The 57,671-nt window shown below is 68.3% G+C and carries 48 protein-coding genes and 1 riboswitch (1 of these 49 only partly in view); of the genes, 38 read left to right on the plus strand and 10 right to left on the minus strand.

Going from position 1 to position 57,671, the window contains the following annotated elements; all coding sequences use genetic code 11:
• Positions 1-131 carry the 5' end (the start) of a glycoside hydrolase family 15 protein gene (locus tag D9R12_RS06255; RefSeq protein ID WP_122229107.1) on the minus strand. Its footprint begins 1,672 nt before the window's first position, so the window shows 131 of its 1,803 coding nt (coding positions 1-131); it begins with the start codon at positions 129-131; the stop codon falls past the left edge of the window.
• 250 nt (positions 132-381) lie between these two features.
• On the opposite strand from D9R12_RS06255, the gene hflK reads away from it, so the two are divergent.
• The 20 genes from hflK to D9R12_RS06355 all read left to right on the plus strand — a co-directional run bounded on the left by hflK (position 382) and on the right by D9R12_RS06355 (position 24,685).
• The gene (hflK, locus tag D9R12_RS06260) at positions 382-1,527 is read left to right on the plus strand and encodes an FtsH protease activity modulator HflK (RefSeq protein ID WP_122229109.1); all 1,146 of its coding nucleotides are present in this window, start codon (positions 382-384) and stop codon (positions 1,525-1,527) included.
• Positions 1,524-2,387, plus strand: coding sequence for a protease modulator HflC (gene hflC, locus D9R12_RS06265; protein ID WP_014160258.1), 864 nt, complete (start codon positions 1,524-1,526; stop codon positions 2,385-2,387). Before hflK ends, hflC begins: the two co-directional genes overlap by 4 nt.
• Positions 2,388-2,668: 281 nt before the next feature.
• Positions 2,669-3,961, plus strand: coding sequence for an adenylosuccinate synthase (locus D9R12_RS06270; RefSeq protein ID WP_014160259.1), 1,293 nt, complete (start codon positions 2,669-2,671; stop codon positions 3,959-3,961).
• Between the two features lie 154 nt (positions 3,962-4,115).
• Complete coding sequence (locus D9R12_RS06275; RefSeq protein ID WP_210538797.1) at positions 4,116-5,282, plus strand: pyridoxal phosphate-dependent aminotransferase; 1,167 nt, start codon at positions 4,116-4,118, stop codon at positions 5,280-5,282.
• 7 nt (positions 5,283-5,289) lie between these two features.
• Positions 5,290-5,979, plus strand: a complete 690-nt coding sequence (locus D9R12_RS06280) for a response regulator transcription factor (protein WP_122229110.1) — start codon at positions 5,290-5,292, stop codon at positions 5,977-5,979.
• Complete coding sequence (locus tag D9R12_RS06285) at positions 5,976-7,379, plus strand: sensor histidine kinase (RefSeq protein WP_122229112.1); 1,404 nt, start codon at positions 5,976-5,978, stop codon at positions 7,377-7,379. The genes D9R12_RS06280 and D9R12_RS06285 overlap by 4 nt, the downstream gene beginning before the upstream one ends.
• A 177-nt stretch (positions 7,380-7,556) precedes the next feature.
• Complete coding sequence (locus D9R12_RS06290; protein WP_122229114.1) at positions 7,557-8,711, plus strand: efflux RND transporter periplasmic adaptor subunit; 1,155 nt, start codon at positions 7,557-7,559, stop codon at positions 8,709-8,711.
• Between the two features lie 8 nt (positions 8,712-8,719).
• Positions 8,720-11,839: an efflux RND transporter permease subunit gene (locus D9R12_RS06295; RefSeq protein ID WP_122229116.1), complete on the plus strand. Its 3,120-nt coding sequence runs from the start codon at positions 8,720-8,722 to the stop codon at positions 11,837-11,839.
• Positions 11,836-12,189 (plus strand): DUF3240 family protein, encoded by a 354-nt coding sequence (locus D9R12_RS06300; protein ID WP_014160267.1) that lies wholly within the window; start codon positions 11,836-11,838, stop codon positions 12,187-12,189. The genes D9R12_RS06295 and D9R12_RS06300 overlap by 4 nt, the downstream gene beginning before the upstream one ends.
• Positions 12,186-13,457 carry a TolC family protein gene (locus tag D9R12_RS06305; RefSeq protein WP_122229118.1) on the plus strand — a complete coding sequence of 424 codons (1,272 nt, stop codon included), beginning with the start codon at positions 12,186-12,188 and terminating at the stop codon, positions 13,455-13,457. Before D9R12_RS06300 ends, D9R12_RS06305 begins: the two co-directional genes overlap by 4 nt.
• A gap of 256 nt (positions 13,458-13,713) precedes the next feature.
• Complete coding sequence (locus D9R12_RS06310) at positions 13,714-16,749, plus strand: type I restriction endonuclease subunit R (protein WP_122229120.1); 3,036 nt, start codon at positions 13,714-13,716, stop codon at positions 16,747-16,749.
• A gap of 2 nt (positions 16,750-16,751) precedes the next feature.
• Complete coding sequence (locus D9R12_RS06315; RefSeq protein ID WP_211327653.1) at positions 16,752-18,065, plus strand: restriction endonuclease subunit S; 1,314 nt, start codon at positions 16,752-16,754, stop codon at positions 18,063-18,065.
• Positions 17,951-18,322, plus strand: a complete 372-nt coding sequence (locus D9R12_RS06320; protein WP_244671785.1) for an ATPase — start codon at positions 17,951-17,953, stop codon at positions 18,320-18,322. The genes D9R12_RS06315 and D9R12_RS06320 overlap by 115 nt, the downstream gene beginning before the upstream one ends.
• 142 nt (positions 18,323-18,464) lie before the next feature.
• Positions 18,465-18,668 (plus strand): hypothetical protein, encoded by a 204-nt coding sequence (locus tag D9R12_RS06325; RefSeq protein WP_122229124.1) that lies wholly within the window; start codon positions 18,465-18,467, stop codon positions 18,666-18,668.
• Positions 18,665-20,290, plus strand: coding sequence for a type I restriction-modification system subunit M (locus tag D9R12_RS06330; RefSeq protein WP_122229126.1), 1,626 nt, complete (start codon positions 18,665-18,667; stop codon positions 20,288-20,290). Before D9R12_RS06325 ends, D9R12_RS06330 begins: the two co-directional genes overlap by 4 nt.
• Positions 20,287-20,709, plus strand: a complete 423-nt coding sequence (locus tag D9R12_RS15895) for an AbrB/MazE/SpoVT family DNA-binding domain-containing protein (protein WP_210538799.1) — start codon at positions 20,287-20,289, stop codon at positions 20,707-20,709. The genes D9R12_RS06330 and D9R12_RS15895 overlap by 4 nt, the downstream gene beginning before the upstream one ends.
• Positions 20,706-21,086, plus strand: a complete 381-nt coding sequence (locus D9R12_RS06340; protein ID WP_122229128.1) for a type II toxin-antitoxin system VapC family toxin — start codon at positions 20,706-20,708, stop codon at positions 21,084-21,086. Before D9R12_RS15895 ends, D9R12_RS06340 begins: the two co-directional genes overlap by 4 nt.
• 177 nt (positions 21,087-21,263) lie before the next feature.
• The gene (gene ftsH / locus D9R12_RS06345; protein WP_122229130.1) at positions 21,264-23,111 is read left to right on the plus strand and encodes an ATP-dependent zinc metalloprotease FtsH; all 1,848 of its coding nucleotides are present in this window, start codon (positions 21,264-21,266) and stop codon (positions 23,109-23,111) included.
• A 287-nt stretch (positions 23,112-23,398) separates the two neighbouring features.
• Positions 23,399-23,596, plus strand: a complete 198-nt coding sequence (locus D9R12_RS06350) for a type II toxin-antitoxin system RelE/ParE family toxin (protein ID WP_244671808.1) — start codon at positions 23,399-23,401, stop codon at positions 23,594-23,596.
• A 111-nt stretch (positions 23,597-23,707) separates the two neighbouring features.
• On the plus strand, positions 23,708-24,685 hold the full coding sequence (locus tag D9R12_RS06355; RefSeq protein WP_147475054.1) for a restriction endonuclease: 978 nt from the start codon (positions 23,708-23,710) through the stop codon (positions 24,683-24,685).
• A 194-nt stretch (positions 24,686-24,879) separates the two neighbouring features.
• Here D9R12_RS06355 and D9R12_RS06360 read toward each other — a convergent pair whose 3' ends face one another.
• Complete coding sequence (locus tag D9R12_RS06360; protein ID WP_014160277.1) at positions 24,880-25,626, minus strand: EAL domain-containing protein; 747 nt, start codon at positions 25,624-25,626, stop codon at positions 24,880-24,882.
• A gap of 231 nt (positions 25,627-25,857) precedes the next feature.
• On the opposite strand from D9R12_RS06360, the gene D9R12_RS06365 reads away from it, so the two are divergent.
• Both D9R12_RS06365 and D9R12_RS06370 read left to right on the plus strand, forming a co-directional pair.
• Positions 25,858-27,234: a DUF763 domain-containing protein gene (locus tag D9R12_RS06365; protein WP_122229134.1), complete on the plus strand. Its 1,377-nt coding sequence runs from the start codon at positions 25,858-25,860 to the stop codon at positions 27,232-27,234.
• 183 nt (positions 27,235-27,417) lie between these two features.
• Positions 27,418-28,848, plus strand: a complete 1,431-nt coding sequence (locus D9R12_RS06370) for an MFS transporter (RefSeq protein WP_122229136.1) — start codon at positions 27,418-27,420, stop codon at positions 28,846-28,848.
• Between the two features lie 63 nt (positions 28,849-28,911).
• Here D9R12_RS06370 and D9R12_RS06375 read toward each other — a convergent pair whose 3' ends face one another.
• On the minus strand, positions 28,912-29,340 hold the full coding sequence (locus D9R12_RS06375) for a type II toxin-antitoxin system death-on-curing family toxin (RefSeq protein ID WP_122229138.1): 429 nt from the start codon (positions 29,338-29,340) through the stop codon (positions 28,912-28,914).
• A gap of 9 nt (positions 29,341-29,349) precedes the next feature.
• Entirely contained in the window at positions 29,350-29,571 is a 222-nt protein-coding gene (locus D9R12_RS06380) for an AbrB/MazE/SpoVT family DNA-binding domain-containing protein (protein WP_122229140.1), read from the minus strand.
• 130 nt (positions 29,572-29,701) lie between these two features.
• Here D9R12_RS06380 and lexA point away from each other — a divergent pair, with 130 nt between their 5' ends.
• The 10 genes from lexA (at position 29,702) to D9R12_RS06435 (ending at position 41,043) form a co-directional block, all read left to right on the plus strand.
• The gene (lexA, locus tag D9R12_RS06385; RefSeq protein WP_122229142.1) at positions 29,702-30,307 is read left to right on the plus strand and encodes a transcriptional repressor LexA; all 606 of its coding nucleotides are present in this window, start codon (positions 29,702-29,704) and stop codon (positions 30,305-30,307) included.
• A 51-nt stretch (positions 30,308-30,358) separates the two neighbouring features.
• Positions 30,359-30,961: a translesion DNA synthesis-associated protein ImuA gene (gene imuA / locus D9R12_RS06390; protein ID WP_122229430.1), complete on the plus strand. Its 603-nt coding sequence runs from the start codon at positions 30,359-30,361 to the stop codon at positions 30,959-30,961.
• 92 nt (positions 30,962-31,053) lie between these two features.
• Entirely contained in the window at positions 31,054-32,484 is a 1,431-nt protein-coding gene (locus D9R12_RS06395) for a Y-family DNA polymerase (protein ID WP_122229144.1), read from the plus strand.
• Entirely contained in the window at positions 32,481-35,747 is a 3,267-nt protein-coding gene (locus D9R12_RS06400; protein WP_170159170.1) for an error-prone DNA polymerase, read from the plus strand. The genes D9R12_RS06395 and D9R12_RS06400 overlap by 4 nt, the downstream gene beginning before the upstream one ends.
• On the plus strand, positions 35,744-36,325 hold the full coding sequence (locus D9R12_RS06405; RefSeq protein ID WP_122229146.1) for an alpha-ketoglutarate-dependent dioxygenase AlkB: 582 nt from the start codon (positions 35,744-35,746) through the stop codon (positions 36,323-36,325). Before D9R12_RS06400 ends, D9R12_RS06405 begins: the two co-directional genes overlap by 4 nt.
• Positions 36,326-36,442: 117 nt before the next feature.
• Entirely contained in the window at positions 36,443-37,231 is a 789-nt protein-coding gene (locus tag D9R12_RS06410; protein WP_122229148.1) for a restriction endonuclease, read from the plus strand.
• Between the two features lie 443 nt (positions 37,232-37,674).
• Positions 37,675-38,181, plus strand: a complete 507-nt coding sequence (locus D9R12_RS06420; RefSeq protein ID WP_122229151.1) for a DUF6496 domain-containing protein — start codon at positions 37,675-37,677, stop codon at positions 38,179-38,181.
• 23 nt (positions 38,182-38,204) lie between these two features.
• Positions 38,205-38,396, plus strand: coding sequence for a hypothetical protein (locus tag D9R12_RS06425; protein WP_122229153.1), 192 nt, complete (start codon positions 38,205-38,207; stop codon positions 38,394-38,396).
• 90 nt (positions 38,397-38,486) lie between these two features.
• Complete coding sequence (locus tag D9R12_RS06430) at positions 38,487-39,041, plus strand: DUF4142 domain-containing protein (RefSeq protein ID WP_014160295.1); 555 nt, start codon at positions 38,487-38,489, stop codon at positions 39,039-39,041.
• Positions 39,042-39,129: 88 nt separating this feature from the next.
• Entirely contained in the window at positions 39,130-41,043 is a 1,914-nt protein-coding gene (locus D9R12_RS06435) for a hybrid sensor histidine kinase/response regulator (protein ID WP_170159171.1), read from the plus strand.
• Between the two features lie 75 nt (positions 41,044-41,118).
• Here D9R12_RS06435 and D9R12_RS06440 read toward each other — a convergent pair whose 3' ends face one another.
• Complete coding sequence (locus D9R12_RS06440) at positions 41,119-43,200, minus strand: catalase (RefSeq protein ID WP_122229157.1); 2,082 nt, start codon at positions 43,198-43,200, stop codon at positions 41,119-41,121.
• Positions 43,201-43,545: 345 nt separating this feature from the next.
• Here D9R12_RS06440 and D9R12_RS06445 point away from each other — a divergent pair, with 345 nt between their 5' ends.
• Positions 43,546-45,036 (plus strand): GGDEF domain-containing protein, encoded by a 1,491-nt coding sequence (locus D9R12_RS06445; protein ID WP_122229159.1) that lies wholly within the window; start codon positions 43,546-43,548, stop codon positions 45,034-45,036.
• Positions 45,037-45,046: 10 nt separating this feature from the next.
• Here D9R12_RS06445 and gcvP read toward each other — a convergent pair whose 3' ends face one another.
• Positions 45,047-47,971 (minus strand): aminomethyl-transferring glycine dehydrogenase, encoded by a 2,925-nt coding sequence (gcvP, locus tag D9R12_RS06450; protein WP_210538801.1) that lies wholly within the window; start codon positions 47,969-47,971, stop codon positions 45,047-45,049.
• Positions 47,972-48,122: 151 nt separating this feature from the next.
• Positions 48,123-48,238, minus strand: a riboswitch (glycine riboswitch).
• Between the two features lie 320 nt (positions 48,239-48,558).
• Between gcvP and D9R12_RS06455 the strand changes: the two genes are divergently transcribed.
• Complete coding sequence (locus D9R12_RS06455) at positions 48,559-49,809, plus strand: multidrug effflux MFS transporter (protein WP_122229163.1); 1,251 nt, start codon at positions 48,559-48,561, stop codon at positions 49,807-49,809.
• A 71-nt stretch (positions 49,810-49,880) separates the two neighbouring features.
• Here D9R12_RS06455 and D9R12_RS06460 read toward each other — a convergent pair whose 3' ends face one another.
• Together D9R12_RS06460 and D9R12_RS06465 are read right to left on the minus strand one after the other, a co-directional pair.
• A complete protein-coding gene (locus tag D9R12_RS06460; protein WP_122229165.1) occupies positions 49,881-51,071 on the minus strand; it encodes a BaiN/RdsA family NAD(P)/FAD-dependent oxidoreductase in 1,191 nt (396 codons plus the stop codon).
• A 2-nt stretch (positions 51,072-51,073) separates the two neighbouring features.
• Positions 51,074-51,622: a YaeQ family protein gene (locus D9R12_RS06465; protein ID WP_014160302.1), complete on the minus strand. Its 549-nt coding sequence runs from the start codon at positions 51,620-51,622 to the stop codon at positions 51,074-51,076.
• Positions 51,623-51,693: 71 nt separating this feature from the next.
• On the opposite strand from D9R12_RS06465, the gene D9R12_RS06470 reads away from it, so the two are divergent.
• From D9R12_RS06470 to D9R12_RS06485, 4 genes are all read left to right on the plus strand, one after another.
• Positions 51,694-52,575, plus strand: a complete 882-nt coding sequence (locus tag D9R12_RS06470) for a pseudouridine synthase (RefSeq protein WP_122229167.1) — start codon at positions 51,694-51,696, stop codon at positions 52,573-52,575.
• A 325-nt stretch (positions 52,576-52,900) separates the two neighbouring features.
• Positions 52,901-53,116: a cold-shock protein gene (locus D9R12_RS06475; protein WP_014160304.1), complete on the plus strand. Its 216-nt coding sequence runs from the start codon at positions 52,901-52,903 to the stop codon at positions 53,114-53,116.
• 150 nt (positions 53,117-53,266) lie between these two features.
• Positions 53,267-54,823, plus strand: coding sequence for a protein adenylyltransferase SelO (locus D9R12_RS06480; protein ID WP_122229169.1), 1,557 nt, complete (start codon positions 53,267-53,269; stop codon positions 54,821-54,823).
• A gap of 78 nt (positions 54,824-54,901) precedes the next feature.
• Positions 54,902-55,432, plus strand: coding sequence for an adenine phosphoribosyltransferase (locus tag D9R12_RS06485; RefSeq protein ID WP_014160306.1), 531 nt, complete (start codon positions 54,902-54,904; stop codon positions 55,430-55,432).
• Positions 55,433-55,592: 160 nt separating this feature from the next.
• Here D9R12_RS06485 and dbpA read toward each other — a convergent pair whose 3' ends face one another.
• Positions 55,593-56,969 (minus strand): ATP-dependent RNA helicase DbpA, encoded by a 1,377-nt coding sequence (gene dbpA / locus D9R12_RS06490; protein WP_122229171.1) that lies wholly within the window; start codon positions 56,967-56,969, stop codon positions 55,593-55,595.
• 53 nt (positions 56,970-57,022) lie between these two features.
• Positions 57,023-57,454, minus strand: coding sequence for a barstar family protein (locus D9R12_RS06495; RefSeq protein WP_014160308.1), 432 nt, complete (start codon positions 57,452-57,454; stop codon positions 57,023-57,025).
• Between the last annotated feature and the right edge of the window lie 217 nt (positions 57,455-57,671).

The following is a 57,671-nucleotide window of genomic DNA, read 5'->3' on the forward strand; positions in this document are numbered from 1 at the left end:
AGCAAGGCGGCGAAGACCGCATCGGAATCGAACCGGGGCAGGCACAGCCAGTCGATGGAGCCGTTACGGGAGACCAGGGCGGCGCTGCGGCAGTCGCCAAGCATTGCGTAGTCTTCGATCGGGGTCGACATGGGTCCTGTTCCGGTAAAAACGTGGCAGTTCTACCAGCGCCCATGTCGTCCCGGCGTGCGGGTTCGGTGCCATCGGCAGGACACACGGTGTCGGCGCGGCCCGGCGCGCGGGCCGATGTGCTTGCAATATCGGCCCTGCAGCGCCATGACAGGCCTGTCAGCGGGTATGCCGGTGGCGACCTAGTAGAATCGGGCGGCGCTGCGTTCCGGGGAACCGGAGCGCGTGCACCTCATCAATTTTGGAGTGGGCATGGCCTGGAACACCCCTGGTAGCGGTTCGGGAGACAACGGTGGCGGCAGCGGATCGGGCGGGGGACGCAATTCCTGGAAGCCAGGCCGCGGCGCCGCGGACAACCTGCTGGAGCGGCTACGCACCCTGCTGGCCGGTGGCGGTGGCAGCAATCCGCTGCGCTGGATCGGGCTGATCGTCGTCCTGGTCCTGGCCTTCAGCAGCTTCCAGCTGGTGGGCGAGCAGCAGCGCGGGGTGGTCCTGCGCTTTGGCCAGTTCGCCCGCATCATGCAGCCCGGCCCCAACTTCAAGTGGCCCTGGCCCATCGAGACCGTGCGCACAGTGGAAGTCACCACCATCCAGACCTTCAGCAATACCCTGCCGGTGCTGACCAGCGATGAGAACATCGTCAATGTCACGGTCAACGTGCAGTACCGCATCGACGATCCGCGCCAGTACCTGTATGGCACCGCCGCGGCCGACCAGGTACTGACCCAGGCCGCGCAGAGCGCGGTGCGCGAGCAGGTCGGCCGGGCCACGCTGGAGGATGTGCTGAACAAGCGCGGGCCGCTGGCCATCGCCGCCAAGGATCGCCTGCAGGCCGCGCTCAACGCCTATCGCAGCGGCATGGCCGTGACCGACCTGACCCTGCCCAACGCCCGCCCGCCCGATGAGGTCAAGCCGGCCTTCGACGACGTCAACAGTGCCCAGCAGAGCCGCGAGCGTCTGGTCAACGAGGCCCAGGCCTATGCCGCCCGCGTGGTGCCCGAGGCCCGTGGCGAAGCCGCGCGCACCCGCACCGCCGCCCAGGGCTACAAGGAGGCCGCCATCGCCAACGCGCAGGGCGATGGCGATCGCTTCACCCTGCTGCAGCAGCAGTACGCCGCCGCCCCGGAGACCACCCGCAAGCGCCTGTGGCTGGAGACGTTGGAACAGGTGCTGGCGCACAACCGCAAGGTCGTGGGCGGCGACGCTCGCCAGCTGATCTACGTGCCGATGGACGGCAACGCCCAGGCCCAGCTGCCACCGGCCACCAGCCTGCCGCGCCTGCCGGCCGAGACCTATCTGCCGCCGCTGGAGGGCACCGGCAGCAACGCCGCCGGCAGTTCGGGCAGCGACATCGTGCGTCCGGCCCGACCCAGCGGCCGCGAGGAGGCCCGCCCATGAAGACTTCCGCGACCGTGGCCCTGATCGTGGCCGTCCTGCTGGCGCTGATGGGCTCGGTGTTCGTGGTGCGCGAAGACCAGACCGCGATGGTGCTCAACCTGGGCCGCGTGGTCCGCGCCGACCTCAAGCCGGGCCTGCACTTCAAGCTGCCGGTCGTGGAAACCGCGCGGGTGTTCGACCGCCGTTTCCGGATCATGGACACCACCCCCGAGCGTTACTTCACCAGCGAGCAGAAGGACGTGTCGGTGGACTTCTTCGCGATCGGCTACATCTCCGATGTGCGTGCCTACTACCGCGCCACCGGCGGGCTCGAGGACGTGGCCGACAAGCGCCTGGCGCCGATCATCACCAACTCGCTGCGCAACGAGATCAACTCGCGCACGCTGACCCAGCTGGTCTCCGGTGACCGCAGCGAGATCATCGCCGGCCAGCTCAAGGGGATCAACGCGGCGATCAAGAACCTCGGCATGCAGCTGGTGGACATCCGCCTCAAGCAGATCGACCTGCCGCAGGACAGCAAGGTGCTCAGCGAGGTCTACGACCGCATGCGTGCCCAGCGCCAGCAGGTGGCCAGCGCCCTGCGCGCCGAAGGCGAGGAACAGGCCCGCACGATCAAGGCCGAGGCCGACCGCCAGCAGGTGGTGATCGCCGCCGAGGCCGAGCGCGATGCGCAGCGCCTGCGCGGTGAAGGCGACGCCCAGGCCGCCCAGCTCTATGCCAGGGCCAGCGCCACCGATCCTGGCTTCTACGCCTTCTATCGCAGCCTGGAGGCGTATCGCAATTCCTTCTCCGACGGCAATGCGGTGATCGTGCTGGACAAGAACGATCCGTTCCTGCAGTACATGAAGAGTGATCGTTGATCATCTGATCGGCTGATCCAGTGGCGCGGGCGCCTTGGGCGCGCCGCGTTGCGTCACCAGGTTCCGCGGTGGTCCGCGCCGCCGAAAACCCGGATAATGCACAAAAGCCGGCCGGGCGCTTCCCACCAGAAGCACCCCCCGGCTTTTTCCGTGTCCCGGGGCACGGCGCCGCACGCGGCATGCCCCGACGGCGTGCCGGCCCACGTGCGCAACGCCGGTCCCGGGCAGCGCGGTCCAGGTCCGCGGCCCCGATGGCCGCAACAAGAACAGGAGTACCGGTCATGGGTCAGTCAGTGGTGGTGTTGGGCGCCCAGTGGGGCGATGAAGGCAAGGGCAAGATCGTCGATCTGCTCACCGAGGAGATCGGCGCGGTGGTGCGCTTCCAGGGCGGCCACAATGCCGGCCATACCCTGGTCATCAATGGCAAGAAGACCGTGCTGCACCTGATCCCGTCCGGGATCCTGCGCGATGACGCGCTGTGCCTGATCGGCAATGGCGTGGTGATCAGCCCGGCGGCGCTGAAGAAGGAAATCGACGAGCTGGAAACCTCGGGCGTCGAAGTGCGTTCGCGCCTGAAGATCTCCCCGGCCGCGCCGCTGATCATGCCCTACCACATCGCCCTGGATCAGGCCCGCGAGAAGGCCGCCGGCGGCAAGGCCATCGGCACCACCGGCCGCGGCATCGGCCCGGCGTACGAGGACAAGGTCGCCCGCCGCGGCATCCGCGTGGCCGACCTGCGCTATCCCAGGCAGCTGGAAGAACTGCTGCGCACCGCGCTGGACTACCACAACTTCGTGCTGACCCATTACCTGAAGACCGACGCGGTCGACTTCCAGAAGACCTACGACGAAGCCCTGGCCTTCGGCGAATACGTCGAGCCGATGAAATCCGACGTGGCCGGCATCCTCCACGACCTGCGCAAGCAGGGCAAGCGGGTGTTGTTCGAAGGTGCCCAGGGCGCGCTGCTGGACATCGACCACGGCACCTATCCGTACGTCACCAGCTCCAACACCACCATTGGCGGCGCACTGGCCGGCACCGGGGTGGGCGCGCAGTCGATCGACTACGTGCTGGGCATCGCCAAGGCCTACGCCACGCGCGTGGGCGGTGGCCCGTTCCCGACCGAGCTGGACGACGAGATCGGCCAGGGCATCCGCGACCGCGGCGCCGAGTACGGTGCCTCGACCGGACGCCCGCGTCGCTGCGGCTGGATGGACATCGTCGCGCTCAAGCGCGCGGTGGCCATCAACGGCATCTCCGGCCTGTGCATCACCAAGCTGGACGTGCTGGACGGCATGGACAAGCTGAAGATCGCCATCGCCTACCAGTACCGTGGCAAGCGCACCGAGTACGCGCCGCTGGACGCGCAGGGCTGGGACCAGATCACCCCGGTGTACCTGGAGTTCCCCGGCTGGAGCGAGAACACCCACGGCATCACCGAGTGGGACAAGCTGCCGGCCGCCGCCCGCGCCTACCTGCGCGCGCTGGAAGAACTGGCCGGCTGCCCGATCAGCATCGTCTCCACCGGCCCGGACCGCGACCACACGATGGTGCTGCAGGATCCGTTTGCCTGACGTTTGACGCTGGACCGACGCCGCAGAGGTCCCGGCGGGAGCCGGGGCTTCTTCCTGGCCAGTTCCGGCTTGCGTTTGACTTGGCGCCTGGCCTTCGTCTGAATCGTGCCTTGGCCCGGCGAGCGTTCAACTTGCCCACTACAGCAGGCCCCACATGAGCAATCCCCTGGGCATCCGCCCGCTCGTTGCACACATGCCCGAATCGCAGATCCGCGAAGTGGCCAATGCCGGTCTCGGCGTGGCCGGCGTGTTGCCGTTCTGGTTCGGCGAATCGGACATGCCCACCACGCCGGAGGTCACCGCTGCGGCGACCGCGGCGCTGGCGCGCGGCGAGACGTTCTATTCGCACAACCTCGGCCTGCCCGAGCTGCGCCAGGCCATCGCCGGCTACGCCTCGGCGCTGCACGGGCCGATCGGCGCCGACCGCATCGCGGTGACCTCCTCGGGCGTCAATGCGCTGATGATCGCCAACCAGCTGCTGCTGGAGGCCGGCGACGAAGTGGTGGTGATCACCCCGGTATGGCCCAACCTGGTCTGGCAGCCACGCCTGCTCGGCGCGCAGGTGCGCGAGGTGAGCCTGGCCCCGACCGCCGATGGCTGGCAGCTGGAGATCGAGCAACTGCTGGCCGCGATCACCCCCGCCACGCGCCTGCTGATCCTGAGTTCGCCCAACAACCCGACCGGCTGGACGCTGACCGGCGCCGAGCAGCAGCGCATCCTCGACCATTGCCGCCACACCGGCACCTGGATCCTGGCCGACGAGGTCTATGAGCGCCTGTACTACGTGCCCGGTGCCACGGCCGCGCCGAGTTTCCTGGACATCGCGCAGGCCGCCGATCGCCTGATCGTGGTGCAGAGCTTTTCCAAATCCTTCCTGATGACCGGCTGGCGGCTGGGCTGGCTGGTCGTGCCGGCGTCGCTGGTGCGCCAGGTCGGGGTGCTGATCGAATACAACACTTCGTGCGCGCCGGTATTCGTGCAGCGCGCCGGCCTGGCCGCCATCGACAACGCGGCCACCGTGGCACCGCTGGTGGCGCATCTGCGGCAGTGCCGCGACACCCTGGTCAAGGCGCTGGCGCCGCTGCCCGGGGTGCAGGTCATCCCCGCCGATGGCGGCATGTACGTGCTGCTACGCGTGCAGGGCCACGACGACTCGCTGGCCCTGGCCAAGCGGCTGGTGGTCGAAGCCAGGCTGGGCCTGGCCCCGGGCAGCGCCTTCGGCAGCGCCGGCGAAGGCTGGCTGCGCTGGTGCTTCGCCTCGCGCGAGCTGGGACGGCTGGAAGAAGGCGCGGCGCGGCTGCAGAAGTTCCTGGTGGGGTGAGCGCGACATGCGCATCCTGATCGTCGAAGACTCCCAGACCCTGTCCGAGGCACTGGATCGACGCCTGCGCCAGGAGGGCTATGCCTGCGACATCGCGGCCGACGGCGTGGCGGCGCTGGAATTCCTGCACCGCTATCGCTACGACGCGATCGTCCTGGATCTGATGCTGCCGCGACTGGACGGCTTCGGCGTGCTGCGCCAGATGGGGCGCGAGAGCGGGGCCGCGCCGGTGCTGGTGCTGTCGGCGCGCGAGCTGGTCGATGACCGGGTCAATGCGCTGGACGCCGGTGCCGACGATTACCTGGTCAAGCCCTTCGCGCTGGACGAGTTGCTGGCGCGGCTGCGCGCGCTGGTGCGTCGCCCCGCGCAACGCGACGCGCCGGTGCTGCGCCATTGCGAACTGGAAGTGGACCCGCGCGCGCGCGCCGCCCGCTGGCGTGGGCAGGACCTGCGCCTGACCCCCAAGGAATACGGATTGCTGGAACTGCTGTTGCGTCGGCAGGGTGCCACGCTGTCCCGTACCCAGATCTTCGAGCATCTCTACGACAGCCGCAGTGATGCCTCGGACAAGGTCGTGGAGGTCATCGTCAGCACCCTGCGCACCAAGCTGGCACGCCATGGCATCGGCGATCTGATCCAGACCCGGCGCGGCTTCGGCTATGTTTTCGATGAGCCGTTGAAGACGCACCTGCCTTGAACGCGCCATCGACGCCGGGCGCAGGCTCGCCGCCCTCCTGGTCATTGCATCGCCAGCTGGCGGTGGGCCTGGCGCTGAGCATCGGCTGCGTGTTCGGCGTGCTGTTCCTGGCGCTGGATTACTGGATCGACCGGGAGATCTACCAGCGCATGGACCTGGCGCTGCTGGAGCGCGCCGGGGCGGTGGGCCGGGTGCTGCAGGAGCAGGACCTGCGCGAGCTGGAACGGCTCATGCCCGAGTACGAGTCCGAGCGGCACACCGAATTCTTCACCGTGTTCGATGCCCATGGCCGCAGCCTGCTGCTGTCACCCAACAGCGCCGGCAGCGCGCTGTCGATGGGCCCCGAAGGCAGCGGCACGCCGCGCTATTTCGACCTGGTGCTGCCCGATGGCCATGCCGGCCGGGCGCTGGCCACGCGCCTGCCGTCGCGCTCGTCCGATGCCGCGCCGCGGGTGCTGGTGGTGGCCACCGAGCGCGAGAACTGGGACCGCACCGAGGGGCGCATTCATTTCGCCCTGCTGGGCGGGATCGTGCTGGCCCTGGTACTGGCCGTCGGCCTGGGCCTGCTGGTGGTCCGGCATGTGATTACCCTGTTGTACCGGGCCGGCGCCAGGGTCGCGGCGCTGGACGCCGAAGCCCCCATGCAGCCCATCGGCGACGACTTTCCCAGCGAGCTCAAACCTTTCGCCGAGGCCTTCAACACCGGCCTGCAGCGCCTGTATGCGGCGATCGCACGCGAACGCCGCTTTGCCCGGGACGTGGCCCATGAGCTGCGCACCCCGCTGGCCGAGATCCGCGTCAGCGCCGAAGCCGCACTGGCCGATGCCGATCCGGCCCAGGCCCGGCGCAGCCTGCGCGCGGCCGTCCAGGCCAGCACGCGCATGCAGCGCAGCGTCGATGCGCTGCTGCTGCTGGCCCGGCTCGAATCCGGCCAGGCTGCGATCGCACCCGATCCGCTGGACCTGGCCGACCTGGTCGCTGGGCTGGTCGCGGCCCTGCACGAGCTGGCGCTGGCGCGCGCGATCACGGTCCACACCGAGCTGCCACCGTCGGCCTGGGTACAGAGCGATCTGGGCATCGTCGAGCGGATCGTGTCCAACCTGTTGCGCAACGCGCTGGAGTATTCGCCCGAAGGCGGGCAGGTGGTGTGCCGCGTGCGCCGCGAAAGCGCGGGCTGGTTGCTGATCATCGACAACCCCGCGCCGGACCTGGAGGCGGCCGACCTGGAGCACTTCGGTCATCGGTTCTGGCGCAAGCATCCCGAAGGCGGCACCGCGCACCATGCCGGCCTGGGCCTGGCCTTGACCCATGGCCTGGCCCAGGCGCTGGCGCTGCCGCTGCGCTTCGATCTGGACGGCGGCCGGTTGTCGGTGCGGCTGGGGCCGTGGCCGGCGCTGTAGCGCTGTAGACCGCGCCGGGCAGGGCCGGCCGCAGCGGCGGATCGCGCCGCACCAAAGCTTGGCCAAAGCTTGGCTCGGCAGGATGTCGGTCCCCGTCCATGTCCGATCGACCTCGATGCGCCACTTGTCCATTGGTTTTCCGGTGCAGGCCCGCAGCCCCCATGCGGCGGTCCGGCCATGAGCCCGGCTCCCCCAGGTCGGGCGCGCCGGCGCCGGCCGCTGATCTGGCTGGCCGCTGCGGTGGTGCTGGCCGCGGTGCTCGCGGTGTGGCTGTGGCCTTCGCGTGCGCCGGACAGCGTTGCGCCGGCGCCGCCGGCCGCCAGTGCCGAGGGCGGCGTGGATCTGACCGACGCCCAGATCCGCAACCTGGGCATCGAAAGCGCCGCGGTCGCGGCCGCCACCGAGCTGCCGTTGCCCGGCTTGCCGGCCCAGGCCGCCGCGCCGCTGGAGGCCAGCGCGCAGGTGGCGGTGCCGTATGCCGGGGTGGTCACCCGCATCCTGGTCGACGAAGGCGGCTCGGTGCGCAAGGGCCAGCCGCTGGCACGGCTGCAGAGCATTGACCTGCTGACCGCGCAGGCCGACCTGGCCCGGGCACGCAGCGAGGCGGCGGCGGCTTCGCAGCAGGCGCGCCGGGACGCGGCGCTGCTGGCCGAGGGCATCATCGCCGCTTCGCGCAACGAGCAGAGCCAGGCCCGCGCCAGCGCCGCCGAAGGTGCGCGCCGCCAGGCCGAGGGCGCGTTGTCGCACGTGGGCACCGCGACCGGCGGCCAGCCCGGCGAATACGCCTTGCTGGCGCCGATCTCCGGCACGGTGCTGCGCCGGATGGTCGCCCCCGGGCAGGCGCTGGCGGCGCTGGAGCAAGCCTTCGTCATCGCCGAGCCCGGCCCGCTGGACGTGACCTTCACCGCACCGGTGCGGGTCCGCAATGCGCTGGCGCCAGGCCTGGAAGTGCGCCTGCCCGATGGTGGCAGCGCGCGCGTGGTCGCGGTCGGCGCCGACACCGATCCGGCCAGCCAGAGCCTGCGCGTGCGTGCCCGGGTGGACGATGCGACGCCCGCGGCCGGCTACGCGGCGGGCCAGCAGTTCAGCGTGACCTTGCTGTTGCCGGCCCCGGCCGGCACCTGGGCCGTGCCCACTGCCGGGTTGCTGCCTTCCGGACAGGGCCAGGTGCTGTACCGGCGCGATGGCCGTCACTTCCGCGCGGTGCCGGTGCAGGAACTGCTCGGCGGCGATGAAGCCATCAGCATCGTCCGCGCCGATGGGCTCGGTCCCGGCGCGCAGGTGGTGACCCGCGGCACGGCGCTGCTCAAGTCGCTGATCCCGGCGGAGTGACGCCAGCCATGCTTTCCCGGCTCATTGAATTCTCGCTGCGCCAGCGCGTGCTGGTGCTGCTGGCTGCCGTCGCGCTGGCCGGCGCCGGCGTCGCCGCGTTCCTCAGTCTGCCGATCGATGCCTATCCGGACATCTCGCCGACCCAGGTCAAGTTGATCCTCAAGGCGCCGGGGATGACCCCGGAAGAGGTCGAGTCGCGGGTCATCTCGCCGCTGGAGATGGAGCTGCTGGGCGTGCCGCAGGGCGTGATGCTGCGCTCCACCGCCAAGTACGCCATCGCCGACATCACCCTGGACTTCGCCGAGGGCAGCGACATCTACTGGGCCCGCCAGCAGGTCGCCGAGCGCTATGGCAACGTCGCGCCGAACCTGCCCGCCGACGTCAGCGGCGGCCTGGCGCCGATCTCCACGCCGCTCTCGGACGTGTTCATGTTCACCATCGAGGGCGGCGGGCTGTCCCTGGCCGAACGCCGCAGCCTGCTCGACTGGACCCTGCGCCCGGCGCTGCGCACGCTGCCCGGCGTGGCCGACGTCAACGTGCTCGGCGGCCAGGCGCGCAGCTTCACCGTGATCCCCGATCGCGCGCGGCTGTCGGCGGCCGGGCTGCACTTTCGCGACGTGATCGACGCGATCGGGCGCAACAACCGCAATGATGGCGCCGGCCGCGTCGATGCCGGCGAGGACACCCTGATCGTGCGCGCCGAGGGCGCGATCCACACCCTGGAGGACCTGTCGCGGATCGTGATCCGCCCCGGCCCGGCGCCGGTGCGGATCGGCGATGTAGCCCAGGTGCGCACCGATGCGCTGACCCGCTATGGCGCGGTCAGCCGCGACGGCGCCGGCGAGGCGGTGGAGGGCATCGTGGTGGCCCTGCGCGGTGCCGATGCCTCGACCCTGGTGCAGGCCATCCGCACGCGCCTGGACGAGCTGGCGCCCAGCCTGCCGGCCGGGGTCAAGGTGGTGCCCTTCTACGACCGCAGCACCCTGATCACGCGCGCGGTCAGCACCGTCGAGCACGCGCTGATCGAAGCCACCGTGCTGGTGGTGATCCTGCTGCTGCTGTTCCTGGGCGAGTTCCGCGCCGCGCTGGTGGTGGCCCTGATGGTGCCCTTCGCCACGCTGGGCACGTTCCTGCTGATGCGCCTGACCGGCATGAGCGCCAACCTGATGAGCCTGGGCGGCCTGGCGATCGCCATCGGCATGCTGGTCGATGCGGCGGTGGTGGTGGTCGAGAACGCGGTCAGCCGGCTGGCCCCCGATGCGCCCGGCGCCCACCTGCCGCGCGTGCACCGGGTGTTCGCGGCCGCACGCGAGGTCGCCACGCCGGTGGCCGCCGGCATCCTGATCATCTGCCTGACCTTCATGCCGCTGCTCACCCTGCAGGGGCTGGAGGGCAAGCTGTTCGCACCGGTGGCGCTGACCATCGTGTTCGCACTCGGCGCCTCGCTGCTGCTGTCGCTGACGCTGGTGCCGGTGCTGGCCTCGCTGCTGCTCAAGGAGCGCGCGCACAGCGAACCGTGGCTGATGCGCCAGGCCGACCGGCTGTACCGGCCGCTGCTGGAGCAGGCGCTGGGCCATCCCGGGCGCGCGGTGGCGCTGGCGGTGGTCGCGCTGGTGCTTGGCGCCGCCGCCTACCTGGGCACCGGCAAGACCTTCATGCCGACCATGGACGAGGGCGACATCCTGCTGCAGTTGCAGAAGCCCGCCTCGATCGGCCTGCAGCGTTCGCTGGAGATCGATCTGGCAGTGGAAAAGGCCATCGCCGCCAACGTGCCGGAGGTGCAGCACAGCATCGGCCGGGTCGGCTCGGACGAGCTGGGCCTGGACCCGATGGGCCTGAACGAGACCGACCTGTTCATGCAGCTCGCCCCGCGCGAGCAGTGGCGGGTCAACGACAAGGCCTGGCTCACCGACCGCATCCGCGAACAGATGGCCGCCTTCCCCGGCCTGGACTTCGGCTTCACCCAGCCCATCGAGATGCGCGTGTCGGAGATGCTCACCGGCAGCCGCGGCGATGTGGCGATCAAGGTGTTCGGGCCGGATCTGTCCACCCTGGGCGAGCTGGCCCAGCGCATCGCCGCGGCCGTCGAGCGGGTTCCCGGCGCGCAGGACGTGCTGACCCAGTCCACCGACGGCGTGGAGTACCTGCAGGTGAAGGTGGATGCACAGGCGGCCGGACGCGCCGGCCTGGCGGTGACCGACGTGCAGGACGAGCTGCGCGCGCAGCTGGAAGGGGTGCCGGCCGGCATCGTGATCGAGCCCGACCGGCGCACCCCGATCCTGGTGCGCGGCGATGCACAGGTGCGCGGTTCGGCGGCGCGGTTCGGGGAGCTGCAGCTGGCCCGCGGCGATGCCGGGCAAGTGCCGCTGGCCGCCCTGGCCACGATCGCCTCGACCTCCGGGCCGGTCCAGGTGCGGCGCGAGAACGGCTCGCGCTTCTCGCTGATCCAGTCCAACGTCAGCGGCCGCGACCTGGTCGGCTTCGTCGAGGAGGCGCGCGCTGCGGTCGCGCGCGATGTGCCGCTGCCGCCGGGCTACCGGCTGGCCTGGGGCGGCCAGTTCGAGAACCAGCAGCGCGCCGCCGCGCGCCTGGGGCTGGTGGTGCCGGTCGCGCTGGGGCTGATCTTTCTGGTGTTGTTCATGACCTTCGGCTCGGTGCGCCAGGCCCTGCTGATCCTGGGCAATGTGCCGTTCGCGATGGTCGGCGGGATCCTGGCGCTGTGGCTGGCCGGGCAGTACCTGTCGGTGCCGGCCTCGGTGGGCTTCATCGCGCTGCTCGGCATCGCCGTGCTCAACGGCCTGGTCCTGGTGTCGCATTTCAACCAGCTGCACGCGCTCGGCCATCCGCTCGAACATGTCGTGCGCGAGGGCGCCTGGCGCCGGCTGCGCCCGGTGCTGATGACCGCCACCATCACCGCCTTCGGCCTGGTGCCGCTGCTGCTGGCCAGCGGCCCGGGCTCGGAGATCCAGCGTCCGCTGGCGATCGTGGTGATCGGCGGGCTGGTGACCTCCACCGCGCTGACCCTGCTGCTGTTGCCGGTGATGTACCGCCGTTACGGCCAGCCGCCGGCGCCGGCGTCCCGACCGCCGTCCACGCCCGCGGCGCCCAGCACGGAACTGCACCCATGAGCCTGCCCGGCGAAGACCACGTTGCGCACCGCCAGGCCACACCGGGGGCCGGGTTGGTCCGCCTGAACCTGGTGTTTCCGCCCAGCCTGGAGGATGCGGTGACCGAGGCGTTGCTCGCCGGCCCGGCGCTTCCCGGCTTCACCCTGTTCCATGCCGAAGGCCACACCAGCGACTTCAGCCGCGCCTCGGCCAGCGAACGGGTGCGCGGCCGGGTCGAGCGCCGCGTGCTGTGGGTGGTGATCGAATACGCGCGCCTGGATGAGGTGCTGTCCGTGCTGCACGCGCGGGTCGCATCGACCGAGGTGCGCTGGTGGGCTGAGCCGGTGATCGCCTCCGGGAGGCTGGCATGAGCCCGCTGCAGCGCCTGCTGGTGGCCGTGCTGGCGTCGCTGCCGGCCGCCGCGCTGGCCCAGGATTACCTGCCGCCCGAACACCTGGTCGGCATCGCCCTGGAGGCCCAGCCGAACGTGCGCGCGGCCATGGCCCGGGCCGGCGCGGCCACCGCCAATGCCCGTGCGCTGTCGGTGGGAAGCCATGAATTCGAGGCCAGCGTGATCCCGCAATACCGGACCACCGACGCCGACGGCGACTTCCGCGAATGGGAAGCCCTGCTCAGCCGTCGCATCCGCCTGCCCGGCAAGGCCCGGCTGGACCGCCAGATCGGCGACCACACCCGCAGCGCCGCCGATCTGCGCCTGGACGATGCCGAACACCAGGCGGCGCGGCGCCTGCTGGAGCTGTGGATGGGCTGGCTGGGCAGTTCGGTCACCGCCGAGGAAACCGCGGCCCAGCAGGCGCTGCTGGTCCGCGAACGCGATGCGCTGGCACGCCGCGTGGCCCTGGGCGATGCCGCGCAGCGCGACCTGGAGCTGTTCGAGGCCGAGCGCGCGCAACTGGCGGTGCAGGCGCTCGGCGCGCGCGCCGCCGCGATCGCCGCCCGGCAGGCGCTGGCCGCCGAATTCCCGCAGATTCCCCTGCCGGAACGGGCCCCGGCGTTGCCCGAACCGGTGGCCTTGCCCGGCGACGTCCGGTCCTGGCGCGAACTCATCATCGCCCGCAGCCATGAGATCGGCATCGCCATGGAGGACGCCACCCGGCAGTCGCTGGTCGCCGCGCGTGCCCGCGCCGACCGCCGGCCCGACCCCAGCGTCGGCGTGCGGGTGATGTCCGACCGCAGCAACGACGAACGCGCCATCGGCCTGGTCCTGAGCATCCCGATCGGCAGCACCTATCGCAGCGCACAGGCCGCCGCCGAGAGCGCCAACGCCACCGCCGCCGAAGCCGACGCCGATGCCGTGCGCCTGATGATCGAGCAGGCGGCATGGGCCACCGCCCAGGCCGCGCAGGACCGCATGGTGCAGTGGCAACTGCAGCAGCAGTCCCTGGCCGCCCAGACCGCCGCCAGCACCCGCACCCGCCGCGCCTGGGAGCTGGGCGAGACCGCCCTGAGCGAGTACCTGCTGGCCCAGCGCAACCAGCGCCAGGCCCAGCTGGCCGAGGCCCTGGCGCGGGTGCAGGCCCTGCAGGCGATCCTGCTGGTGCGCGTGGACACCCACGAGCTCTGGCATCCGGAACTGGCCTCGGCCCAGCCGCATGCCGGCGGCGAACCCGCGCGATGAGCGGCGTCCAGACCCGCGCCCGGCTGCGCGTCTGACGCCTGCCGAAGATCCGGCAAGGCTGAAGCAGCAGCAGCGCTGAGTTTTCAGCCAACCGCCGCAAACAAGGGCCCCGCATCGCGAGGCCCCTGCTTTTCGCGTGCCTTGGCGCGGCGTGGATGGCTCAGGAGTCGAGGCAGCCGGTAAACTCGCGGCTCAAACCATGCGGCCTGGATGTCTCTCACGGCACTGTGCTGCTCGTCCGGGGAACGAGGCTGTCATGCACGTCAAGGAAAGCACCATCGAGCAGGAGCTGATCGAGAAGCTCGGCGAGCTCAAGTACACCCTGCGACCTGACATCCGCGACCGTGCGGCCATGGAACGCAACTTCCGCGAGAAATTCGAGGCGCTGAACCGCGTCAGCCTGACCGATGCCGAGTTCCAGCGCCTGCTCGATGAGATCGTCACCCCGGACGTGTTCACGGCCGCCCATACGCTGCGCCACCGCAACGCGTTCACCCGCGACGACGGCACCCCGCTCAACTACACGCTGGTGAACATCAACGACTGGTGCAAGAACGATTTCGAAGTCGCCAGCCAGTTCCGCATCAACACCGACTACAGCTACCACCGCTACGACGTGCTGCTGCTCATCAACGGCGTGCCTGCCGTGCAGATCGAGCTGAAGACCCTGGGCATCAACCCGCGCCGGGCGATCGAGCAGATCGTCGAGTACAAGAACGATCCCGGTAACAGCTATACCCGCACGCTGCTGTGTTTCATCCAGCTGTTCATCGTCAGCAACCGCGACTTCACCTACTACTTCGCCAACAACAACGCGCGCCACTTTGCGTTCAACGCCGACGAGCGGTTCCTGCCGATCTACCAGTACGCCGCGCCGGACAACACCAAGATCAACGGCATCGACGCCTTCGCCGAAGCGTTCCTGGCCAAGTGCACACTGGGGCAGATGATCAGCCGCTACATGGTGCTGGTGGCCAGCGAGCAGAAGCTGTTGATGATGCGGCCCTACCAGATCTACGCGGTCAGGAACATCGTCGAGTGCATCGACAAGAACCTTGGCAACGGCTACATCTGGCACACCACCGGCAGCGGCAAGACGCTCACCAGCTTCAAGGCCTCCACCCTGCTCAAGGCCAACCCCGCCATCGAGAAGTGCCTGTTCGTAGTGGACCGCAAGGACCTTGATCGCCAGACCCGCGAGGAATTCAACCGCTTCCAGCAAGGCTGCGTCGAGGAAAACACCAACACCGGCGCACTGGTGCGTCGCATGCTTTCCGACGATGCGGCCGACAAGGTCATCGTCTGCACCATCCAGAAGCTCGGCCTGGCGCTGGACGAAAACAGCAGGCGCAACAAAGGTCGCGAAAAGGGTGGTCTTGCCAGCCACAGAGAGCAGCTTGCGGCGCTGCGCGACAAGCGCATCGTCTTCATCTTCGACGAATGTCACCGCTCGCAGTTCGGCGACAACCACCAGGCCATCAAGGAATTCTTCCCCAAGGCCCAGCTGTTCGGTTTCACCGGCACGCCGATCTTCGAGGCCAACGCCAGCTACAAGCGCATCGAGGGCGAGGAACAGACGCTCAAGACCACGCAGGACCTGTTCCAGCACTCCCTGCACGAATACACCATCACCCACGCCATCGAAGACCGCAACGTCCTGCGCTTCCACGTGGACTACTACAAGCCTGAGAAGGGCGGGCCCGACGGCAAACGGCCGCCCACGCCCGGCGAAACGCTGGCCAAGCGCGCCATCGTCGACGCCATCCTGGCCAAGCACGACGCCGCCACCGGCGGGCGCCGCTTCAACGCCCTGCTCGCCACCGCGTCGATCAACGACGCCATCGAGTACTTCAGGCTGTTCGAGTCCGCGCAGGCCGAGAAGCAACAGGCCGACCCGCACTGGCAGCCGCTCAACATCGCCGCGGTGTTCTCCCCGCCGGCCGACGTCAGCGCCGATGTCAGGCAACTGCAGGAAGACCTGCCGCAGGAGCAAGCGGACAACCGGCACGACCCCGAGGCCAAGAAGAACGCGCTCAAGGCCATCATCGCCGAGTACAACGCGCGCTTTTCCACCAACCATCGCATCGAGGAGTTCGACGTCTACTACCAGGACGTGCAGCAGCGCATCAAGGACCAGCAGTTCCCCAACGCCGACCTGCCGCACAAGGGCCGCGAAAAGCTCGACATCGTGATCGTGGTGGACATGCTGCTCACCGGCTTTGACAGCAAGTACCTCAACACCCTGTACGTGGACAAGAACCTCAAGCACCACGGCCTGATCCAGGCGTTCAGCCGCACCAACCGCGTGCTCAACGACACCAAGCCCTACGGCAACATCCTCGACTTCCGCGGCCAGCAGAAGGAAGTGGACGCGGCCATCGCGCTGTTCTCCGGCGCCAAGGCCGACACCGCCCGCGAAATCTGGCTGGTGGACAGCGCGCCGGTGGTCATCGACAGGCTGAAGGACGCGCGCGACAGGCTCGACCGCTTCATGGCCTCGCAGGGCCTCACCGGCAAGGCGGGCGACGTCGCCAACCTCAAGGGCGATGCGGCCCGCGCCGCCTTCGTCGAGCACTTCAAGCAGGTGCAGAAGCTCAAGGTGCAGCTGGACCAGTACACCGACCTGGACGAGGAGCAGAAGCAGCAGATCGAGGCCGTCCTGCCGCGCGATGAGCACAACGCCTTCCGCGGCGCCTATCTGGAGACCGCGCAGCGGCTGCGCGCCCAGCAGGCAAAGTCGTCAGGGCAGAAGGACGGGGCGGCCAACGAACAGATCGACCAGCTCGATTTCGAGTTCGTGCTGTTTGCCTCCAGCACCATCGACTACGACTACATCATGAAGCTGATCGCCGACTACTCGGCCAAGACCCCCGGCAAGGCCAGCATGAGCCGCGAGCAGCTGATCGGCCTGATCGCCTCTGATGCCAAGTTCATGGACGAACGCGAGGACATCAGCGAGTACGTGCGCGGCCTCAAGGCCGGCGAAGGGCTCAACGAGGCCGCCATCCGCGCCGGCTACGAACGTTTCAAGCAGGACAGGGCGGCGCAGGACATGGCCGCGCTGTCGGAAAGACACGGCCTGCCCGTGACCGCACTGCAGGCCTTCGTCGATGCCATCCTGGCCCGCCGCATCTTCGATGGCGAACAGCTCACCGAGCTGCTGGCACCGCTCGACCTGGGCTGGAAGGCGCGCACGCAGAAGGAGCTGGCGCTGATGGGCGATCTGCTGCCATTGCTGAAGAAGCGGGCCGGTGGGCGTGAGATCGCCGGGCTCAAGGCATACGAGGATTGATGATGGCGAAGCAGGGAAACTCAACGGCGGTGCCGAGGCTGCGGTTTCCGGAGTTTCGGAATGCTGAGGCGTGGAAAGAAAAAAAGCTGGGGGAGTTGATCGAGACGGTCAGCCCGCCGTCGAAGTTGCCATCGTCGAGCTATCTGGCGACGGGCAAGTTTCCAATCGTCGACCAATCCCAAGACGCGATCTGTGGATGGACTGACGACGCGCAGGCCCTGGTGGAAGAGCCGCTGCCACTTATCGTCTTTGGCGACCATACCTGCGCCATAAAGTTGGTTGAGATGCCGTTCGCGCAAGGCGCAGATGGCATCAAGATACTGGCAGCCAAACCAGTGGTTGCGATCGAATACTTGTTCCATTCGCTCAACCACCAACCGTTAGTAATGGAAGACTACAAACGCCATTTTTCTGTGTTGAAGGAGCGGCGAGTTTTCTTTCCAAGCGTCGAATCTGGCGAGCAGCAAAAGATCGCCGACTGCCTGACTTCGCTGGACGAGGTGATTGCCGCGCAGGGGCGGATCGTTGCGGCGTTGAAGAAGTACAAACGCGGCCTGATGCAGCAGCTTTTCCCCCGCGAAGGCGAAACCCGCCCCCGCCTCCGCTTCCCCGAGTTCCGCGATGCGCCGGAGTGGAAGAAACTACCACTTTGCGATTTGGGTGAAATAGTCACGGGAAAGACGCCAAGCACGACTGATGCCGAGCGATGGGGTGGAGATGTTCTTTTTATCACTCCGACTGATATCAGCGAAAATAATAAATACCAAAGATCAAGTCAGAGAACCGTTGTCGCGACGCCAAAATTGAAAGTATTGCCTGCAGGTAGCATTACGTATACTTGCATTGCGTCAATAGGGAAGATGGCAATCACTGTGCGCCCGAGCATCACAAATCAGCAGATCAACTCTGTCGTAACACTTCCAACAATCAGCAATGAGTTCGTTTACTACGCTTTAGCGAATTTGACGCCATGGATAAAGTCGATACCGGCATCTTCGACTCTTGCGATTATTAATAAGAAGGATTTTTCTGGAATCGATATCTGGATCCCAGTCGATAGCTCCGAGCAGAAGGTAGTTGCCGACTGCCTGTCCTCCTTAGACACACAGATCGCCGCCGAAACCGACCAGCTCGCCGCCCTCAAGACCCACAAGCAGGGCCTGATGCAGCAGTTGTTCCCGTCGCGGGAAGTCGTCGCCGCATGGGGAAGAAGATCCTCATCCTCGCCGGCCCGAACGGCGCCGGAAAAACCACCTTCGCCCGTTCGTTTCTTCCCGAGGAGGCGCAGTGCCCGCGCTTCATCAATGCCGACCTGATCGCGGCAGGCTTGTCGCCCTTCGCACCGGACGCAGCGGCGGTGAGGGCGGGGCGGCTGATGCTGGAGGAGATCAACGCCAGCGCTGCCCGCGGTGAAAGCTTCGCGTTCGAAACCACGCTTTCCGGCGTCGGCTACCGGCGGTACATCCGGCGCTGGCGTGGATTGGGATACCACGTCAGCCTGTTCTTCCTGCGCCTGCCCGATGCAGGCACTGCCATCGCCCGTGTGGCGATGCGTGCGTCAGGGCGGCCATGACATCCCCGACGAGGTGATCCGGCGCCGCTTTGATGCCGGACTGCGGAACCTGGAGGCGATCTACAAAGAGGAAGTGGACGCCTGGGCTTTGTACGATAACGCGGGGCGAGGAGCCCGCCCTGCTTGACTGGAGCCAGAAGTGATGAACCCGCGCGATATTTCCCAGGCCAGCGATCCGGATCTGCGTGCTTCGCTGACGGCGTTGCGCCGTGCAGCCGCTTTGGCACGCAAGACGGCGATCCAGACCGGCACCGACCTGATCGTGGTGCGTGACGGCCAAACAGTGCGGATTTCCGCCGATACCCTGCGCAGCCAGACCAAGACCGACAGGGATTCGGCACCATGACCGAAAACGACCAGAAACAACTCGGCAAGACCCTGTGGGCCGTCGCCGATCAACTGCGCGGCACCATGGACGCGGACGACTTCCGCGACTACATGCTCTCGTTCCTGTTCCTGCGCTACCTCTCGGACAACTACGAAGCGGCGGCTCGGAAGGAGCTGGGATCGGACTACCCGGACCCCAACGCCATCGGCAATGCCGGCAAGACGCCGCTGTCGGTCTGGTATGCAGAAAACGCCGCCGATGTGGCTGCATTCGAGCAGCAGATGCGACGCAAGGCGCACTATGTCATCGAGCCGGATTTCCTCTGGAACCATATCGTCCATCTGGCCAAGACTCAGCACGGCGACCTGTTGACGACGTTGCAGCGCGGTTTCAAGTACATCGAGGAACAGTCGTTCGAGAGCAAGTTCCAGGGCCTGTTTTCGGAGATCAACCTCGCCTCTGACAAGCTCGGACGCAATTACTCCGACCGCAACGCCAAACTGTGCGCCATCATCAGCGAGATCGCGCGTGGCATGGCGCGATTCTCCACCGACAGCGACACGCTGGGCGATGCCTACGAATACCTGATCGGCCAGTTCGCGGCAGGCAGCGGCAAGAAGGCGGGCGAGTTCTACACCCCGCAGCAGATCTCCAACATCCTCTCGGCCATCGTCACCCTGGACAGCCAGGAGCCAAAGACCGGCACGCGCAGCAAGCTGGACAGCGTGTTCGATTTCGCCTGCGGCTCGGGCTCGCTGCTGCTCAACGTGCGCCACCGCATGACCGCCGCCGGCGGCAGCATCGGCCGCATCTACGGGCAGGAATCCAACATCACCACCTACAACCTGGCGCGCATGAACATGCTGCTGCACGGGGTGAAGGACACCGAGTTCGAGATTTACCACGGCGACACGCTGAAGAACGACTGGGACTGGCTGCGCGAAACCAATCCGGCGAAGAAGCCGCAGTTTGATGCCGTGGTGGCCAATCCGCCTTTCAGCTACCGCTGGGAACCCAAAGACGAGGCAAGCCAGGATCCGCGATTCAAGAATTACGGCGTGGCGCCCAAGAGTGCGGCCGACTTTGCCTTTCTGCTGCACGGGCTGCACTACCTCAAGGACGACGGCGTCATGGCCATCATCCTGCCGCACGGCGTGCTGTTCCGCGGTGGCAAGGAGGCAGACATCCGCACCAAGCTGCTCACCGACGGGCACATCGACACGGTGATCGGCCTGCCGCCGAACCTGTTCTACTCCACCGGCATTCCCGTCTGCATCCTGGTGCTGAAGAAGTGCAAGAAGCCGGACGACGTGCTGTTCATCAACGCCGCCGAGCACTTCACCAAGGGCAAACGGCAGAACCAGCTGGGCGACAGCGACATCGCCAGGATCGTCGAGACCTACCAGCAACGGCCTGAAGAGCCGATCGAGCGGTACGCGCGCCGCGTGTCCATGCAGGAGATCATCGACAACGACTACAACCTCAATATCTCGCGCTACGTCAGCACTGCCGGTTCGGAAGCGGACATCGATTTGGCCGCGACCCATGCCGAGCTGGTGAAACTTGATGGCGAACTGCGCGCCGCCAAAAACAGGCACAACGCGTTTCTGCAAGAGCTTGGCTTGCCGCTGCTGCCATGAGCGGCTGCTTCAGCGTGCCCGGGCATCTGTTGCGATATGCAGCAGCAGCGCGAAGAGAACAAGGCTGGCGGATCAGCCGAGCGGAAATTTCTCGCACGGATCGTGAGCATGTGCCACACTTAATTTCGGTGGGCACGATAGAGGGCGATGTGGCAATACATCCTTCAAACAACGAAGTCCAGGTCGGCGCGCAAGGGCGATTGGTCATTCCCGCCGCGCTGCGCAAGGCGCTGCACCTGAAGCCGGGGGATCGGCTGATCGCCCGGCAAGAGGGCGAAAGGCTGGTCCTGGAGCGGCGCGAGGCGATCGAGAAACGGCTCCAGGATCGGTTTCGCCACATTCCCAAAGAGGTCAGTCTGGTGGATGAGCTGATCGCCGAGCGTCGCGCCGAGGCAGCGAAGGAGGCGGCGGAGGGGTGACGCTGGTCCTTGATGCATCAAGTTTGCTGGCGTTTCTGCACGACGAGCCAGGGGCCGACCGGGTCTGGTCGGCATTGGCGGGCGCCATGGTCTGCGCGGTGAACTGGTCGGAAGTCGTGCAGAAATCCCTGCGCCGTCAGGTCGATATCGCCGGGATGCGGCAGGAATTCGCGGAGGCGGGCGTCATCTTCATGCCGTTCACGCAGGAGCAGGCCGAAATCGCCGCCCTGTTGTGGGATAAAACACGTCACCACGGCCTGTCGCTGGCTGATCGCGCTTGTCTGGCGCTGGCGATGGAACGCCAACGACCCATTCTTACCGCGGACCGGGCCTGGTCCGGGCTGAGCCTGGGCCTGGATATCCAGCTCATCCGCTAAAGAGGGACCATGGCAAAAAAGCACCAGCGAAGCTGCGTTTGAAACCGCCAGTCCGGCGGGTGCATCGGGTCACGTTGCGCTGCCGGGATGGCGATATCATCGCCCTGGAGAGCAGGTGATCCACCTGCCGGGCTGTGCAGATTCCCGGCGGCAAGCTCTCTTCGAGGAAGACCGCTCATGGAAAAGAAAAATCAGTGGCACGTCGGCTACTGGATCTTCGCCTTCGTGTTCCTGCTGATGCTGCAGAACTACTGGCAAGTGGCCAAAACGGTCGAATCGGTGCCGTACAGCGAATTCGAGAAGGCGCTGGACGAAGGGCGCATCGCCGAGGTGCTGGTGTCCGACCGCACCGTCACCGGCCGCCTGAAATCGCCCGACAGCCAGGGCAAGACCACCATCGTCGCCACCCGGGTCGAACCTGACCTGGCCGATCGCCTGTCCAGGTACGACGTGCGCTACGCCCGCGTGGTGGAAAACACCTGGCTGCGGGACATCCTGTCGTGGATCCTGCCTGCGGTGGCGTTCTTCGGCGTCTGGTTCTTCCTGTTCCGCCGCTTTGCCGACAAGCAGGGCATGGGGGGCTTTTTGAGCATCGGCAAGAGCCGGGCCAAGGTCTTCGTGGAGAAGAACACCGGCGTCACCTTCGCCGATGTCGCCGGCGTGGACGAAGCCAAGGCCGAACTGGTGGAGATCGTCGATTTCCTCAAACACCCGCAGGACTATGGCCGCCTGGGGGCGCGGATCCCCAAGGGCGTGCTGCTGGTGGGTCCGCCCGGCACCGGCAAGACGCTGCTGGCCAAGGCGGTCGCCGGTGAGGCCGGGGTGCCGTTCTTTTCCATCTCCGGCTCGGAGTTCATCGAGATGTTCGTCGGGGTGGGCGCCGCGCGCGTGCGCGACCTGTTCGAACAGGCCCGCGGTCAGGCCCCGGCCATCATCTTCATCGACGAGCTCGACGCGCTCGGCCGCGCGCGCGGTGCCGGCGGGCCGATGGGCGGGCATGATGAGCGCGAGCAGACGCTCAACCAGTTGCTCACCGAAATGGACGGGTTCGACGGCTCGGTGGGGGTCATCATCCTGGCCGCCACCAACCGTCCGGAAATCCTCGACCAGGCGCTGTTGCGCGCCGGTCGTTTCGACCGCCAGGTGCTGGTGGACCGGCCCGACAAGAAGGGCCGCCGGGACATCCTCAAGGTCCATGTCAAGAAGATCACCCTGGCCAGCGAGGTCGATCTTGAACAGGTCGCAGCGCTGACCACCGGCTTTTCCGGCGCGGATCTTGCCAACCTGGTCAACGAAGCGGCGTTGGCCGCGACCCGGCGCAAGGCGCAGGCCGTCGAGCTGCAGGACTTCACCACCGCCATCGAGCGCATCGTGGCCGGCCTGGAAAAGAAGAGCCGGGTGCTCAACCCCAAGGAGCGCGAAACGGTGGCCTATCACGAGATGGGCCACGCGCTGGTGGCGCTGTCGCTGCCGGGCACCGACCCGGTGCACAAGATCTCGATCATCCCGCGCGGTATCGGCGCGCTGGGCTACACGCTGCAGCGCCCCACCGAAGACCGATTTCTGATGACGCGTGCCGATCTGGAAAACAAGATCGCGGTGCTGCTGGGCGGGCGCGCCGCGGAGAAGCTGGTGTTCGGCGAGCTCTCCACCGGGGCTGCAGACGATCTGGCGCGGGCCACCGACATCGCCCGCGACATGATCACCCGCTTCGGCATGGACGAGGGACTTGGCTATGTCGCCTACGAGGCGCAGCGGCCGCGCTTCCTCGACGCGCCCGAGCTGGCGCACGGCGGCTTGCAAGTGGCCGAATCGACCCAGGCGCGCATCGACCAGGCCATCCGCGAGATCGTGATGGGCGTGTTCGCGCGTGCATACCGGATCCTGGAGACCAATCGCGCGGTGCTGGAGCGCTGCGCGCGCGAGCTGCTGGTGCGGGAAACCCTGGACGAAAACGACATCCGCCAGCTGACTCAGGGGCTGCAGCGCCAAGCCGCGGAAGCGACCGTCTCCGCGGCGGGTTGAACCCTCCCGGGAAGGGCTGAACGACATGACCTGACGTGAGCTCGGTGTGCCGATGATCGTGGCATCCACGATCGTGCCCCGCGCGGAGTTCGACGCCGTTGCCGAAGCTGGGTATGCCGGCATCATCGCTCGGGGCGACGTGCGGGAGAACCGGCTTGCAGGGCCAACCAGCCAGGTGCCTGGTGACGCGGCAACAATGGCGGCATCGAGCTGGCCAGAGGCGGGCAGGGATCTGGCGCGGATCGCCGATCACCTGCAGCGCCATGAGGCCGCGCATGTGCTGCCCGGTGGCCGAGATCACCCAGGCGATCAGCATGCCAGACACCAATCCTTGTTGGCGCCTGGTCAGCGGGCACGAGCGTGAGTTGGTAATCGGTCCAGATGCGTGCTGCTACCGGGCGCTGTACGGGTACGTGGTCCGGATCGACACGGTGCCCGTGCTGGCAGTGCGCGCACAGCGCGAGGCGGGTTTGGTCGGCCCATGATCACATCGATGCGCACGCTCCGGGCCCCGATGCTTGCGCGCACTGCCGGTCTTCGGGTATCAAATCCTCCGTACCGCCGGGGGCAGCGGCCACAAGGAACAGGGGAAACCCATGGCAGGTCTGAAGAACGTGCGCCAGCGGCGCACCGACGCATTGACGAGGGTGTCGTGGCAGCAGTTCGAAACGCTGCTGGCCGATTACTACCGCGCGCAGGGTTACACCGTTGAGCATGTCGGCACCGGTTTGTCGGGTGCGGAAAGCGACGGCGGCATCGACCTGAAGCTACGTCGTGATGGCCGCTATGTGGTCGTGCAGTGCAAACACTGGAACGCCAAGCAGGTCACCCACAACCCGATGCATGAGCTGCTCGGCGTGATGCTCACTGAAGGGGCGACCGGCGCCATCCTGGTGACCAGTGGCGAGTTCACGCGCGCAGCCTGGGAGAAAGCCCAGGCGTTGCCGCAGATCACGCTGATCGATGGCCAGGCCGCGCGGGAGATGCTGGGCCCGCTGTTGGACGAGCCGGGGTCACCCACTGTGCCGGCCCCGGCCCCGTCGCGCGCCGATCAGCCCATGGCGCGGCGTCAGCATGTGGTGCCTGCTACCAGCGCGCCGATGGCCCATCGGCTGATCGAGAACGCAGCTTCGCGCCTGATTTGTGCGGCTGAAGACCGCATTCGCTATGGCGGCCGTTCACGTCGTTCGCGCCGGCGTAGTTCCGGTCCGCTGACATCCCTGCTGGGTGCATTCGGCGCCAAGCTGCTCGTCGCGGCCTTCGGTTTGATCGTGATGCTGGTCTGCATCCAGGTGTTCCTGAGCCAGATGCACAAGACCGTCGCGGGCATTGGCCCGCAAAGTGCGCAGGGCGCGCAGCGTGTCGCGCCCAGCCAGCGTCCCATGGCGTTACAGGTGGCTGCTACACCGCTACAGCGATCAACCGAGGCGACACTGGCCGCCCCGCCCCGGCAGGTAGACCAGATCCCGCAGATGTCCATCGGCAATACGATGAGCAAGAACGAACAGGAAGAGTGGAAGCGCAAGAACGCAGAATCGATGCGAATCCTTGAGGCGACCACGCCTGAGCTTTAAGTCCGGCCATAACCAGGACGAACCCGCTGGCCAACCTGGCGATGAAGGCTTCGGACAACGCGATCACTTACAACGACGACCTCGGCGATGCCTCCACCCAGGTGGAAATCCCGGCGTATGCGATCCAGACGCTGGTGTATTGAAACGATGCGCATCGGCGCTGGGTTGAAGCACAGCGCCTGCCGAGGCCAGGCTCAGGCCGGCCAGTGGATCGGCGCCAGCCCGTCCAGCTGCGGGCGGGCGAACAGGTAGCCCTGCTGCAGGTCGATGCCCAGATCCTGCAGCGCGCGCGATTCGTCGGCGGTCTCGATGCCTTCGGCGATGACCGCGATGCCCAGCTCCAGGGCCAGCGCGGCCCCGTGGCGGGCGATGGCCTGGCGCTTGCGGTCTTGGTCGATGCCGCGCACCAGGTGCATGTCCAGCTTCAGCAGGTCCGGGGTGAAGTCGGCCAGCAGGTTCAGGCCCGAGTAGCCGGCGCCGAAGTCGTCGATGGCCGTCTTCAGGCCGACGTCGCGGTAGGTGCGCAGGATGTCCAGCAGGTGGGCCGGGTCGCGCATGACCTCCTGCTCGGTCACTTCGAACAGGATCGAGGACAGCGGCCAGCCGTGCTGGGTGGCCGCCGCCACGGTCGCGCGCAGGCAGTGCGCCGGGTTGTAGACCGCGTTGGGCATGAAGTTGATCGACAGCAGCGCCGGCAGTGCCAGCGCGGCGGCCTGCTCGATCGCCCTGACCCGGCAGGCCTGGTCGAAGGCGTAGCGGTTGTCGGCGGTCACCTGGGCCAGCACCTGGGCAGCACCTTCGCCATGGGCCCCGCGCACCAGCGCTTCGTGGGCAAAGACCACGCGGCTGGAGACCGCGACGATGGGCTGGAAGGCCATCGTGATGTCCAGGGAAAGCGCATCCCCATCGCGGCAGGCGCGACAGACGGGAATCGAGGGCATGGGTTGTGGCGCGTGGTGATGGGAACTGATTTCATTATCGGCAGCGGAGGCGAGAATCTTGAGTGAAGCCGGGGGCCGCGGCCGGCGTCGGACGTGAACGCGGGTCGCGCAGTCTGTGCGCGAGAGCCGCAATGGCAACGTGCCGATCTTGGCGCTTGCCTGATGCACCTGGCCTGCCGTCTCAGGTGCTGAGATGGGCATGGGCCAGGGTTGCGCGATGAGAGCCGTTCCATGACCCGCCGCGCCGGCAGCGCCGATCTTCCCCTGCATGGCGGGCGCGTGCCGGCGTGGCTGGGACAGCGGATGACCCGGCTGGGGGCGGTGATGTGCCAGGCCATCGTTCACAGCTACGGGCGCGACGAACTGCTGCGCCGGCTGGCCCATCCGTTCTGGTTCCAGTCCCTTGGTGCGGTGATGGGGATGGACTGGCATTCCTCGGGGATCACCACCAGCGTGATCGGCGCGCTCAAGCGCGGGCTGGCGCCGCTGTCGGGCGAACTGGGGATTCATGTCTGCGGCGGCCGCGGCCGGCATTCGCGCGCCACGCCTGAGGAGCTGCTGGCGGTGGGCGAACGCACCGGCGTGGATGGCGCGGCACTGGCGCGCGCCAGCCGGCTGGTGGCCAAGGTGGACAGCGCCGCGGTGCAGGATGGGTTCGATCTGTATCTGCATGGCTTCATCGTCAGCGACGAAGGCCGCTGGGTGGTGGTGCAGCAGGGCATGAACACCGCCAGCAGGCAGGCGCGCCGCTATCACTGGCTGTCGGAGGGGCTGAAGGATTTCGTCGATGCCCCGCATGCGGCGATCGATGGGCCGCGCCAGGGCAACATCGTCAACCTGGCCGACCGGCGTGCGGCCGGCGCGCGCGCGGCGCAGGTGGAACTGCTGCAGGCGCTGGGCCCGCAGGAAATCGCGCGCGAATATGCGCACCTGGCCACGCCCTCGGCCGCTGCGAGCAGGCGCGCCGCGCGGGCGCGGGCCAAGGCGGCGGTGCCGGTCACCGGCGACCTGTTCGCCATGCCAGCCGCTTGGCCCGAGCCACAGGCGTGGGACCCGGCCGTACAGCCGCATCTGTCGCTGCCTGATCATCACGACGTGCGCGCGCAGGACATCGTGCTGCGCCGCCTGCATGGCAGCCTGGCCGCCGCGGCCGAACAGGGCCCGAAAGACTTCGCGCAACTGCTGCAGGTGCCCGGGGTCGGTGCGCGCACCGTGCGCGCGCTGGCCATGGTGGCCGAAGTGCTGCACGGCACGCCGTGCCGGTTCAGCGATCCGGCGCGTTTCTCGCTGGCCCATGGCGGCAAGGACCGGCATCCGTTTCCGGTGCCGACCGCGGTGCTGGACCACACCATCGGCGTGCTCAGGACCGCCGTGCAGCAGGCCAGGCTGGGCAACGAGGAAAAGCTCGCGGCGATCGCGCGGCTGGATGCGCAGGCGCGCCAGCTGGAAGCGCACGCCGGCGGACCGTCGCTGGATGCCTACCTGGACCAGGAGCGGCGCCAGTCGCATCGCTATGGCGGGCGCAGCGTGTTCGGCTGGGAGCCGGCGCCGGACGAGGCGGCGCGGGCGCCGTGCCCAGCAGACCTTGCACGAGGTGCTGGAGGGTGACCGCGCTGGACATCGACCCTGGCGACCGGCTGCCGCCGGCGATCCCGCGCCGGTACGGCCTGGCCTGACATTAGCCGGTGTCGGCGATCGGATTGATCGGGGCGGCGTGCCGGTGCGGCTCACGTGGCGCCAAGGGCGCTTGCGCGAACATTTCTCCTTCCTTGCTGTTGCCCACCGGTTCCGTTGAAACCCGAACGCCTGCTCCCGCTCATCGTCGCCACGGCCCTGTTCATCGAGAACATGGATTCCACCGCCATCGCGACCTCGTTGCCGGCCATGGCCGCGGATCTGGCGGTGGAGCCAGTGGAACTGAAGATGGCGCTGACCGCCTACCTGCTGGCGCTGGCGGTGTTCATCCCGGTCAGCGGCTGGGTGGCGGACCGGTTTGGTGCGCGGCCCACCTTCATGAGCGCGATCGGGGTGTTTCTGCTGGGCTCGCTGGGCTGCGCGGTGTCCACTTCGCTGGAATGGCTGGTGCTGGCGCGCTTCATCCAGGGCATGGGCGGGGCGATGATGGTGCCGGTGGGCCGGCTGGTGCTGCTGCGCAGCGTGGCCAAGGCCGACCTGGTGCGCGCCTTGAGCTGGCTGACGATCCCGGCGCTGCTGGGGCCGATCCTGGGGCCCTTGCTGGGCGGGCTGATCACCACCTACAGCCACTGGCGTTTCATCTTCCTGATCAATCTGCCGATTGGGGCGCTGGGCATCTGGCTGGCGTGGAAGTACATCCCGCTGCTCAAGGGCGAGGTCAAGCCGCTGGACTGGACCGGCTTCGTGCTGTCCGGTGCGGGCCTGGCGCTGTCGATGTTCGGCCTGGCCACGCTGGGCCGGCACATGGTCGGCACCTGGACCGCCGTGGCGTGCGTGGCCGCCGGCGTGGCGATCCTGGCAGCCTACGTGCGGCACGCGCGGCGATATCGGCATCCGCTGATCGACCTGGGACTGCTGAAGCTGCCGACCTATCGCATCGGCGTGATCGGCGGCTCGCTGTTTCGCATCGGCATCGGCGCGATCCCGTTCCTGCTGCCGCTGATGCTGCAGCTGGGCTTCGGTCTGAATCCGCTGCAGTCCGGCGCGGTGACCTTTACTTCGGCCGCCGGGGCCATGTTCATGAAGACCCTCGCCGCGCGCATTCTCAAGCGCTTCGGCTTTCGCAGGGTGCTGGTGTTCAACGCGGTGGCCGCCTCGCTGATGCTGTGCACCTATGGCTTGTTCCGGCCCGGGACGCCGTACCTGCTGATGGTCGCGATCCTGCTGGTCAGCGGCTGCTTCCGTTCGCTGCAGTTCACCAGCCTCAACGCGATCATCTATTCGGAGGTGGACCAGGCGCGGATGGGCCAGGCCACCAGCCTGGCGGCGATGATCCAGCAGGTCTCGCTGGCCCTGGGCGTCACCGTCGGCGGCCATGCGCTGAGCCTGGCCAGCCTGGCCACCGGGCAGGCCACCGGCGCACCGATCAACTTCACCTTCGCCTTCCTCACCATCGGCCTGATTTCGGCCAGTTCGGTCTACACGATGAGCAAGCTGGCGCCCGATGCCGGCGCCGAGATGGCCGGGCGCGCCCAGCCTGGCGGTGAGATCACCGATCCCAAGCCGATGGCGCGGCCGGGGACCTGAGCTGGAAGAGAAGCAGCGGTGCAGGCCCGGCGCGACAGGGATCTCGCCAGTGCAAGGCGTCGATCAGCGGCGATAGTGCGCCGCGGCTTCGTGCACCTGGCTGCCCGGCTTGGGCTTGAGGTGGACCCGCAACCAGTCGGCGAATTGGGCTTGGCCCAGGGAGCCGTCGGCCAGCCCTAGATAGACCGGATAAAGCGTCAGGTCATCGGCATCCAGCTCCACATCATTGAGCAGCAGGAAGGTTTCGCAGACGACCGCTGCGGTGCGCTTGTTGCCGTCCACGAAAGGATGGTTGCGGGCCAGCCCGAACGCCAGGCTGGCTGCCAGCGCGGCAATGTCGGGGGGCGGGTCGCCATAGGCGAACAGTTGCTGCGGCCGTGCCAGGGCGGAGTCGAGCAGGGCATCATCGCGCACGCCGCTGGCGCCGCCATGCTCGGCCAATTGTCGATCATGAATGGCCAGGGCCAAGGCACGACTGATCCAGACGATCATGGTGTCACCCTACTGCGCGAGCTTGTTCAGCAAGGTGCGGCGATTGCGCATCACCTGCTCGGCCAATTCCATCTGCCGGGCCAGTTCCGGATCGAATACGGTCAGCTTGATCCCGTCCGGCGTCTCCAGCGCATACAACTCGTCGCCCTTGCCCAGGCGCAGCCGCGCCAGCAGGTCCTTGGGCAGGATGACGCCTGCGGAATTGCCGATGGTGGTGATCTTGAGCTTCATGGCAGCGGCCTGTTGGTTATAACGGATGTTATACGGACCAACTATAAACCGCCCGTGCCTGCGGCGCAAAGCAGGTGGGCCGGCACGGATCTCGCCGCGTGCGACCGAATAGGTGTACAAATGTACACCCATGGACACCTTGCCCCCCAAACGCGCGGCCGTGCTGGCCTTCCTGCAGCAACAGGCTGCGCTCGGTCACGCGCCCAGCCTGGCCGAGATCGCCGCCGCCTTTGGTTTTTCCTCGCGCAATGCTGCCCAGAAGCATGTCCAGGCGCTGGCCCAGGCCGGGCTGATCCACCTGCAGGCCGGCCAGCGCCGTGGCATCCGCTTGCCGGGCGCTGGGCGCCGGGCGGCGCTGCTGTCGCTGCCGGTGCTGGGCCGGGTCGCCGCCGGCGTGCCGATCGGCGCGGACATCGGCCTGGACCAGCAGCTGCTGCTCGATGCCGGCGTGTTCTCGCTGTGCCCGGATTACCTGCTCAGGGTGCAGGGCGATTCGATGATCGACGACGGCATCCTCGATGGCGACCTGGTCGGGGTGCATCGCAGCGCCGAGGCGCGCGACGGGCAGATCGTGGTGGCGCGGGTCGAGGGCGAGCTGACCATCAAGCGCCTGGAGCGCGGCCAGCGCCAGATCCGCCTGTTGCCGCGCAACCCGGCCCATGCGCCGATCGTGGTGCCGGCCGGCGCGGACTTCGCCATCGAAGGCCTGTACTGCGGCCTGGTCCGGCAGGGCTGAGCGATGGCCCCGGTGCCACCTCGGGCAGCGTCTGCCGTGCCGGCCCAGGCCATGGCGCTGGAGGACCTGCTGGCCGCGCGCACGGTTTGGCGGGCAGGGCGCGGCGGCGCAATCCAGCATGCGGGTGAAGCCAGCGGCCATGCCGCATTGGACGCGCTGCTGCCCACCGCCGGCTGGCCGCGCAAGGCGCTGACCGAACTGCTGCTGCCGGCCGATGGCATCGGCGAGATCACGCTGCTGCTGCCGGCGCTGGCGCGGATGACCGCCGCCGGCGGGCGGGTGGCGCTGGTCGCACCGCCGTACATCCCCTACGCGCCGGCCTGGCAGGGCGGCGGCATCGACCTGGCGCAGCTGGAGGTCATCGAAGCCGCGCCGCGCGATGCGCTGTGGGCGTTCGAACAATGCCTGCGCAGCGGAGCCTTCGCGGCGGTGCTGGGCTGGCCGCAGACGGCCGACGAACGCGCGCTGCGGCGCCTGCAGGTGGCGGCCGACAGCGGCCACTGCTGTGGCTTCGCCCTGCGCGATGCACGCCATGCGATCAATGCCTCGCCCGCGGCGCTGCGCCTGGAATATCGCAGCCAGACCGGCGCCTGGCACGTGCGCAAATGCCGCGGCGCGCAGGTGCCCTCGCAGCCCTTGCGGCTGGTCCATTGAGGCCCGGCCATGGCATCGCACCCTTCACTGCCGTGGAATCCGGTCTTGCGCTGCGACGCTGAAGCAACCAGCACGCGGCAGGCGGCGCGCTGATGCTCTGGGCCTGCATCCTGCTGCCGCACCTGGCGATGGACAGCGTCCTGCGCCGCCGCCCGGACCCGGCAACCGATACGCCCCTGGTGCTGGTCGAAGGCCCGGCGCAGCTGCGCCGCCTGCATTCGGTCAACGCCGCCGCCGCGCAGGCGGGCCTGAAAGCCGGCATGCGCCTGTCCGCCGCGCATGCGCTGATGGCCAAGGTGGAGACGGTCGATTTTGATCCGCGCGAGCAGGCGCGCAGCCAGTGCTTGCTGGCCAACTGGGCCTACCGGCACAGCTCGCTGGTCAGCCAGCAGTGGCCGCAGGCGATCGTGCTGGAGGCGCGCGCCTCGTTTCGCCTGTTCGGGCCATGGCCGCAGTTCGCCCGGCGCCTGCGCAACGAGCTGGCCGCGCTGGGCTTCCGTCATCGTCTGGCGCTGGCCCCCACGCCGCGCGCGGCCTACGTGCTGGCCGGGCTGGAAGACGGCCTGGCCATTGCCAGTATCGAACGGTTGCAGCAGGTGCTCGATGGGGTGTCGGTGCGGCGCGCGCACCTGCCCGAAGACAGCGGCGAACGGCTGCATCGCATGGGGCTGCGCACGCTGGCTGCGCTGCGCGCACTGCCGCGCGATGCGCTGCGGCGGCGCTTCGGCGCGGGGCTGCTCGATCACCTGGATCGGCTGTACGGGCAGGCCGACGATCCGCTTGGCTGGTACAGGCCGCCGGATCATTTCGATGCGCGCGTGGAAATGGGCTACGAGGTCGAGAGTCACATGGCGCTGCTGTTCCCGCTGCGGCGCCTGATCGGCGAGCTGTGCATGTATCTGTCCATCCGCGACGGCGGCGTGCAGCATTTCCTATTGCGGCTGGAGCACGAGCACGGCCACAGCGACGTGGAGGTGGGCCTGCTGGCACCGGAGCGCGAGCAGGCGATGCTGTTCGAACTGGCCCGCAACCGGCTCGAGCGCGTGGCGATCGATCGCCCGGTGGTCGGCGTGCGCCTGCTGGCGCGGCAGCTGCCGCCATTCGTGCCGGCCGCGCGCGACCTGTTCGATCCACGCCCGCAGCAGGCGCTGGACTGGCCGCAGCTGCGCGAACGCCTGCGCGCGCGGCTGGGCGACCAGGCGGTGTATCGGGTCGAACCGGCCGGCGATCCGCGCCCGGAGCGCGCCTGGCGCCGCGCCAGCGGCGATGCACTGGCCGGTGGGGTGCAGAGCGCACCGGCACGCCCACCGCGTCCGGCCTGGCTGCTGCCGCAACCGGTGCCGCTGCAGGGCATGGCCAGGATCATCTCCGGCCCCGAGCGCCTGGAAAGCGGCTGGTGGGATGACGGCGACGCCCGCCGCGACTACTACGTGGTGGAAACCGTCCACGGCCAGCGCGCCTGGGCGTTCCAGCCGGCAGGCGTGCGCGATGCCGGCTGGATGCTGCATGGGTGGTTCGGGTGAGCCGGGAGGACACCATCGACGGGCTGGATCGCGACACGCCCGGCGGCCGCATGCCGCGTGCCTGGCGCAGGCCTCCGCGCCTGCAGCAGGCGGCCAATGACGATCTGCTGCAGGGCGGCCAGGACGATGGCCTGCCGGCCTATGCCGAGCTGCATTGCCTGTCGGATTTCTCGTTCCTGCGTGGCGCCTCCGATGCAGCGGCGTTGTTCGAGCGCGCCGGCCGGTGTGGCTACCAAGCCCTGGCGATCACCGACGAATGCTCGCTGGCCGGCATCGTGCGCGGCTGGGAAGGGGCCCAGGCCACCGGCGTCAAGCTGATCGTCGGCAGCGAGTTCGCCCTGGTCGACGGCACCCGGTTCGTCCTGCTGGTGGAAACGCGCGCCGGCTACAGCCAGCTGTGCGCGCTGATCACCACCGCGCGGCGCGCGGCCACCAAAGGCCACTACACGCTGACCCGTGCCGATGTGCAGGCGCAGTTCGAAGATGCGGCGCCCGAGCTGTTCGCGCTGTGGCTGCCGGGCAGCCTGCCGCAGGCCGAAGCCGGGCGCTGGCTGCAGCAGGTGTTCGGTGAGCGCGCCTATCTGGCGGTGGAGCTGCACCGCGAGTGCGACGATGCAGCGCGGCTGGATGCGCTGCTGGCGCTCGCCCGCCAGCTGGACATGACGCCGCTGGCCAGCGGCGATGTGCACATGGCCAACCGCCGCGACCGCGCCTTGCAGGACACGCTCACCGCCATCGGCCATGGCGTGCCGCTGGCCGAGGCCGGCGCGCTGCTGTTCCGCAACGGCGAGCGCCACCTGCGTTCGCGCCGGGCGCTGGGCAACATCTATCCGCCGCAACTGCTGCAGGCAGCGGTGGAACTGGCCCGGCGCTGCAGCCGATTCGATCTCAGGCGCGACGTGCGCTACGACTATCCGGCCGAGCTGGTGCCCGCCGGGCACACCGCGACCAGCCATCTGCGCACGCTGACCGAAGCCGGCATCGGCGAGCGCTGGGACGCGCGTGGGCTGAAAATCTCGGCCAAGGTCCGCCAGGACATCGAGCAGGAACTGGCGCTGATCGAGGAACTCGGGTACGAGGCGTTCTTCCTCACCGTCCATGACCTGGTGCGCTTTGCCAACGATCGGCAGATCCTGTGCCAGGGGCGTGGGTCTTCGGCCAATTCGGCGGTGTGCTACGCGCTGGGCATCACCGCCGTGGACCCGGAAGAAAACCGCCTGCTGATCTCCCGGTTCCTGTCCAAGGCACGCAACGAGCCGCCGGACATCGACGTGGATTTCGAGCACGAACGGCGCGAGGAAGTCATCCAGTACATCTATGGCAAGTATGGTCGGCATCGTGCGGCCCTGGCCGCCACGGTGATCTGCTATCGCGGCAAGAGCGCGGTGCGCGATGTCGCCAAGGCCTTCGGCCTGCCGCCGGATCAGATCTCGCTGCTGGCCAACTGTTTCGGCTGGGGCAATGAGCAGACGCCGATCGAACAGCGCCTGGAGGAAGCCGGGTTCGATCCGGCCAACCCGTTGATCGCCAAGATCCTGGCGCTGACCGGGCAGCTGCAAGGCAAGCCGCGCCATCTCTCCCAGCATGTCGGCGGATTTGTCATCGCCGAGCAGGCCCTGTCCACCGTGGTGCCGGTGGAGAACGCGGCCATGGCCGATCGCACCATCATCCAGTGGGAAAAGGACGACCTGGAGACCATGGGCATGCTCAAGGTCGATTGCCTGGCCCTGGGCATGCTGACCTGCATCCGCAAGACCCTGGACCTGATCCGGGTGCACCGCCGGCGCGATTACCAGCTCGACACCATTCCCCGGGAGGACGCGCAGACCTACGCGATGATCCAGCTGGCCGACACCGTGGGGGTGTTCCAGATCGAATCGCGTGCGCAGATGGCGATGCTGCCGCGGCTCAAGCCTGCAAGGTTCTACGACCTGGTGATCGAAGTGGCGATCGTGCGTCCCGGGCCGATCCAGGGCGCGATGGTCCATCCGTACCTGCGCCGTCGCCAGGGCCTGGAAAAGCCCACGTATCCTTCCCAGGGCGTGGAAGACATCCTCGGGCCAACCCTGGGCGTGCCCTTGTTCCAGGAACAGGTCATGGAACTGGTGATCCATGCCGGCTATTCGCCTGACCAGGCCGATGGCCTGCGCCGTTCGATGGCCGCCTGGAGGCGTGGCGGCGACATGGAATCCCATCGCGCGCGGATCCGTGCCTTGATGGAGCAAAAACACTACGCCCCGGACTTCATCGACCAGATCTTCGAACAGATCAAGGGCTTTGGCTCCTACGGCTTTCCGCAGAGCCATGCCGCTTCGTTCGCCAAGCTGGTCTACGTCAGCTGCTGGCTGAAGCGGCACGAACCGGCCGCCTTTGCCTGCGGGCTATTGAATGCGCAGCCGATGGGGTTCTATTCGCCCAGCCAGATCGTGCAGGACGCACGCCGTGGTCGCGCTGGCCGCAAGCCGATCCAGGTGCTGCCGGTGGACGTGACCTGCAGCGACTGGGACAACACGCTGGTCGGCGGCACACCCTGGCGCGGTGAGGATGACCAAGGCCAGCAGCCGGCTATCCGCCTGGGCCTGCGCCAGGTGGCAGGGCTATCGGGAAAAGCCGGGCTGGCGATCGTGGCCGCACGTACGCGGCAGCCGTTTGGCGATGTCGCCGACCTGTGCCTGCGCGCGCAACTGGACGAAAAGGCCCGCACGGCACTGGCCGAAGCCGGCGCCCTGCACGCGCTGGTCGGCAACCGCAATGCCGCGCGCTGGGCGGTGGCCGGCATCGAACGCCAACGGCCGTTGCTGCCGGGCAGTCCCGAAGAACTGCAGGTCGAGCTGCCCGCGCCGCGCCTGGGCGAGCAGATCACCGCCGACTACCGCAGCCTCGGCCTGAGCCTGCAGGCCCATCCCCTGGCGCTGCTGCGCCCACGGCTGCGCGCCCAGCGCATCCTGGGCCTGCGCGAACTGCAGGGCCGACCCAGCGGCAGCGGCGTGCACGTGGCCGGGCTGGTGACCCAGCGCCAGCGCCCGGCCACGGCCAAGGGCACCTTCTTCGTCACCCTGGAGGACGAGCACGGCATGATCAACGTGATCGTGTGGCCGCACCTGGCCATGCGTCGGCGCCGCGCGCTGCTGGAGTCGCGCCTGCTGGCCGTGCGCGGGCGCTGGGAGCGGGTGGACGGGGTCGAACACCTGATCGCCGGCGACCTGCGCGACCTGAGCGCGCTGCTGGGTGAGCTGTCGCTGCCGTCGCGGGATTTCCGATGAACGCACACCCGCAGGATCTGTTTGCGCCGCAGCCGTTGACGGTGTTCGACGATGCAGAAGGCGGCATGCGCTACTGGCCGGGCGTGGTCGATCCGGCCACCGCCGCGCGCTGGTTCGACACGCTGCGCGAGCAGGTGGACTGGAAGCACGAGCGGCGGCCGATGTACGAGCGCATCGTCCAGGTGCCGCGCCTGCGTGCCGGCTATCGCCTGGATGCGCTGCCGGCGCAGCTGCCGCTGGCGCAGATGCTGGCCGTGGTCCAGGGCAGGGTGCCGGCGCCGTACACCGAGGTGGGATTGAACTTCTACCGCGACGGCCGCGACAGCGTGGCCATGCATCACGACAAGCTGCACATGCTGGTCCCGGGCCAGCCGATCGCGCTGCTGTCGCTGGGCGGCCCGCGGCGCATGCGGATCCGCGCCATGCACACACCCAGGACCTGGTCGCTGGAGCTGGCGCCGGGCAGCCTGTTGATGATGAGCCACGCCTCCCAGCGCACCCACCAGCACGGCATCCCCAAGGTCGCAGGTCCGGTGGCGCCGCGGATGAGTGTGGTATTGCGCGCACGCCCGGATTGAGACCGGCGTTGAAGATTGGAGATGCGGTGCAACGCCGCGCTTGTGGTGGCGCCGCAGGTCCGGTAGATCGGGCGCAGGCCTTCCATCTGGAAGGCTCAGGAACAGGGGCGTCACACCATGCAGCATTTCATCACCTTGGCCGGTCAGCGCGCAGCTGACGGCTTGGTCGTATCGTCATCCAGCGTGGGCGCCACGCGCCTGGCACAGGTCTATCGCGAGCAGGGCTTCCGCGTCGAGCAGCTCGCGCCCGCTGCCGATGCCGCGGATGAGGCGCCGGATGCCGCGCTGGTGCTCCATCGCGGCGGTGACAGCGTGCTGGTGCATGCCTACTGTCGAGCCCAGGCGCCGCTGGCGTCGCAGGCCGTGGGCCACCTGGCCCAGGCGTTGTTCGATGCCGGTGCCGATTCGGCAGTGCTGGTCGGCCGCTCGGGCTTCAGCGTCGGTGCGCGCCGCGCGGCCGCGCGCCTGGGCCGGATCGCGCTGCTGGACGGGGCCGCGCTGCAGGCGATGACCGGTGGCAGCGAAGCCGACGCCTGGGACTTGCTGGCAACGCCGGACGCACTGCCCGGCACGCTGCCGCGCGATGCAGGCCGTCCCGGCTGGCCGATGCGCCTGGCAATCGGCATGGGTGGCCTGGCCATGGCGGCCACGATGGCCTTCGCCTCGGTGCCGGCCCTGCGCGGCGAACTCCTGCAGCTGCTATTCAAGCCGAGCGTGTCGGCCGTGGTCGCCCCGCCGTCGCAGGCCGACGAGCCCTGGCTGGCGCCTTCCCAGTCGCGATCGGGCGAGCTGGCACTGAAGGCGGCCGCCGCCGATGCCGCTCCGCGCATGCAGCAGGCTGTTCATGAGACCACCGGCGAGCTGCCGGCCAACTTCAACCAGGCCCTGGCCGCGCCGCGCCTGTAAGGTGGTTTCACGCCGCGCTGCCGCGGCCATGACGCGGCAGCGCGCAGACTGGCAGCTCCCGTCAGGAGTGCCCGCGATGCCTGGTCTTCCCATCGATCCGATCCCGCCGTCCGACATGGACCCGCATGCCGCCGAACCGATGCCTGCACCGTCGCCGGCCCGGCACGACGACCAGGACCAGCAAGAGCCCCAGGTTGACCCCGGGCTGCATCACCGGCCGTTGTAGGTCTTTGAGCCAGCCCGCCTGCGTGCCTTGAGCGGCGAAAGCAGCGCGAAGTCGCCTCGCGGTGTGCAAGCGGCTTTGAGCCCCCCGGGCCATTCGGCCACTCCTGGCGCTCCTGGTGTTAACGCCCCATGCGCATGGCAGGCCCGGGATGAGACGACGTGTTTACTCCGTCATTGCTACATCTGCATGGGTCACTGCCACCGCAGGGAGACCTCACATGCCAGAAGCCAGTACCCGCAAGGCTGCCGCCAGGGACAAGCGCCAGGGCAAGTCGGCCAGCACCCAGGCCGGCGAATACGTGCACGAGGAAATCGAACACGTCCGGCACGGCCAACATGGTGTCAAGAACACCAGGCAGGCCATCGCCATCGGCCTGTCCAAGGCGCGTCGCGACGGGGTGCCCGTCGAGCCCTCCAGGTCCGCATCCAAGGCCACCAGGGAAAAGGCCGGGCAAGACAGCCAGGCGGCGAAGAAAACCACCCACAAGCCCGCCACCAAACGCTCGGCGGGGGCCCGCAAGGCGCTCAAGACCGCCAGCAAGGCCACCACGGCACGCAAGACGGTTGGCAAGCAGGCGCTTTCCGCCCAGGCCAGCAAGGCCGCCAGCAAGCGCACGGCCGCCAGCCGTTCGGCTGCTGCAAGGAAAGCCTCCACCACCAAGGGCCCGGCCGTGCGCAAGGCGGCAGCCAGGAAGGCCGCACGCACGCGCAAGCAGGTTGCGTGAGCCCTCAACCCCAGGAGCATTCCATGACCCAGCCAGGACCGGACAAACAGGCGCCGATACCGCGGCACAACGCCATCGAACGTGAGCGCATGCCCGACGGCCAGCCGCCGCTGCGCGGCGAGCAACCCGGCAAGCGGACCAACGACGAACGTAATGATCCCCACGCCCAGCCGGCCTCCGTGGACGGGATGCCGCATCCGCCGCGCACGCCCTGATCCAAACGGACGGCAGCGATTGTCCGCCCTGGTTCCAAACACGCGGGTGCCAGGCTGAACCCAGCCGCGCCACGCCAGGAGACAGACCTCATGCATGCTTCCGCCTCGCGCGCCGCCGGCGTGCTGTTGTTACTGGCCGGCGGCACGGTGATCGCCACCAATGCGATCGCCTCCGACACGGCGCCACCTGCCCAGGGCCAGGCACGTCCGACCGACGAGGAAAGCCTCGCCCTGGTCCAGGCGATCAACCTGCACGAGATCGAATTGGCCAAGCTCGCCTTGACCCGTCCGGCCGCCCAGACCACCCAGGCCATGGCGACCATGCTGGTGCAGGAACACACCCGGAACGAGGCCGCGCAGGCCAGGCTGGGCATCGCGCCCGGCCAGACCCAGGCGGTGCTGGCCCTGCAGCGTCAGCAGCAGGCCGAAACCGATACGCTGATTGCGCTGGCACCTGATGCCTTCGAGCACGCCTACATCGATGCGATGGTCAAGGATCACATGGCAGCCAAGGATCTGCTGGACGAGCGCGCCGGCCTTGCGCGTTCGGCGCCGGTGCGCGCGTATCTGGTACAGACCCGCACCGCGGTGGAGGACCACCTGAGCCAGGCGCGCAAGCTGCAAAATGGCGCGGTGGGCAAGTAATCGCGCCATCTTTTTTTCACATCCCGGCCGCTCCTGCGTCTTTAACCTCACTGGGTCTTCCAGAGGCGTTGCGATGCACGGAAATTTATTGGGCCGCACAGCAAGTGCGGCGGCGACCATCGTCTCGGGCCATGGCCTGGAAGCCCTGCGGCCCAACGGTGTGCTGTACCAGGCCCAGGCCGTCGCGCCTGGCGAACGCCGTGTGCCCGATGACCCGAGAGCCCGCGCCTTGCTCGGGCTGGAAGGCGTGGACCGGCACAGCTGGTGGCATGCGGTGCTGGCGCAGGACCTGGACGGCGCGCTGGCGGGCTATCTGCAGTTCATCACTGCCGGTGAAAGCCTGGATATCCAATACCGCATTCAGCTGCCCGATGGCAGCCAGCGCTGGCTGCGCGACCGTGCACGCGTGGTGGAGCGCGCCGGCGACGGCGTGCCGCTGCGGCTGTTTGGCGTCATCGACGATGTCACCGCGTGCAATAGCTTGCAGCGTCGTGCCCAGGAGGCGTCGGACAAGTATCGGCTGCTGTTCGATTCAATCGACGCCGGCTTCTGCGTGATCGAGGTGCTTTTCGATGCCGCCGGCGAGCCGGAGGATTACCGCTTCCTGGAAGTGAATGCTGCCTTCGAGGGCATCACCGGCATCCGCGACGGGGTAGGGCGCAGGATGCGCGAATTCGCCGGCACCCATGAGCGGCACTGGTTCGAAACCTACGGACGGATCGCACGCACCGGCATTCCCGAGCGCTTTGAGAACAGCGCCGAGCAACTGGGCTTTTACTACGATGTCTATGCCTTTCGGGTCGGCGACCCGGGGCTCAACCAGGTCGGGGTGCTGTTCACCGACATCACCCAGCGCAAGCGCGCGGAGGACGCGCTGCGCGAGGATGGCCGGCGCAAGACCGAGTTCATCGCCATGCTGGCCCATGAACTGCGCAACCCCCTGGCCACCATCACCAGCGGCCTGCAGGCCATGAAGCTGGGCAGTCACGGCGTGGCCTCGCACCCGGCCACGGCGATGATGGAGCGCCAGGTCGGGCAGATGCGGCGCCTGCTGGATGACCTGCTGGACATCAACCGCATCACCCTGGGCAAGGTCCACCTGCGCCGCGAACGCTGCGACCTGGTCCAGCTGCTGCGCCAGGTGTCCGAGGCATTCCAGCCGCACTACGACCAGCAGGGCCTGGTGCTGGACTGGGCCTGGCCGGTGCAGCCGCTGTGGGTCAAGGCCGATCCGGCGCGCCTGATGCAGGTGTTCGGCAACCTGCTCAGTAATGCCGCCAAGTTCAGCAATCCCGGCGGGCGGGTGACGCTGTCGCTGCAGCACGATGGACAACAGGCCGTGATCCAGGTGCGCGACCAGGGCGTGGGCATCGAGGCGGCGCAGCTGGAGAGCATCTTCGAGCTGTTCGCCCAGGTGGACAGCGAGCGCAATGCCTCCTCGGGCGGACTGGGGGTGGGCATTGCCCTGGCGCGTCAGCTGGTGGAGATGCACCAGGGCCAGATCCTGGCCCACAGCGACGGCCTGGGCCACGGCAGCACCTTTACCGTGTGCCTGCCGCTGGACCTGCAATCCAGCGCGCCGCCGGCCCTCGCCCCGCCCGAAGAACCGGTGCCTGCCAACGATGGCGTCCTGCACATCCTGCTGATCGACGACAACCATGATGCGGCCGATTCGATCAGCATGGTCCTGGAGCTGCTGGGCCACCGGGTGACCACGTGCTATAGCGGCCAGCAGGGCCTGGACGCGCTGGCGGCGGCGCGCCCGGACCTGGTGTTCACCGACATCGGCATGCCGGGCATGGACGGACACGAAGTGTGTCGGCGGATGCGGGCGATGAGCGAGGGCGCGCCGCTGAAGATCGTCGCACTGACCGGCTGGGGCACCCTGGAAGACCGCGCGCAGAGCGCGCAAGCCGGCTTCGACTACCACTTGGTCAAGCCGATTACCACGGCCAAGCTGCGCGAAGCGCTGGGCATCATCTCCGGCCGCCTGCCGGCCTGATCCAAATCCGCGCATCAAAAAAAACAAGGCCGCGGGGCTGCCGCGGCCTTGTTGCCTGTCGTGCGGGCCGGGCGATCAGGCCAGCATGCGCAGCTTGGGTTCGCGCGCCCACTGGCGGGTCTTGGCCGCGGCAATGAAGCCCTTGGCATCACCGGCATCGACGATGCCGGCATCCTTGCCCACGTTGCCGGCCTCCAGCAGCGGCTGCGCGCCGGCATCGCTGGCGATGGCCTTCAGGTGGGCCCAGGCGTTGCTGACGAAATCGATCGCGGCCGACTCGTTGGCCAGCATCTTGCCCGCCTCCGCGGAGAGCACCACGGCCACCGCGTCGAACACGAAGGAAGGGGTCCCGGCCAGCTGCCCGTCGGCGGTGATCTGCTTGCCGTCGGAAAGCTTCACACCCAGCTTGGGGGCGACGATCTTGCAAGTGGCACCGGCGTCCTGCGCGGCTTTCTGCAAGGCCTTGACCGTGGCCGCGTCCGAGTCGTCGTGCACCAGGATGCCGACGGTTCGCCCTTCCAGGGTGTCCTTCATCTTGCCGATGAGCTGCAGCGCGGGCGAGGGCGGCATGTCCTGTGCTTCGACCGCGGCCGGTGGCGCGGGCGGCAGCTGCTCCAGCCCCAAGCCGTCGGCGACGCGCTGGGCCAGATCGGCATCGATATGGCGCAGCTGGCCGACCACTGCTTCGCGCACGTGCGGGGTCTGGACCTTGGACAGCTCGAACACCACCGCCGAGGCGATGTGCGCCTGTTCGGGGCTGGTCTGGCTGCGATAGAACAGCCGCGCCTGGGTGAAATGATCGGCAAAGCTCTCGGCGCGCACGCGGCCCTTGACGCCGTCATCGGGCGTGGCATGGCTGCGGAAACCGGCCGCCGTTTCGCGCGGGCTGTCCTCCTGCAGCGAGGACGGCTCGTAGGCGACCCGGCCCTTGGGCACCTGGGTCTGCATGTGGCCATCGCGCTGGTTGTTGGCAAACGGGCACTTGGGCGCGTTGATCGGCAGTTGATGGAAGTTGGGCGAGCCAAGCCGCGAAAGCTGGGTGTCCAGGTACGAGAACAGCCGGCCCTGCAGCAGCGGATCGTTGGAGAAGTCGATGCCGGGCACGATGTTGGCCGGGCAGTAGGCGACCTGTTCGGTCTCGGCGAAGAAGTTGTCCGGCCAGCGATCCAGGACCATGCGGCCGATGATCTGCAGCGGGATCAGTTCTTCCGGGATCAGCTTGGTCGAGTCCAGGTGGTCGAACGGAAAACCGTTGGCCTGTTCCTCGGTGAACAGCTGCACGCCCAGTTCCCATTCGGGGAAGTTGCCGGAACTGATCGCCTCGAACATGTCGCGGCGGTGGAAATCCGGATCGGCACCGGCAATCTTGACCGCCTCGTCCCACACGGTGGATTGCAGGCCAAGCCTGGGCCGCCAGTGGAACTTGACGAAGGTGCTTTCGCCGCGTTCGTTGAGCAGGCGGAAGCTGTGGATGCCGAAGCCCTCGATCATGCGCAGCGAGCGCGGGATCGCGCGGTCGCTCATCGCCCACATGATCATGTGCATGGCCTCGGGGGTGAGCGAGATGTAGTCCCAGAATGTGTCATGGGCGCTGGCCGCCTGCGGAAAACCGCGGTCCGGCTCCATCTTCACCGCGTGGATCAGGTCGGGGAACTTGATCGCGTCCTGGATGAAGAACACCGGGATGTTGTTGCCCACCAGATCCCAGTTGCCTTCCTTGGTATAGAACTTGACCGCGAAGCCGCGCACATCGCGCGGGGTGTCGATCGAACCGGCGCCGCCGGCCACGGTGGAGAAGCGGGCAAACAGCGGCGTCTTCTCGCCGACCTCGGTCAGGATCTTGGCCGTGGTGTACTCGGACAGCGACTTGGTCAGTTCGAAAAAGCCATGGGCGGCCGTGCCGCGCGCATGCACGATGCGCTCGGGGATGCGCTCGTGGTCGAAGTGGGTGATCTTCTCGCGCAGGACGAAGTCTTCCAGCAAGGTCGGCCCGCGCGTGCTGGAGCGCAGCGAGTTCTGGTTGTCGCTGACCGGGATGCCCTGGTTGGTGGTCAGCGGCGGATGGCTGGCACCACAGGATTGGTGCAGTTCGCCGCCCGTGCCACGGGTATCGGCCGGTGCGGGCGGGGAGGTGGGGACGGGTTTGCGTGCGGCCATGGCGTAAAGGCTCCAGGTGGCGTGCGAAGGGGAGCCCGCATGCTCCGGCCATGGTCGTGAATGCATTGTGCCCATCGGGGCACGTTGGCTTCACGCCATCCAACGCGGCACGGGCGCTGCGCATGGTCGAAGCGACAGGTGACGGCACGGGGGGCTTGCTTGATTGCGCCGGATGCTGGCCGCGATGGCAGGCGCTGCATGCCGATGGGGCCCTGCGCGGCGCCTCGCCCCGACGGGCGCCAGAAACCATGGACCAGGCCGGCATCCGATCACCCACGGTGCGTTAACATCGCCGCCGCGGGCGCATGGGCGCCATCGGAACCTGACGTTGCGGAACGTCTGACCATGCGCTACGCCGGCATTGCCCTGGTCCTGACCTTGCTGCACCTGTTGGTGGCTGCCCGCGGCGGCACGCACGCGGACATCATCGGCCAGCTGCTGCGGATCGGCGTGTTCGCCAGCGGTGTCTGCGCCGCGCTGCAACGACAACGCCGGACCCGGGGCATGGGCCGGGTGTTGTGGGCGCTGCTGGCGCTCGCGCTGTTGATGCAGGTGTTGTGGGCCGCGTCCATGCTGGCCTCGGTGCTGTGGCCGGCCCATGGGCTGGCGCTGGCGATCGCCGCCAGCGTGCTCTCGGCGCTGTACACCATCCCTTGCATGTACCTGATCACCAGCGCCTTCACCGGACGCGAGCCACGCCTGGTCAAGGCGCTGGATACCGGCATGTCAGTGCTGCTGGCGGCCTTGCTGATCCTGCTGATCTCCACGGTCATGGGTGGGGACACCCCTGGCGATGTGGCCTCGGTCCGGCTGGCGATCTGGCATGCCGATGTGATCGATTTCTCGCTGGCGATCCTGGCCACGGTGCGGCTGGTCGGCGCACGCGGGCTGGGCCGGCGTCACTTCTACCTGGCCACCTCGGCCTTTCTATGGGTCAACGCGATCGCCGCGGCGATCTACAACCGCCTGGACATGGCCGGCCAGACCTGGTGGGGACCGGTGCTGATCGATGTGGCCTTCGTCCTGGTTGCAGTGCTGGCCTGGCGGCCGCCGCCGACCTGGCTGCGGCGGTACGTGCCCAGCGTGCAGGCCGCGCGCCTGATCGCGGCCTTCGCGCCGGTGGCCATCGCCCTGGGCGTGCTGATCCTGGGCATCAGCCTGTCGCGGCTGAACTTCATCGGTGGCGCCTCGGCGGTGCTGCTGGCCGCGGTGCTGTACGGCCTGCGCGTGGCCGTCATCCAGACCCAGCACGAGGACAAGCAGCAGCTGGCGGACCTGAGCAACCGCCAGTTGCTGCGTCAGCTGGGCGTGGACCCGCTGACGGCCATCGCCAACCGCGGCGCGCTGGATGCGCGCATGCGCCAGATCCTGGCCAGCGGCGTGAGCTGCTCGCTGATGATGATCGACATCGACTACTTCAAGCAGTTCAACGACAACCACGGCCACGTGCTGGGTGATCGCTGCCTGGTGCAGGTGGCCGCGGCGCTGAAGGGCGCGCTCCAGCGCAGCAGCGACCTGGTTGCACGCTATGGCGGCGAGGAGTTCGCCGTGGTCCTGCCCGATGCCAGTGCGCAGGAAACCGAGCAGATGGGCCAGCGCCTGCTGGCCGCGGTGCAAGGGCTGCACATCGCCCATCCGTCCTCGCCATTGGGTTACGTCACGGTGAGCATCGGCGTGGCAATCGGCCGCCACGACTGGCTGGATGAAGGCGACGCCGTCACCGCATTGCTCCAGGCTGCCGACCATGCGCTCTACCAGGCCAAGGCCGACGGCCGCAACCGCATCCGCCACGCCGATGGCGACGCCGGCCAGCGTGCGCCGACATTCGATTTATAGGCGTGCCCGATCAGGCCTGCACGTCTTCCTTGTAGGCCTCGACCGGGATGCAGGCGCACATGATGTGCTTGTCGCCGTAGACGTTGTCCACCCGCGCCACCGGCGGCCAGTACTTTGCCTGCTTCAGCGAGGCCAGCGGGAAGGCCGCCAGCTCGCGCGGGTAGGTGTGGGTCCACTGGCTGCCCGAGACCTGCATGGCGGTGTGCGGGGCGTGCTTGAGCGGGTTGTCCGTAGCGTCCAGGCGGCCGTCTTCGACCGCGCGGATTTCCTCGCGGATCTGGATCATCGCGTCGATGAAGCGGTCCAGCTCGTGCAGTGATTCGCTTTCGGTCGGCTCGACCATCAGCGTGCCGGCGACCGGGAAGCTCAGGGTCGGGGCGTGGAAGCCGAAGTCGATCAGCCGCTTGGCCACGTCCTCGGCGCCGATGCCGGTGGCCTTTTCCAGCGGGCGCACGTCCAGGATGCATTCGTGCGCGACCAGTCCGTTGCGGCCGGTGTAGAGCGTCCTGTAATGCGGGGCCAGCCGCCTGGCGATGTAGTTGGCGTTGAGCAGGGCGACCTGGGTGGCCTTGCGCAGGCCGGCGCTGCCCATCATGGTGATGTACATCCAGCTGATCGGCAGGATGCTGGCACTGCCGTAGGCGGCAGCCGAGACCATGCCGCCGCCGCGCGAGGCCGAACCCTCACCCCGACCCTCTCCCGAGGGGAGAGGGGGAAGAGCCGACGGCAAAAACGGGGCCAGATGCGCCTTGACCGCGCACGGGCCCACGCCCGGACCGCCACCGCCGTGCGGGATGCAGAAGGTCTTGTGCAGGTTCAGGTGCGACACGTCCGAGCCCCACTTGCCTGGCTTGGCCACGCCGACCAGGGCGTTCATGTTGGCGCCGTCGGTATAGACCTGGCCGCCGTGCGCGTGCACCGCTTCGCAGATGGCGACCACGTCTTCCTCGAATACACCGTGGGTTGACGGGTAGGTGATCATCAGCGCGGCCAGGCGGTCCGAATACTTCTGCGCCTGTGCGCGGATGTCTTCCACGTCGACGTTGCCGTTGGCATCGCACCTGGTCACCACGACCTTCATGCCGCACATCTGCGCCGAGGCCGGGTTGGTGCCGTGGGCCGATTCGGGAATCAGGCAGATGTCGCGATGGCCTTGGCCGCGCGCGCGGTGATAGGCGCGGATCGCCAGCAGGCCGGCGTACTCGCCCTGCGCGCCGGAGTTGGGCTGCAGGCTGACCGCGTCGTAGCCGGTGCATTCGGCCAGCATCGCTTCCAGCTCCTGGATCAACTGCCGGTAGCCCTGCGTCTGTGCGGCCGGGGCCAGCGGATGGATCGCGCAGAACTGCGGCCAGGTGATCGGGACCATCTCGGCGGTGGCGTTGAGCTTCATGGTGCAGCTGCCCAGCGGGATCATGGTGCGATCCATCGCCAAGTCCTTGTCGGCCAGGGCGCGCATGTAGCGCAGCAGCTCGTGTTCGCTGTGGTGGGTGTTGAACACCGGGTGCTGCAGGAACGCACTGCTGCGCCTCAGGCCTTCCGGCAGGGCGTCGGCGGTGATCGCATCCAGCGCATCGACATCAACGGTGACACCGAACAACTGGGCCAGGGCGACGATGTCGGCACGGGTGCTGGTCTCATCCAGGCTGATGCCCAGCGCTTCGCTGTCGATCACCCGCAGGTTGATGCCGGCGGCCAGGGCCCTGGTGTGGATCGCATCGGCCTGGACACTCTTGACGTGCAGGGTGTCGAAGAACTGCGCACCGACTTCAATGCCGGCGCCACGCAGCGCCGCGGCCAGGATCGCGGCCAGGCGATGGGTGCGGCGGGCGATCCGGGTCAGCCCGTCGGGGCCGTGGTAGACCGCATACATCGAGGCCATCACCGCCAGCAGCACCTGCGCGGTGCAGATGTTGGAGGTGGCCTTCTCGCGGCGGATGTGCTGCTCGCGGGTCTGCAGGGTCAGGCGGTAGGCCGGGTTGCCCTGCGCATCAATGGACACACCGATCAGGCGGCCGGGCATCGAGCGCTTGAAGGCATCACGGCAGGCCATGAACGCCGCATGCGGGCCGCCGAACCCGAACGGCACCCCGAAGCGCTGCGAGTTGCCGACCACGATGTCCGCGCCCCATTCGCCGGGCGCGGCGATCAGGGTCAGGGCCAGCAGGTCGGCGGCCACTGCGACCAGACCGTGGCGGGCGTGCACCGCATCGGCCAATGCCTGGTAGTCACCCATGGTGTTGAACGAGAGGCCGCCGAAGGTGTCCGGATACTGCAGCAGCACGCCGAAGGCATCGGCTTCCAAGGCCTGCTGCACGGTGCCCAGCTCCAGCACGATGCCCAGCGGCTCGGCGCGGGTGCGCAGCACTTCCAGGGTCTGCGGATGCACGGCGTCATGGACGAAGAACACCTGCGACTTTGACTTGGCCGAACGCCTGGCCAGAGTCATCGCCTCGGCTGCGGCGGTGGCCTCGTCCAGCAGCGAGGCGTTGGCGATCTCCATGCCGGTCAGCTCGGCGCACAGGGTCTGGAAGTTGATCAGCGCCTCCATGCGGCCCTGCGAAATCTCGGCCTGATACGGCGTGTAGGCGGTGTACCAGGCCGGGTTTTCCAGGATGTTGCGCAGGATCACCTGCGGGGTATGGGTGCCGTAATAGCCCTGGCCGATGAAGCTCTTGAAGACCTGGTTCTTCAGCGCGATCTGGCCGATCCTGGCCAGCGCTTCTTCCTCGGTGATCGCTTCGGGCAGCGCCAGCGGGGCTGGCGATTTGATCTTGGCCGGGACGATGGCATCGGTCATCGACTCCAGGGTCGGGTGGCCGATCACCGACAGCATCTGCGCGATCTCGGCGTCGTTGGGGCCGATGTGGCGCTGGACGAAGGCGTCGTGGTGTTCGAGTTCGCGCAGCGAGGGGGTGTTCCGGGACATGGCAGGCATCCGAAGGGTGGGGCACGCGGTCATCAACGGATGCCTCGGATCTTCAAGCCGTCATCCCCGCCAAGGCAGGGATCCAGCGCCTCCACGGCGTCGCCGCAAAGCCGCTGGGTTCCCGCGTACGCGGGAATGACGATCGGATCAGGACATCCTCTCGCGCCCCTCTGTCCTTTTGCCTGAGAGTTTGGAAGCGCGCCGACTGCCGCTTCGTGCCCCTTCGGCGCCGGTGCCGACCCATGCGGGCCGACCGGTCTCTCCAGAGTGTGTGCTGCCTGCGGTGGTATCGGGCCTGAGCGATTACGGGCGTTGCGCCTTCGGCAGCGGCGATGGCCCTGGGGGCCGGCGCCGCTTCTCCCACCTGAACTACGCGGCCGATTATACGGGCCTGCCGGCTGCGCGGGTGCTGTGCACGCGCTCATGGGCGATGCGGTCCCGCAATGGCGTGTTCAGCCGGCGGCGGTGACCGGCCCGGGGGCAACGCCTATCATGCCGCCTCTTCCCACCAGCGTCGGCCCGTGCCTTGTCCTTGGCGCGGCCTGCGTCGTGTCGCCGCCGGACACCGGTCGCGGCGGTCCCTTCCAGGATGTCCCATGCCGTTGCCTGCCACCTCGACCCGTCGGCTTGCCCTGTTGCTGGCGGGGCTGGCGATGTTCGGCCCGTTCACCATCGACACCATCTTCCCGGCGTTCCCGCAGCTGGCCCAGCGCCTGAGCGTGGACCAGGTGGCGGTGCAGCAGACGGTGAGCGTGTACCTGGCGGCCTATGCGGTGATGAGCCTGGCCCACGGCGCGTTGTCCGACGCGTTCGGCCGCAGGCGGGTGATCCTGGGCGGGCTGGTGGTGTTCGTGATTGCCTCGGCCGGTTGCGCGCTGTCGCCTGACCTGGGCACGCTGCTGGCATTCCGCGCCCTGCAGGGCTTCTCGGCCGGGGTCGGCATGATCGTCGGCCGTGCGGTCATCCGCGACCTTTACAGCGGGCACCTGGCGCAGAAGCTGATGAGCCAGGTGTCGATGATCTTCGGCATCGCCCCGGCCATCGCGCCGATCATCGGCGGCTGGATCCTGGGCGCCGGCGCGGGCTGGCCGGTGATCTTCTGGTTCCTGGTCGCCTTCGGTGTGGTGCTGCTGCTGGCCACGGCGGTATGGCTGCCGGAAACGCACCCACCGGCATCGCGCACGCCGCTGTCGGTGACCGGCCTGTGGCGAGGCTATACGGGGATTGCGCGGGACCGCCGCTTCCAGCGGCTGGCCGCCGTCGGCGCACTGATGTTCGCCGGCATCTTCCTGTATATCGCCTCGGCGCCGGTGTTCGTGCTGGAGTTGTTGCACAAGACCGAGCAGGACTTTGCCTGGCTGTTCATCCCCACCATCGGCGGCATGACCCTGGGCTCGTGGTTGTCCGGGCGCATGGCCGGCAGGATGAAGCCGGCCGCGCAGGCGCGCGTGGGCTTTGTCTGTTGCGCGGTGGCCAGCGTGGCCAGCATCGGCTATGCCGCGCTGTCCAGCACGTTCGTCGTGCCGTGGGCAGTGCTGCCGATCCTGCTTGCCGGCACCGGCATGGGCCTGGTGTTCCCGATCGTGGCGCTGGCCGTGCTGGACCTGTATCCACGCCAGCGCGGGTTGGCCTCGTCGTTGCAGGCCTTCGTGCAACTGACCTGCAATGCCATCGTCGCCGGCGTGCTTTCGCCCCTGGTCGCGCACGATCCGCTGAAGCTGTCATTGGGTGCGAGCGCGTTCTTCACCGCTGGCTGGCTGTGCTGGAAGGCCGACCGGCGTGCCGGCCGACGCCTGCAGCGCCAGGGTGCAATCGCGACACGGCTGGAATCGACCGACGGCGCCTGAGCGCGGACGGCCTGTGCAGGAGGAGGGCTTGCACCAAACCCGGCCCTGCGCGCAGGCAGCGCGCGGTTGCGCTAGACCGCTTGCCCTGCGGCGTGCCCGGAGGCCCAGGCCCACTGGAAGTTGTAGCCACCCAGCCAGCCGGTCACATCCAGCACCTCGCCGACGAAGTACAGGCCCGGCGCGCGCCTGGATTCGAAGGTGGCTTGCGAGACCTCGCGGGTGTCCACCCCGCCCAGGGTCACCTCGGCGGTGCGATAGCCCTCGGTGCCGCTGGCCACCAGCGGCCAGGCGCGCAGCAGCTGCGCGGCCTGGCGCAGTTGTGCTGGGTTGAACTGTTTCATCGGCCTGTTGGGCAGCCAGTGTTCGCACAGGCGCTGGGCGAACCGGCGCGGCAGCAGGTCGCCCAGCACGGTCTTCAGCTCGGCTGCCGGGCGCGCGGCGCGCTGGGCCTGCAGCAGGTCCAGTGCGTCCTGGCCGGGCAGCAGGTCCAGGTGCAGCGGCTGGCCGGGCTGCCAGTAGGAGGAGATTTGCAGGATCGCCGGGCCGCTGACGCCGCGGTGGGTGAACAGCATCGCGTTCTCGAACGCGGTCCTGCCGCTTGTCACGCGCACCGGCAAGGCCACCCCGGCCAGGTCGGCCAGCTGTTCCTGCGGCTTGCCGCTCAAGGTCAGCGGCACCAGCCCGGCCCGCGTGGGCAGCAGGGTGTGGCCGAACTGTCTGGCCAGCGCGTAGCCGAAGCCCGACGCCCCCATCGAGGGGATCGACAGGCCGCCGCTGGCCACCACCAGCGCGGGCGCAGCGAACGCCCCGTGCGCGCTGTGCACCAGATAGCCGCCGCCTTCGTGCACGGTCACCTGCTCGATGCTGCAGCCGGTGGCGATGTGGACCCCGGCCTGTTCGCATTCGGCCAGCAGCATGGCCACGATCTGCCTGGACGAATCGTCACAGAACAGCTGGCCCAGTTCCTTTTCGTGGTAGGCGATGCGGTGGCTTTCGACCAGGGCGATGAAATCGCGCGGGGTGTAGCGGGCCAGCGCCGAGCGGCAGAAATGCGGGTTGCTGGACAGGTAGTTGGCCGGGCTGGCGCCGGTATTGGTGAAGTTGCAGCGCCCGCCGCCGGACATCAGGATCTTCTTGCCGACCCGGTTGGCGTGTTCGATCACCAGCACCGAGCGACCGCGCGCGCCGGCGGTGGCCGCGCACATCAGGCCCGCCGCGCCGCCGCCGATGACCAGCACGTCGTGGCTGAAGCCGGACGCCATCTTCAGGCCGGCGGCGCGTGCCGGATCGTCGGGACCAGCACCAGCTGCAATGCATCGCCCATCAGCTGGGTTTCGCCATCCTGGGTCAGCACGTCCAGGCGCATGGTGCGCTGGAGCGTATCGGCCAGCTGCCTGACCTGCGCGTGCGGCAGGTCGATCACGGTCAGTTGCTTCATCCGCTTGAGCGAGGCGGCGTTCCTGGACCACCACACATCGCCGGGATTGCCGCTGTAGTTGAGCACCACCACCTGGCGCGAACGGCCGGCCGCCTTGCGCAGGCGGCTCTCGTCCGGCTGGCCCAGCTCGATCCATTGCTCGATCTGGCCGCTGTAGTCGCGCCGCCACAGGTCCGGTTCGTCCTCGTTGCTCAGGCCGCGGCCGAATTCCAGGCGCTCGTCGGCGTGCAGGATGAAGGCCAGCAAGCGCGCCGCCAGGCGCTCGTCGGTCTCGGAAGGATGCTGGGCCAGGGTCAGCGCGTGGCTGGCGTAGTGGTTGCGGTCGATGTCGCTGATCTGCAACTCGACCTTGCGAATCGTGGCGGAAAGGGCCATGCCGGTACCGATGAAGAACAGGCGTCATGATATGGCCAGTTCGCCTCGATGCGCGCCGGAGCAGACGCCTGATGGAAAACCCGCCGTCTCCCGCCTCGATTCCCGCTCGCCTGCAGCTGGCGCCCGGCCCGTGGACCACGCTGCTGGAAGGGCTGTGCGCGCGCTTTCCCTGGATTTCGGCCATGCAGTGGCAGGACCGGTTCGCCCGGGGCCGCGTTCAGGATCGCGGCGGCCGCGCCCTTGCGCCAGGCGATCGGTGGCGGGCGGGGCAGGAGATCGTCTATTTCCGCGAGGTTGCCCATGAACCGGTGATCCCGTTCAGCGAAACCATCCTCCACCACGATGAGCACCTGCTGGTGGCCGACAAGCCGCACTTCCTGCCGGTGGTCCCGGCCGGGCGTTTCGTGCGCGAAACCCTGCTGGCCCGGCTGCAGGCGCGCACCGGCTGCGCCACGCTGGTGCCGTTGCACCGGATCGACCGTGACACGGCTGGCCTGGTGCTGTTCTCGACCGATCCGGCCACGCGCGGGGCCTACCAGGCGCTGTTCCGCGAGCGCCGCATCGACAAGGGTTACGAGGCCCTGGCGCCGCCGTTGCCGGACCAGGGATTTCCGCTGGAACGGCGCAGCCGGCTGCAGCGTGGCACGCCGTTCTTCCGTACCGAGGAAGGCCAGGGCCCGGCCAACAGCCTGACCCGCATCGAGGTGCTCGAACGTGGCCAGATCCACTGGCGCTACGCGCTGACCCCGGTCAGCGGCCGCAAGCACCAGCTGCGCGTGCACATGGCGGCCCTGGGCGCCCCGATCTGCAACGACCGCTGCTATCCGCTCCTGCAGGCTGAAACGCCGGATGATTTCAGCCGTCCGCTGCAACTGTTGGCCTGCAGCCTGGGTTTCCTCGATCCGGTTTGTGGTGCAACGCGCCATTTCCGCAGCAGGCTTGCGCTGGCGTAACGGCGGCCCGGGAGCATCGCGTCAATTCACAACCGTATGAATTAAAAGTAATTTTTGTTGGTTTTCCAAACCTGGCTGCGGCCGGTCCGCGCCTGCGCCGAACGAACCGATGAACGGGCTTGCATTTGTGTTGGCTTTTTCCCCGCAACCTGCGTATGGTGCGCCCACTGTGCTTGCCAGGCTCACCCGTAAATCGTGAGACCTGATGCGGTAGATCGCTAGATCGCTACATCGTTTGCGTTTTTCCTACGCCTGCAAACCCAGTCTCAGCCGCGGTTCTTCGTGGTTGTGATTACCCATCAACATGTTTCCAGGAGTAGTAAAAATGTCCGATAACCAGCGCCAGCAGGGCACCGTCAAGTGGTTCAACGATGCCAAGGGCTTTGGCTTCATCACCCCGCAGAGCGGCCCGGACCTGTTCGTGCATTTCCGCGCGATCCAGGGCACCGGCTTCAAGTCGCTCAAGGAAGGCCAGGCCGTGACCTTCGTGGCCGTGCAGGGCCAGAAGGGCATGCAGGCTGACCAGGTGCAGCCGGTCTGATCGACCGCTTCATCGCCTCACACGCAGCATAAAAGACGCCGGGCCTGTCCCGGCGTTTTTTTATGCGCCGCTTGCAAGGGCTTGCCGTTGAACGCAGCGGCGTGCGCCTGGTTTGGCTGCCCTGCAGGCATGGGCGCGTAGGCTGTGCGCATGCAACTGAACTTCGACAACCGCTTGCTGCGTGAATTGCCGGGCGACCCGGTGTCCGGGCCGCAGGTGCGCCAGGTCCGCGGCGCGCTGTGGTCGCAGGTCGCACCGACCGCCGTGGCCGCCCCGCGGGTACTGGCCTGGTCGGCCGAGGTGGCCGACCTGCTGGGGCTGAGCGCAGGCGACATCGCCGATCCGCAGTTCGCCCAGGTGTTCGGCGGCAACGCGCTGCTGCCGGGGATGGCGCCGTATGCCACCAACTACGGCGGCCATCAGTTCGGCAACTGGGCCGGGCAGTTGGGCGATGGCCGGGCGATCTGCCTGGGCGAGGTCATTGCGGCCGATGGTTCGCGCCAGGAGCTGCAGCTCAAGGGCGCCGGCCCCACGCCGTACTCGCGCTTCGCCGATGGCCGGGCGGTGCTGCGCTCGTCGATTCGCGAGTTCCTGTGCAGCGAGGCGATGGCGCACCTGGGGGTGCCGACCACGCGCGCGCTGTGCCTGATCGGGACCGGCGAGGCGGTGGTGCGCGACATGTTCTACGACGGCCACGCCGCGCCCGAACCGGGCGCTGTGGTCTGCCGGGTGGCGCCGTCGTTTCTGCGCTTCGGCCATTTCGAACTGCCGGCCTCGCGCGGCGAGTCCGCGTTGCTGCGGCAGCTGGTGGACTTCACCATCGCCCGCGATTTCCCGCACCTGGACGGGCCGGCGGGCCAGGCCCGCGATGCGGCCTGGTTCGCCGAGGTCTGCACGCGCACGGCCACGCTGATGGCGCACTGGATGCGGGTGGGCTTCGTGCACGGGGTGATGAACACCGACAATCTGTCGATCACCGGCCTGACCATCGACTACGGCCCCTATGGCTGGATCGACGATTTCGACCTGGACTGGACGCCCAACACCACCGATGCCAGCGGCCGGCGCTACCGCTTCGGCTGGCAGCCGCAGGTGGCGTTCTGGAACCTGAGCCGGCTGGCCGGTGCGCTGGCGCCGTTGTTCGCCGACGCCGCGCCGCTGGAGGACGCGCTGCGGGGCTACGCCGACGCCTATGCCGCGGCCGAGAGGGCCACCATCGCGGCCAAGCTGGGGCTGGCCGAATGCGGACCGGCCGACCAGGCCCTGATGGCCGATCTGCATGCGCTGCTGCAACAGGCCGAAGTGGACATGACCCTGTTCTTCCGCGGCCTGGGCGAGCACGCGCCGGGTGCGCAGGCACTGCAAGGGCTGCGCGAGGCGTTCTACGACGATGCCAAGTACCAGGCGCATGCCGGCGCGTTCGGTGCGTGGCTGGAGCGCTACGCGCAGCGCTGTGCGCAGGAGGGCAGCGAGGATGCGCGCCGCGCCCGGATGCGCGCGGCCAATCCGCGCTACGTGCTGCGCAACTACCTGGCCCAGCAGGCGATCGACCGCGCCCACGCCGGCGATCTGGGCGGCGTGCACGCGTTGCTGGAGGTGCTGCGCCATCCGTACGACGACCAGCCCGGACGCGAGGCATTCGCGCGCAAGCGCCCGGACTGGGCGCGTTCCGCGCCCGGCTGCTCGATGCTCTCGTGCAGTTCCTGATCGCTGCTGCACCGCTGCGGCTGGCACCGCCGGTCATGTGCAGTAGGATCGGCCTTCATCCAGGAACGTGAGAGCGTGATGTACGGCCAAACCGAGTGGGCGGGCCTGATCCGCGATGTGCCCGATTTCCCCAGGCCGGGAATCCTGTTCAAGGACATCACCCCGATGCTGGCCAACGCCGCGGCCTTCGCCGCGGCCACCGGCGCGCTGGCCGAACCCTGGCGCGACGCCGGCGTGCAGGCGGTGCTGGGCATCGAATCGCGCGGGTTCATCCTGGGCGCGGCCCTGGCGCGGGCGTTGAAGAGCGGTTTCGTGCCGGTGCGCAAGCCCGGCAAGCTGCCCGGATCGGTGCTGACGGTGGAATACGGGCTCGAATACGGCAAGGACACCTTGCAGCTGCGCGCCGATGCGGTCGCGCCCGGCACCCGCGTCCTGATCGTCGACGACGTGCTGGCCTCCGGCGGCACCTTGCACGCGGCGCTGTCGCTGGCCCGCCAGCAGGGCTGCGACGTGCTCGGTGCGGCGGTGCTGATCGAACTGCAGTCGCTGGGTGGCCGTGGGCGCTGGCAGGCGGATCTGCCGCTGACTGCGACGCTGCGCTTTCCCTGAATGCTCCCGGCAGCAGGCTGGGACCCCTTTGTTGCAGGGGCGGACCTGCTGCGATTGCTTGCCGGGGCTGCGCCGCCCTGGTGCGGATCCGGGAGAAAGGTCCCAACGGACCAGACTCGGGGCTGCATGCGCTTGGGCTTGCGCCGCGGGACGATGATTTCTACAGCGCGCGCACGCGGAAGCTGCGGCCCTTGATCTTGCCGGCCGACAGCCGCGCCACCGCCTTTTCGGCGTGTTCGTGCCGGATCGAGACGTAGCTGCGCACCGGGCCGATGATGATCCGGCCGATCGCGCTGGCGGGCAGCCCGGCCTCGCCGGTCAAGGCGCCGAGGATGTCGCCGGGGCGCAGCTTGTCCTTCTTGCCGCCGTCCACGCGCAGCGAGACGAATGGCGCGCGCGGCGGCTGGCTGGGCCGGCCGGTGGCCAGCGGGGTCTTGATCCACGCCAGCGGCGCGCCGGCCAGTTCCTCCAGGGCGCGGGCGCGCGGCAGTTCGCGCGGGGTCACCAGGCTGAAGGCCAGGCCGCTGCGGCCGGCGCGTGCGGTGCGGCCGATGCGGTGGGTGTAGGTGTCGGTGTCGGTCGGCAGTTCGTAGTTGAACACCGCGGCCAGCTCTTCCACGTCCAGCCCGCGGGCGGCCACATCGCTGGCCACCAGCACGTTGCAGCTGCCGCCGGAGAAGCGCACCAGCACTTCCTCGCGATCGCGCTGTTCCATGTCCCCGTGCAGGGCCAGCGCCGAGAAGCCATAGCCCTGCAGGGAGTTGGCCACCTCGTCCACGTCCTTGCGGGTGTTGCAGAACACCACCGCCGGCTCCACCCGCTGCTGCAGCAACAGGCCGGCCAGGGCCTTCTGGCGCAGTGCCGGCTCCACTTCGCAGAAGCGCTGCAGGATGTCGGGGGTGTCGGCGGTGGCCAGATCGGTGGCGACCTCGACCGGTTCCTTGAGGCTGTCCTGGGCGATGGCGCGGATCGCCTGCGGCCAGGTCGCCGAGAACAGCAGGCTCTGGCGGGTCCTGGGCGTGCGGCCGAGGATCTCGCGGATCTGCTCCTCGAAGCCCATGTCGAGCATGCGGTCGGCCTCGTCCAGGACCAGCACGCGCACGCCGTTCAGGTGCAGGGCCTTCTTGCGCAGCAGTTCCTGGATCCGGCCCGGGGTGCCGACCACCACGTGCGGGTCGTGTTCCAGCGAGGCCAGCTGCGGTTCCAGCGCCATGCCCCCGCACAGCAGCGAGACCTTCAGGTTGGGCAGGCCCACCGCCAGGCGGCGCACCGCGCGGGCGACCTGGTCGGCCAGCTCGCGGGTCGGGCACAGCACCAGCGCCTGGGTCTTGACCAGGCCGGTGTCCATGCGGGTGAGCAGGCCCAGGGCGAAGGCGGCGGTCTTGCCGCTGCCGGTGGGGGCCTGGGCGATGACGTCGCGCCCTTCCAGGATCGGCGGCAGGGCGCGGGCCTGGATGTCGGTGGGCCGGGTATAGCCGGCGGCGTCGAGGCCGCGCCGCAGCGCGTCGGACAGCGGCAAAGTCGAAAAATCTTCCATCGGCCATGATCGCAGCTTCGCCGGTGGCTGCGAAGCAACATCGGCGAGCGGCTTCAGTCTTCCAGCTCGGCGATGTCCTTGTCGCGCAGGGCCATGAACGCCCAGAACGGGACATTGCGCGCGCGCCAGGCCGCTTGCGCCTGGTCCAGCACCGCGACCAGGGTGTCGAAGTCCGGCTCGTTGTGGGCGTGCATCTCGCCGGCGCCTTCCAGCAGCAGCGCGTAGCCCGGCGCCGGCAGCCACTGCAGGTCGCGCAGGCAATCCAGCAGGCCCTCCCAGTTGCGCCCGGAAGCCATCGGGAAATCCAGCGCCACGGCGATGCGCAGCAGCAGGGTGCGCCTGTCGCGCACGCCCATCAGGTCGATCCGTCGCACCAGCAGCCGCGCCTCGAAGGCGAATGCAGCCAGCACGTCCAGCTCGTGGGCGCTGACGAAATACACGCCGGCGCGGCCGGGATCTTCCAGCTGCGGGTCGTGGCTGCTCATCGGGCGGGTACCTGGGATTGGTCAGGGACGAACACCGGTGCGCTTTGCCGCGCTGGCGCGGGCAGGAATGCGGGCAACGCGCCACCTGACGCCCGTGGCAACGCGCTCGCCGCCTGATGTGGTGCGGCGCGCTGCAGCTTTCCGGTACTGCCTGAGCACCACCATGGGCGCCAGACCAGTGCCATGGCCCCCGCGCTTGCAGCGAGCAGGCGCAGCC

The sequence above is a fragment of the Pseudoxanthomonas spadix genome (assembly GCF_003703395.1).
GTDB lineage: Bacteria > Pseudomonadota > Gammaproteobacteria > Xanthomonadales > Xanthomonadaceae > Pseudoxanthomonas_A > Pseudoxanthomonas_A spadix.

What these genes read in the sequence shown, in the direction of transcription:
- D9R12_RS06395 (WP_122229144.1), top strand. Translation starts at nt 31,054, where the DNA reads ATGCTCTGGGCCTGCATCCTGCTGCCGCACCTGGCGATGGACAGCGTC.
- D9R12_RS06365 (WP_122229134.1), top strand. Translation starts at nt 25,858, where the DNA reads ATGACCCGCCGCGCCGGCAGCGCCGATCTTCCCCTGCATGGCGGGCGC.
- D9R12_RS06405 (WP_122229146.1), top strand. Translation starts at nt 35,744, where the DNA reads ATGAACGCACACCCGCAGGATCTGTTTGCGCCGCAGCCGTTGACGGTG.
- D9R12_RS06475 (WP_014160304.1), top strand. Translation starts at nt 52,901, where the DNA reads ATGTCCGATAACCAGCGCCAGCAGGGCACCGTCAAGTGGTTCAACGAT.
- D9R12_RS06480 (WP_122229169.1), top strand. Translation starts at nt 53,267, where the DNA reads ATGCAACTGAACTTCGACAACCGCTTGCTGCGTGAATTGCCGGGCGAC.
- D9R12_RS06445 (WP_122229159.1), top strand. Translation starts at nt 43,546, where the DNA reads ATGCGCTACGCCGGCATTGCCCTGGTCCTGACCTTGCTGCACCTGTTG.
- gcvP (WP_210538801.1), bottom strand. Translation starts at nt 47,971, where the DNA reads ATGCCTGCCATGTCCCGGAACACCCCCTCGCTGCGCGAACTCGAACAC.
- D9R12_RS06305 (WP_122229118.1), top strand. Translation starts at nt 12,186, where the DNA reads ATGAGCCCGCTGCAGCGCCTGCTGGTGGCCGTGCTGGCGTCGCTGCCG.
- D9R12_RS06315 (WP_211327653.1), top strand. Translation starts at nt 16,752, where the DNA reads ATGGCGAAGCAGGGAAACTCAACGGCGGTGCCGAGGCTGCGGTTTCCG.
- D9R12_RS06325 (WP_122229124.1), top strand. Translation starts at nt 18,465, where the DNA reads ATGAACCCGCGCGATATTTCCCAGGCCAGCGATCCGGATCTGCGTGCT.
- D9R12_RS06290 (WP_122229114.1), top strand. Translation starts at nt 7,557, where the DNA reads ATGAGCCCGGCTCCCCCAGGTCGGGCGCGCCGGCGCCGGCCGCTGATC.
- imuA (WP_122229430.1), top strand. Translation starts at nt 30,359, where the DNA reads ATGGCGCTGGAGGACCTGCTGGCCGCGCGCACGGTTTGGCGGGCAGGG.
- D9R12_RS06295 (WP_122229116.1), top strand. Translation starts at nt 8,720, where the DNA reads ATGCTTTCCCGGCTCATTGAATTCTCGCTGCGCCAGCGCGTGCTGGTG.
- D9R12_RS06310 (WP_122229120.1), top strand. Translation starts at nt 13,714, where the DNA reads ATGCACGTCAAGGAAAGCACCATCGAGCAGGAGCTGATCGAGAAGCTC.
- D9R12_RS06430 (WP_014160295.1), top strand. Translation starts at nt 38,487, where the DNA reads ATGCATGCTTCCGCCTCGCGCGCCGCCGGCGTGCTGTTGTTACTGGCC.
- D9R12_RS06355 (WP_147475054.1), top strand. Translation starts at nt 23,708, where the DNA reads ATGGCAGGTCTGAAGAACGTGCGCCAGCGGCGCACCGACGCATTGACG.
- lexA (WP_122229142.1), top strand. Translation starts at nt 29,702, where the DNA reads ATGGACACCTTGCCCCCCAAACGCGCGGCCGTGCTGGCCTTCCTGCAG.
- D9R12_RS06330 (WP_122229126.1), top strand. Translation starts at nt 18,665, where the DNA reads ATGACCGAAAACGACCAGAAACAACTCGGCAAGACCCTGTGGGCCGTC.
- D9R12_RS06320 (WP_244671785.1), top strand. Translation starts at nt 17,951, where the DNA reads ATGGGGAAGAAGATCCTCATCCTCGCCGGCCCGAACGGCGCCGGAAAA.
- D9R12_RS06420 (WP_122229151.1), top strand. Translation starts at nt 37,675, where the DNA reads ATGCCAGAAGCCAGTACCCGCAAGGCTGCCGCCAGGGACAAGCGCCAG.
- D9R12_RS06380 (WP_122229140.1), bottom strand. Translation starts at nt 29,571, where the DNA reads ATGAAGCTCAAGATCACCACCATCGGCAATTCCGCAGGCGTCATCCTG.
- D9R12_RS06470 (WP_122229167.1), top strand. Translation starts at nt 51,694, where the DNA reads ATGGAAAACCCGCCGTCTCCCGCCTCGATTCCCGCTCGCCTGCAGCTG.
- D9R12_RS06375 (WP_122229138.1), bottom strand. Translation starts at nt 29,340, where the DNA reads ATGATCGTCTGGATCAGTCGTGCCTTGGCCCTGGCCATTCATGATCGA.
- D9R12_RS15895 (WP_210538799.1), top strand. Translation starts at nt 20,287, where the DNA reads ATGAGCGGCTGCTTCAGCGTGCCCGGGCATCTGTTGCGATATGCAGCA.
- D9R12_RS06270 (WP_014160259.1), top strand. Translation starts at nt 2,669, where the DNA reads ATGGGTCAGTCAGTGGTGGTGTTGGGCGCCCAGTGGGGCGATGAAGGC.
- D9R12_RS06455 (WP_122229163.1), top strand. Translation starts at nt 48,559, where the DNA reads ATGCCGTTGCCTGCCACCTCGACCCGTCGGCTTGCCCTGTTGCTGGCG.
- hflC (WP_014160258.1), top strand. Translation starts at nt 1,524, where the DNA reads ATGAAGACTTCCGCGACCGTGGCCCTGATCGTGGCCGTCCTGCTGGCG.
- D9R12_RS06460 (WP_122229165.1), bottom strand. Translation starts at nt 51,071, where the DNA reads ATGGCGTCCGGCTTCAGCCACGACGTGCTGGTCATCGGCGGCGGCGCG.
- D9R12_RS06495 (WP_014160308.1), bottom strand. Translation starts at nt 57,454, where the DNA reads ATGAGCAGCCACGACCCGCAGCTGGAAGATCCCGGCCGCGCCGGCGTG.
- D9R12_RS06360 (WP_014160277.1), bottom strand. Translation starts at nt 25,626, where the DNA reads ATGCCCTCGATTCCCGTCTGTCGCGCCTGCCGCGATGGGGATGCGCTT.
- dbpA (WP_122229171.1), bottom strand. Translation starts at nt 56,969, where the DNA reads ATGGAAGATTTTTCGACTTTGCCGCTGTCCGACGCGCTGCGGCGCGGC.
- ftsH (WP_122229130.1), top strand. Translation starts at nt 21,264, where the DNA reads ATGGAAAAGAAAAATCAGTGGCACGTCGGCTACTGGATCTTCGCCTTC.
- D9R12_RS06425 (WP_122229153.1), top strand. Translation starts at nt 38,205, where the DNA reads ATGACCCAGCCAGGACCGGACAAACAGGCGCCGATACCGCGGCACAAC.
- hflK (WP_122229109.1), top strand. Translation starts at nt 382, where the DNA reads ATGGCCTGGAACACCCCTGGTAGCGGTTCGGGAGACAACGGTGGCGGC.
- D9R12_RS06300 (WP_014160267.1), top strand. Translation starts at nt 11,836, where the DNA reads ATGAGCCTGCCCGGCGAAGACCACGTTGCGCACCGCCAGGCCACACCG.
- D9R12_RS06410 (WP_122229148.1), top strand. Translation starts at nt 36,443, where the DNA reads ATGCAGCATTTCATCACCTTGGCCGGTCAGCGCGCAGCTGACGGCTTG.
- D9R12_RS06465 (WP_014160302.1), bottom strand. Translation starts at nt 51,622, where the DNA reads ATGGCCCTTTCCGCCACGATTCGCAAGGTCGAGTTGCAGATCAGCGAC.
- D9R12_RS06275 (WP_210538797.1), top strand. Translation starts at nt 4,116, where the DNA reads ATGAGCAATCCCCTGGGCATCCGCCCGCTCGTTGCACACATGCCCGAA.
- D9R12_RS06485 (WP_014160306.1), top strand. Translation starts at nt 54,902, where the DNA reads ATGTACGGCCAAACCGAGTGGGCGGGCCTGATCCGCGATGTGCCCGAT.
- D9R12_RS06280 (WP_122229110.1), top strand. Translation starts at nt 5,290, where the DNA reads ATGCGCATCCTGATCGTCGAAGACTCCCAGACCCTGTCCGAGGCACTG.
- D9R12_RS06440 (WP_122229157.1), bottom strand. Translation starts at nt 43,200, where the DNA reads ATGGCCGCACGCAAACCCGTCCCCACCTCCCCGCCCGCACCGGCCGAT.